The sequence below is a fragment of the Pseudolysinimonas yzui genome (genome assembly GCF_014653215.1).
Taxonomy (GTDB): domain Bacteria; phylum Actinomycetota; class Actinomycetes; order Actinomycetales; family Microbacteriaceae; genus Pseudolysinimonas_A; species Pseudolysinimonas_A yzui.
Window position 1 is genome coordinate 53,336 of record NZ_BNAI01000003.1, and the last position, 54,287, is coordinate 107,622.

The following is a 54,287-nucleotide window of genomic DNA, read 5'->3' on the forward strand; positions in this document are numbered from 1 at the left end:
CGAAGCGTCCGGCGAAGCGAGTGAGGTCGTCGACCCGGTAGTCGACCGCATCGACGGCACCGAGCGACCGCACGAGGTCGAGCTTGCCGGCACTCGCCACCCCGGTCACGCGGGCGCCGGCGAGCCGCGCGAGCTGCACGAGGAACACCCCGACTCCCCCGCCCGCCCCGATGACGAGCACCTCGTCGCCCGGCCGGATGCGCGCCGCCCGGATGCCCTGGATCGCGGTGCCCCCGCCGAAAGGCGAGGTCGCCGCCTCTTCGTGCGAGATGCTCGCGGGCTTCTTCGCGAGACGGTCCTCGGGCGAGATCGCGTAGTCGGCGAACGCGCCCGTCGACCACCCGAACACCTCATCGCCGACCGAGAACCGCGTCACGCCGTCGCCGACGGTCGCGACGACACCGCTCACTTCCATTCCGCGCACCGCCGCGTTCGGGCCGCGCCGGCCGAGGGCGAGCCGCATGATCTCGGGTTCGCCCCGCATGAGGTGCCAGTCGCCCATCGTGACCCCCGCGGCCTTCACCTCGACGAGCACCTCACCGGGGCCGGGGTCGGGCTTCGGGATGTCGACGAGCTTCAGCACATCGCTCGTGCCGTACTCGGTCTGGCGGATGGCGCGCATCACTTCTCCTCGGGGTCGTAGCTGAATACGTCGTCGAGGCCCACCCCGAAGACGCGGGCGATCTGGAACGCCATCTCGAGCGACGGCGAGTACCGGCCCTGCTCGATCGCGATCACGGTCTGCCGGGTCACGCCGATCCGTTCGGCGAGGTCGGCCTGGGTCATCTCGCCCGCGGCGAACCGCAGGGCCCGGATGCCGTTGGTCACCTTCGTCGGCTTCACCACGAGTGCAGCCCCCGACGGTAGGCGACGAGCTTCGCGATCGACGAGAGGATCGCCTGCAGCACGAACGCGAGGTACAGCACATTCGCGATCCAGAAGTGCGGCGCCTCGAACCAGGCGAGCACGAGGGCGCCGAGCGCCCCCATCACCAGGAACGCGCTGCCGATGTACTCGCCGAACCGGTTGATCTGCTTGTCGCGCTGATCGGACTTGCCGTCATCCTTGCCGCCCGACGCGATGCCCGTGACGATGCCCACGACGATTCCGCCGAGGATGCCGGCGACGATCGCCCCGAGGATGGTGCCGAGCATCGGCCAGACGTAGTCCGCTTCGGCGAGAGGCTTGCCGTCGAGCTGGGTGAACAACAGCACGAGGTAGACGATGAACCCCACGGGGGCGATGAACGCGAACACCCAGGTGTTCTTCTCTTCGTAGGACACGGTGGCTCTTTCTCTCGGGTGTCAACAATCTTTGACACCACTGACTGTAAAGACATCCCGACACGATGTCAAGTATTCTTTACACACACTCGAACGGGCACAGCCTCTGTCCGCGTTTTGCGTCGCGCCCCCTCAAGAAGAATCGCGAGGCGGGACGCAAAACGCGGACCAGCCCGGGCTCGGGCGCGCGGGCGGCACCCAGCACGCAAGCGGGAGAATGGGGGGATGGCGGAGTTCTGGGCTGCGGTGGTGGCGTTCTACACGGGGACGTTCGGCGTGCCGGTGCGCGTCCTCACGATCATCGTCGTCGCCTCCCTCGTGCGGCTGGTGCTGCAACTCGTCATCCGCCGGGTCGTGAACCGCGTCATCAGCGGCGTGAAGAAGCGGCAGAACGTCGAAGACACCGCCGCGCTGCAGGCATCCCCGGTCGCCGCGATGCGCATCGTGCAGCGCACCCGCGCGTTCGGCGGGGTGCTGTCGAGCACCGTCACGACCGTCGTCGTGCTCGTGTCGCTCGTGCTCATCGTGTCGGCGATCGACCCGAACGCCACCGGCGCGTTCTCGCTCATCACCGCCGCCCTCGGCGCCGGCCTCGGCTTCGGCGCGCAGAACGTGGTGCGGGATGTGCTCAACGGGCTGTTCATCGTCACCGAAGACCAGCTCGGGGTCGGGGATGTCGTCGACCTCGGTCAGGCGACCGGCGTGGTCGAGGCGGTCGGCATCCGGGTCACCACCGTGCGCGACGTCAACGGCACGCTCTGGTACGTGCGCAACGGCGAGATCCTGCGGGTCGGCAACATGTCGCAGGGCTGGGCTCGCGTCATCCTCGACCTGGCGATCCCGTACGACGCCGACATCGACGCGGTGAAGGAGCGGATGCTGCAGACCGGCATCGAGATGCGCTCCGACGGCAAGTGGAAGCGCCTCATGATGGAGCAACCCGAGATCTGGGGCATCGAGTCGATCTCGGCCGACGCGATCGTGCTGCGACTCGTCGTCAAGACCCGCACGGGCGCGAAAGACGACGTGGCGCGCGAACTGCGGGCGCGGGTCAAGCGCACCCTCGACGCCATGGGCATCCGCGTGCCGGCGCTCGGCGTCGCGGCCGGTGGCGCGGCGAAGGTCGGGGGCTCAGACGACACCCCCGTCATCCCGGGAGTCGTCAAACCGCAGGCGACACCGCGCCCACCCACGACCGGAGGCAAGAAGTGAACGACCGTCTGACACTGCGCGCGGGGCCCGGCGGCGAACCCGTCGGCAGCAACTTCTGGCGCGAGGTCGGCGGCCGTCCGACCTTCGAGAAACTCGTCCGCGCGTTCTACGACGGCGTGCAGACCGACGAGGTGTTGTGGCCGATGTACCCGCAGGATGACCTCGAGGGCGCCATCCAGCGACTCACCGGGTTCCTCGAGCAGTACTGGGGCGGACCCGGAACCTACAGCGAGCAGCGCGGTCACCCGCGGCTGCGCATCCGCCACAACCCGTTCCGCGTGAACCCGGATGCCCGCGACCGCTGGCTGCGCCACATGCGCGTCGCGGTCGACGGGCTGGGGCTCTCGCCGCTGCACGAGACGATGCTCTGGGATTACCTCGAGCGCGCGGCCCACGCAATGGTCAACACGTTCGACGAGTAGTACGGCTAGCCTCGGAAGTCAGGGAAAGGGGCCTGCATGACTGCGCACGCCGACGTGATCGTCATCGGAGCCGGATTGGCGGGACTCGTCGCCACCGCCGAGCTCATCGAGGCCGGCAAGCGGGTGATCGTGCTCGACCAGGAACCCGAATCCGGTCTCGGCGGTCAGGCCTGGTGGTCGTTCGGCGGGCTGTTCCTCGTGGACTCGCCCGAGCAGCGCCGGATGGGCATCAAGGACTCCCACGACCTCGCCCGGCAGGACTGGTTCGCGAGCGCCGAGTTCGACCGCGACGACGAAGACGCCTGGGGGCGCCAGTGGGCGGAGGCCTACCTCGCCTTCGCCGCCGGCGAGAAGCGCCACTGGCTCGCCGAGAAGGGCGTGAAGTTCTTCCCCGTCGTCGGCTGGGCCGAACGCGGCGGCTACACCGCGACGGGTCACGGCAACTCGGTGCCGCGCTTCCACATCACCTGGGGCACCGGCCCGGGCATCCTCGAGCCGTTCATCGCGGCGGTGCAGGCCGGCGTCGAGAAGGGGCTCGTCGAGTTGCGCTTCCGGCACCGGGTGGATGCCCTCACCGTCACCAAGGGCGCCGTCACCGGGGCGAGCGGCAGCATCCTCGAGCCGTCGGATGCCGCCCGAGGCGAAGCCTCCTCGCGTGAGACCGTCGGCGAGTTCACCCTCGAAGCCTCCGCGGTGGTCGTCGCGAGCGGCGGCATCGGCGGTAACCACGACCTGGTACGCAAAGCCTGGCCCGAGTGGCTGGGCACGGCACCCGAGACGATGCTGAGCGGCGTTCCCGCCCACGTCGACGGTCGCATGCTCGGCATCAGCGAAGACGCGGGCGCACGGCTCGTCAACGGCGACCGGATGTGGCACTACGTCGAAGGCATCCAGAACCACACGCCGGTCTGGGCCGACCACGGCATCCGCATCCTGCCCGGCCCGTCGAGTCTGTGGTTCGACGCCACCGGCCGCCGCCTGCCCGTGCCGCTGTTCCCCGGGTTCGACACCCTCGGCACCCTCGAGCACCTGCGCTCCACCGGGCACGACCACTCCTGGTTCGTACTCACCCAGAGCGTCATCGAGAAGGAGTTCGCGCTCTCCGGCTCGGAACAGAACCCCGACCTCACCGGCAAGAGCGTGCGCGAACTGCTGAAGCAGCGACTCGGCAAGGGCGCGACGGATGCCGTGGAGGCATTCAAAGAGAAGGGCGCCGACTTCGTGGTCGCCGAGAGTCTCGACGAACTCTTCGCCGGCATGAAGAAGCTCTCCCCCGACGTCGAGATCGACTTCCTTGAGGTGAAGTACGAGATCGAGGCGCGCGACCGCGAGATCGACAACACCTTCACCAAGGACGCGCAGATCACCGCACTGCGCGGAGCCCGCCGCTACCGGGGCGACAAGCTCATCCGCGTCGCGAAGCCGCACAAGTTCCTCGACCCCGCCCACCACCCGCTCATCGCCGTGAAACTGCACGTGCTCACCCGCAAGAGCCTCGGCGGCATCCAGACCGATCTCTCGTCGCGCGCCCTCGACGCCGACGGCACCCCCATCCCCGGCCTCTACGCGGTCGGCGAGGTCGCCGGCTTCGGCGGCGGCGGGGTGCACGGCTACCGCTCCCTCGAGGGCACCTTCCTCGGATCGTGCCTGTTCACCGGCCGTCAGGCAGGCCGCGCCATCGCCGACCAGCTCTGACGAAGCGAGCGCGCCCGGCCAGCGTCGACATCCGAACCGATTCGCAAGTCAATCGGGGTAGGGGTCCCCGCTCTTGACTTGCGAATCGGTTCGGGTGGCGGCGCCCCCGAGCAACCTCAGCGCAGGAGGTTCCACGCACGACGCTTCACCAACACATGGCCGCGGAGGGTGCTGAGCCGGGTCCAGGGCCCCGATTCATAGAGGCGCACGGCGTCGTCGCCCAGGAAGCCGAGGGCGAAGGCGGCGAAGGCGGCGCCGGAGGGGATGTGTTCCGCGCCGGGAATGGGGCGACCCCAGACCTCGCCGCGAACGCGACGCACGATCTGCTCACCGACGCCGTCCGGCACGGCCGCCGCGACATCCCGGATGCCGTCGCGAGCCGACTGTTCGACTGCCGCCGCCGGGATCTCGCCGAGCTGCTGCCACCCGCCGCGCGGCGGCGAGATGGCGGCCCAGGTGGCGGTGTTGACCTCCATCGGCAACCCGACCTTCGTGGCTCCTTCGGCCTGCGCGCGCTCGAGACGCTGCAGCAGGGAGCGCACCGGAACGACGGCGTCGAAGTTCGCAGCCTCGGTCAGGGCGAGGGTTCGCAGCCCGAGAACGGTGGCACTCTCATCGAGCAGGCCGGCGGGGGCGAACACCGAACAGTAGACGGCGAGCACCCCGGAGCCGGCGATGAGACGCACGGATCCCTCCTCGACCCGCGCGGCGCGCGAGAGGTAGACCTGGAGATCATCGAGGGAGGGAGCATCGGCCAGAGTGAAGGTGCTCATGCGACTCCTAAACTACAACCCGTGAGCGATCCCCTGGCAGGCTTTCTGGCCGCCCTCGATCTGACCGACACCGGAGCCCGCACCAGGGAAGACATTTTCACCGGTCCGAGCCAGTGGATGCCGGGGGGCCGCGTGTTCGGCGGGCAGGTGCTCGCGCAGGCGCTCGTCGCCGCGACCCGTACGGTTCCCGAGGACCGGCGGGTGCATTCGATGCACGGCTACTTCCTGCGGCCCGGGGATGTGGAACAGCCGATCACCTTCTCGGTCGACCGCATCCACGACGGCCGGTCGTTCTCGACCCGGCGCACGCAGTGCTATCAGAGCGGCGAGCCGATCCTGTCGATGATCGCGTCGTTCCAGGATGCCGACCCAGGGCTCGAGCACTCGGTCACGATGCCCGAGGGTCTTCCCGACCCGGAGTCGCTGCCGAGCACCGCCGACGTGCTGGGCGGCTCCGAGCATCCGGTTGCGAAGTTCTGGTCGACGCAGCGCGCGTTCGACATCCGGCACGTTCAGCATCCCGTGTATTTCCCCGGTGACGGCGAACGCTCCCCGCGGCAAGCGGTGTGGATGAAGGCGTTCGGCCGTCTGCCCGACGATCTCAACCTGCACCGGGCGGCACTGGCGTACGCGAGCGACTACTCGATTCTCGAACCCATCATGCGGGCGCACGGCGTCGCCTGGGGCACGCCCGGGCTGAAAGCCGCGAGCCTCGACCACGCGATGTGGTGGCACCGCGACGGGCGGGTCGACGAGTGGGTGCTCTACGAGCAGGAGTCGCCCGTCGCCCTCGGCGGCCGCGGGCTGTCGTTCGGGCGCATCTTCTCGCGCGACGGAACCCTCCTGGCCACGGTGGCACAGGAGGGCATGGTCCGCGTTCCGACGGTCTAGACGGCTTCCGCCACCCGGCTCGCGCGCACGGTCTTGATGACGCTGTCGATGATCGTCCACGCGGCGATCCCCACCAGAATGACGGCCGTCAGGGTCGCGCTCGGGCTGCCTGCGGCGACGAAGTCGGTCCAGCCGAGTCGGTCGAGGTAGGCCTCGTTGAGCGCCGCACCGGTCCAGACCAGCCACGCGATCGGTCCGATCGTCGCGACGGTGAGCACCGCGTTGACGACGACGAGCGGCCAGGTCCACCGACCGACCCGGTAGAGCACCACCGCGAAGACCGCGGTCAGCACGGCGAGCACGATCAGGTAGGGCAGCCAGAACGACCACAGCTCGGGGTTGATCACCGGGATGGGTGCGCCGTCGGCATCCCGGAAGTTCGACGAGTTCTGCTGCCAGACGAGCGCGACGGGCACGAGCAGGGCGAACACGAGCGACGCGATGAGCTCACTGCGGCCACCGGTGGTGCCGGTCGCGATCGCGTGGAGCTCATCGGGGTCGAACGGCGTCGAACCCGGGTAGCCCTTCCCGCCGCTGCGCGTCGTGGCGCCGGTGCGTTCGATGATCACGAACACGAGCGTCACCCAGAAGCACAGGTGCACGCCGACACCGAGCAGGATGCCGACGGTGCCGCCGATCAGTTCGCCCGGCTCCGCGCCGCTGAGCGCGTTGATCACGAACAGCGTGACGGTCACGATCGGCAGCACGATCCAGAGCAGCAGCTTCAGCAGCCGCACGTAGTCGACGTAGAGGTCGGGCCCGATCAGAGCGAGGGGCCGGCCGGCGTATCCGGCGGCGAGCCGCATCGGCTCCCCCAGGTCGAGCAGCACGGCCCGTTCGGCGGCCGCCGGCTCGTCACCCCCGGCGACTCGGGCGTCGACGTCATCCGCGATGCTGGCGCGCAGTTCGCGGTCGATGTCGGAGCGCTTCGCCTCGGGAAGCGACTTGAGCACCGCCCACACGTAGCGGTCGGTGAGGGTGTCGGCCGTCGGGCGACCGACGGGGTTGCGGGCGGCGTTCATGATGTCTCCTTCCGGGAGATTCGATCGATGGAGAGCTGGAGGTTCTTCCAGTCCTCGAGAAGCACGGTGGCGAGCGAGTCGCCGGCGGGGCTCGTGCGATAGAACTTGCGCGGCCGCGACTCGTCGGTGTTCCACTCGCTCACGAGCAGCCCCTGGGATTCGAGGCGGCGCAGCAGCGGGTAGAGCGTGTTGCCCTCGACCGGGATGCCGGCGTCGGCGAGCTGCTCGAGGAGGGCGTAGCCGTACTGGGGTGTGCGCAGCATCAGCAGGCAGGCCAGCACGGCTGTTCCGCGCCGGAGTTCCTGCAGTTGTGCACTGTCGTTCTCGCTCACGCACCACACGTTACTGTGTGTCACACATTATCGTCAACACTTGCCCAATCCGTACCCGACCCCGTCACGTCGAGGCTTGGATCCAAGCCATAGGATGATGGATCCAAGAAAGGCCGACCGATGTCACGGATGCTCGCGATCGTCGCCCGTCGCCCTCTGAGCGCGGCCGAGACGATCGGCACCGGTGCCCTCAGCGAGTTCGCCGGGCTCGCCCGGTTGCACGCCGACGGCTGGGGCACGGCCTGGTGCGACGAGACCGGCACCGCGCACGCCTCGACCAGTATCGAGCCGCTTTCGGGCCTGGCCGAACTCGATCTGGCCACCCGACAGCCGTCCCGGGCCCGGCTGGTCTACCTTCGCTTCGCGAGCCGCGGAGCACCAGCCGTCCCCGGCAACTCCCAGCCGTTCCTGCGCGATGGAATGGCTTTCCAGCACAACGGCGCCCTCACGCCGCGTGAGCCGGCGCTGTCACTGCTCGATCCCGCAACGACCAGGGGCCTCGTCGGGACGACCGACAGCGAGGTCTACTTCGCTCTCGTGCGCCGCCGGCTCGAGAATGCGCCGCCCGGGACGGGCGCCCTCGAGGCGACGATCGAGACGGCGCGCATCCTCCGCGAGCACTACCCGTCGGCGTGTCTCAACGCCCTGGTGCTGGTGGACGACGCAGTGATCGTCGTGCAATCGAGCGGCGGATCGGGTGCCCCGCTCAGCGCCTTCGCGGACCGCGGCCAGCGGCTCGATGACCTGCCGCCCGGGCATGGTGCCGAGTACAACCGGCTACGGCTCGTCACGCCGACCTCAGGGGTCCTCGTCGTCAGCACGACGGGCACCGCTGCGCTCGGCGGTGCGGGCCTTCCGGAGGACACCGTCTCCCGCATCGCCCCGGACGGGATCACCACCTTCGCGCTGAACTGACCCGCGGCGCGGTCCCTAGGAACGCTTCGTGAATGCCACAGGGGCGTCGATGTGGGATGCCCACGCCTCGCGTTCGCGCTCGGTGATGCGCCGCGGACGACCGGATGCGGCATCCACGAGCACGATCGTCGTCGCCGCTTTCGCGAACACGATCGCGGGCTCGGCACCCTCGGGCGAGCACACCTCGTAGCAGACGTCGAGGCTCGCGCCGCCGAGCCGGCCGATCCAGAGCTGTACGTCGAGCGGCTCCCGCAGGTACGGGATCGGCGCGAGGTACTCGACCTCCTGCCGGGCGACGAGGGTGATCGTGTCGGCGTCCCGCGTGTCGGCGATCGGTGCCTCGGCGTCGTTGACCCCGTCGACCCGCAGGTCGCCGGCGCCCCAGAACACCGAGATGCGCGACTCCTCGAGCAGGGTCAGCATCGCGGCGTTGTTGACGTGCCCGTAGGCGTCGAGGTCGTTCCAACGCAACCGGATCGGAACGTGGATGCGCGACACGGTCAGTCCCGGGTCAGGCGGCGGTGGGTAGCGCGGTGCGGGGCCGCGGCCTCGGGGCCGAGTCGCTCGATCTTGTTCGCCTCATACGACTCGAAGTTGCCCTCGAACCAGTACCAGTTCGCCGGGTCTTCGTCGGTGCCCTCATAGGAGAGGATGTGCGTCGCGATGCGGTCGAGGAACCACCGGTCGTGGGTGATGACCACCGCGCAGCCGGGGAACTCGAGCAGTGCGTTCTCTAGGCTCGAGAGCGTCTCGATGTCGAGGTCGTTGGTGGGCTCGTCGAGCAGCAGCAGGTTGCCGCCCTCTTTGAGGGTGAGCGCGAGGTTGAGACGGTTGCGCTCACCACCGGAGAGCACGCCGGCCTTCTTCTGCTGGTCGGGACCCTTGAAGCCGAACTTCGACACGTAAGCGCGCGACGGGATCTCGGTCTTGCCGACCATGATGATGTCGAGCCCGTCGGAGACGACCTCCCACAGCGTCTTGTTCGGGTCGATGTTGGATCGGGTCTGGTCGACGTAGCTGATCTTGACGGTCTCGCCGATCTTCAACTCGCCGCCGTCGAGCGGCTCCAGCCCGACGATCGTCTTGAACAGCGTCGTCTTGCCGACACCGTTCGGGCCGATGATGCCGACGATGCCGTTCGGCGGCAGCGTGAACGACAGCCCGTCGATCAGCACGCGGTCGCCGAAGCCCTTCTTCAGGTTCTTCGCCTCGAGCACCAGGTTGCCCAGGCGCGGCCCCGGCGGAATCTGGATCTCGTCGAAGTCGAGTTTCCGAGTGCGATCCGCCTCGGCGGCCATCTCCTCGTAGCGGGCGAGACGGGCCTTCGACTTCGTCTGGCGGCCCTTCGCGCTGCTGCGCACCCACTCCAGCTCGTCCTTCAGTCGCTTCGCGAGCTTCTGATCCTTCTTGCCCTGGATGTCGAGGCGCTCGGCCTTCTTCTCCAGGTAGGTCGAGTAGTTGCCTTCGTAGCCGATGAGCCGTCCTCGGTCGACTTCGGCGATCCACTCGGCGACGTTGTCGAGGAAGTACCGGTCGTGGGTGATGGCGATGACGGCGCCGGGGTACGACTTGAGGTGCTGCTCGAGCCAGAGCACGCTCTCGGCGTCGAGGTGGTTGGTGGGCTCGTCGAGCAGCAGCAGGTCGGGCTTCTGCAGCAGCAGCTTGGTGAGGGCGACGCGGCGCTTCTCACCACCGGAGAGCTGCGGGATGCTGGCGTCCCCCGGCGGCGTGCGCAGCGCATCCATCGCCTGCTCGAGCTGGGAGTCGAGATCCCACGCGTCGGCGGCGTCGATCTCTTCCTGCAGGGTGCCCATCTCGGCGAGCAGCGTGTCGAAGTCGGCGTCCGGCTCGGCCATCGCGAGCGAGATCTCGTTGAACCGGGCGACCTTGGCCATGATCGGCCCGACCCCCTCTTGCACGTTCTCGAGCACGGTCTTCGACTCGTCGAGCACCGGCTCCTGCATGAGGATGCCGACGCTGAATCCGGGAGTCAGCTTCGCTTCGCCGTTCGAGGGGGTGTCGAGCCCCGCCATGATCTTGAGGATCGTCGACTTACCGGCGCCGTTGGGGCCGACCATGCCGATCTTCGCGCCCGGGAGGAACGCCATCGTGACGTCGTCCAGGATGAGCTTCTCGCCGACCGCTTTGCGGGCGCGCACCATCGAGTAGATGTATTCGGCCATACCCTCCAGCTTAGGAGCGCCGGGGATGCTCGCCCGACGAGCGACTCAGGGCAAGCGCGCCCAGTCGGTTCCCGGCGGGTCCTCCGTCGCCCAGCGCAGCACGACGTGATCTCCCGCGCGGATTACGTCGAAATTCCCGTCCGCGAAAGAAAGTGTCGTGTCGCCTGCGGGCGGAATCGTGGCGATCCAGCGCAGCAGTATCCCGTCGCGCTCGTAAACGTAGGGGGGTCCGGCGCGGAGGAATCCGTACTCGCGCACGACGAGCTCACGGCCGGCCGCGGAGGCCGGGATCTCGGTGTACACCCCGGCCGTGAAGAAGACCAGGAACCCGAGGAGGCCAACCACCGGAAGCGCGAGTATGACCGCGAGTGTTGCGACTGTGCCAAGCAGGATGCGTGCGCCCCGGCTCACTGCTCGCCACCAGGCCGCGATGAGCAGTCCGCAAAATGCGACGACGAAGAACGTAAACGCGAGCGCGAATGTCCAGTTCGGGTCGAAGGGGCCGACCAGGAACGTCAGCTGCTGGTTTCTCACCGGTTGCAGGGCACGGAAGCCGAGAGCCATCGTGAGAGCGACGATCGCTGCCGCCAACGTGATCGATGCCCAGATCAGGATGGCGCGCACGAGCGGACGCAAGACGCGCCGACTGCGAGAACGCCGAGTCCCGCTACCAGTCGATGGGGCGGGTGGTGCCGACGAGGCAGCGACCGGTGCTCAGCAGATCGGCGGTGGTCGAGGCGTAGCCGATGTTGCCGTACTGCCCGATGAGGCAGGTGCCGTTGAGGCGGATCGAGAACTGGATGTTGTCGGCGGCTCCGTTGATCGCGGTGCGATCCGGGGTGACCTCCATGTCGGCCTTCGGGTAGCCGGCGGCGACGAGGTTGTCGATGAACGCACGCCCGTCGAGCGCTCCCCCGGCGGCGATCAAGTCGGCGTTGACCTGGTCGAAGTAGGCGCGGTTGTCGTCCGCCGACCCTTCGAGGTCGATCTCGGGGTCGACCGGGGCTGCCGTCTCGCCGCTCGTCGAGGTGGGTGTCGGGGTCGGTGTCGGCGTTTCGACGCATCCCGCGAGGGTCAACGTCAGCACAGCCAGCGCCGCCACGGCGCCCGCGCGCAGGAGGCTGCTCGGCATTCCGACTCCCCGTTCCGACCCGTCGGGTGCCGCGGGTCATGGCGATTCTACGGCGCGGCACGCGAGGTAGCCTCGTGGCGACGGACCGGAGGCTGCACATGGCGATCGACGTGAAGGGCTACAGCTACTTCATCGAGCGTGGCGACGACAAGCGCTGGGTGGCGACGGTCGCCGAGTATCCGGAGCTGCGTGGGGTCTCCCGGATTCACAACCGGGCGCTCAACGAGCTCTACGCCGCCGTTGAGGCCGAGGTCTTGCGCCGGTACCACGCGGGCGAACCGATCCCGGCGCCCCCCAAGAAGCAGCCGAACCTGCTCAAGACTCTCGGCCTCACCTGAGCCGCCTCCCTCAGAACGGGACGGGAAGCTCGCTGGGGTGCTTGGCCCGCTGCTCGGCGAGTTCGTCGAACGCCGGCTCGGGCGCATCCGGAACGTCGGGAATCTGTTCGGCGGCCTCCGCGCTCTCCGGGGTGTCCGGCGTCGCCGTGGCGGTGGGCGTGCGGGTGAACACCGACGTGCCGAACGTGAGGTCGTGGCCGAGGGAGTCGGCATCCACCTCGACGTTGATGCCCGACTTCTCTTCCGTGGCCCACTCGCGCACGCGCAGGCGCCCGGTGACGATCACGCGCTGACCCTTGAGGATCGAGCCGATCGCATTCGCGGCGAGCGACCGGAACGCGGTGACCGTGTACCAGTTCGTGTCGGCATCCACCCATTTCTGTTCGGTGCGATCGAACTTGCGCTGCGTCGAGGCCAGGCGGAACGACGTGATCTGCAGTTGTTCGCTCGTGACGATGTGCTTGGGCGGGGTGGCGACGATTCCGGTGAGGGTGATGGTGTCTGACATCCGAGTTTCTCCGTTCCTAGAAGGTGGGCTCGGATGCCGGCGCCCGCTCGTGCCGTGGAAGGGGCGACCGGCATCCGATCGCCCCACTCTCGTCACCGCGCGCGGACGCGACGACGCCCGGCACGCGATCTGCGGAGCGCGGCCGGGCGTCGTCGGTTGGGGAGGACAGCGTCACTGCTGCCCGTCGGATGTCGGTGAGCGGGTCAGTGCTCGCGGTACTCCGGCCAGTCGGAACCGGCAGGAAGCGTCGCGTGCAGGGCGCTCTTGGCGACCTCCAGCGTCGGATACTCGCGCTCCTCGGAGCCGTCGAGCATCTTCAGCAGGAAGCCTCCTTCGGTGCGGTGGATGGAGCCGAGGGCCCCGGCCGCACCGAAAGCCACCCAGCGTTGACCCGTCATCGTGGTGTTCTCTGACATACCCCGACGGTAGCTCTGCTCCTCACCCCTGGGAAGGGCTCATCCAGCCGGTTTTCAGGATGCTCACGAGGCGAGCACGTACTCCGCGTACGACTTGCGGATCTTGTTCACCTTCGGCAGGGCGACCGCGAGGCAGTAGCCCTGGTTGGGGTTCTTCGCGAAGAAGTCCTGGTGGTACTCCTCGGCGTCGTACCACCTGCCGAGCGGCTCGATCGTGGTGACGATCCCGCCGTCGCCGACCGGGGCATCCCAGTACTCCGCGGCGCGGTCACGGGCGGCCTCGAACTCGGCCTTCTCGGCCTCGTCGGCGTAGAACATCGCCGAGCGGTACTGCGTGCCGACATCGTTGCCCTGCCGGTTGAGCTGGCGCGGGTCGTGGAGGGTGAAGAACACGTCGAGGATGACGGACGCCGGGATGACGGTCTCGTCGAAGACGACCCTGACCGCCTCGGCATGGCCGGTGGTGCCGGTGCAGACGGCCTCGTACGAGGGGAACGCGGTTGTTCCGCCGGTGTAGCCCGAGACGACGTCGCTCACGCCCTTGAGAGTGCGGTAGACCGCATCGAGACACCAGAAGCAGCCGCCGGCGACAACGAAAGTGCGCATGTGAGGACCCTACTTTCCATGAGGTGGGGGGTTCATCTCTTACAACCGACGAGCATCGCGGAAAGTTCCTAGGCTGGGCGGGTGTCTGCCACCATTCAGCCCTACTCTGCCGCCCCCGACCGCTACGAGCGGATGCCCTACGTGCGGAGCGGCCGCAGCGGCCTGAAGCTGCCGCAGATCTCGCTCGGCCTGTGGAACAACTTCGGCGACGACAAGCCCCTCGCCACCCAGCGCGCCATCCTGCGCCGCGCGTTCGACCTCGGGGTCACCCACTTCGACATCGCGAACAACTACGGGCCTCCTGCGGGCAGCGCCGAAAGCAACTTCGGGCGGATCTTCGCGGAGGACTTCCGCGCGCATCGCGACGAGCTGCTCATCTCGTCGAAGGCGGGCTACCACCAGTTCGACGGCCCCTACGGGGAGTGGGGTTCGCGCAAGTACCTGCTCGGCTCACTGGATGCGTCGCTGACTCGCACCGGGCTCGACTACTTCGACATCTTCTACTCGCACCGGCCCGATCCGGACACGCCGGTCGAGGAGACGATGGGTGCCCTCGCCCACGCGGTGCGCAGCGGCAAGGCGCTTTACGCGGGCATCTCGAACTACAGCCCTGAGCAGACGACCGCCGCGGCCGCTGCTCTCAAGGCCGAGGGTGTGCCGCTGCTCATCCACCAGCCCCGCTACAACATGTTCGACCGCCACATCGAGAACGGACTGTTCCCCGTGCTCGACGAGGTGGGCGCGGGCAGCATCGTCTTCTCGCCGCTCGCCCAGGGGATGCTGACCGACCGGTATCTGGACGGCATCCCGGCCGACTCCCGCGCCGCCGAGGGCCGCTGGATCAGCGCGTCGAACATCTCGAAGGACTACCTCGAACACGCCCGGGCGCTCAACGAGATCGCGAAGGGCCGCGGGCAGACCCTCGCCCAGCTCGCCCTCACCTGGGTGCTGCGGCACCCGCAGGTGACGAGTGCGCTCATCGGGGCGTCGAGCGTCGCGCAGCTCGAGTCGAGCCTCGGGGCTCTCGCGGCGTCGCCGCTCACGGCCGACGAGCTCGCCCTCATCGAGCCGCACGCCGTCGACGGCCTCACCCGATGAGCTAAGTGGGCTACCTTTACGCGCTGCTCGGTGCACTGTTCTTCGGGGCGAACGGCAGCCTCACCAAGCTGCTCGTCGAAGGCGGGCTGACGGCGACGCAGCTCACGCTGTTCCGCACCCTCGGCACCGCCGCACTCGCCGGGCTCGTCTTGCTCGTCACCGACCGTGCCGCCTTCCGGCTGTCGCCTCGGCTCATGCTCGTGATGGCGATCCTCGGCCTCGCCGGCGTCGCCGTGCTGCAGGCGAGCTATGCCGCCGCGCTCGGGTTGCTGCCCGTCGGAATCACCCTGCTGCTGGAGTACACCGCCGTTCTCATGGTCGCCCTCGTCGCGTTCCTGGTGTTCAAGGAGCGGGTGAAGGCGCGGCTCTGGGTCGCGATCGGGCTCGTGCTGCTCGGGCTCGTCGCCGTCGCGCGACCGTGGGATGCCCAACTCGATCCGCTCGGCGTCGTGTTCGCGTTCATCGCCGCGATCTCGCTCACGATCTACTTCGTCGTCGGTGAGCGCCAGGTCGCCCGCACCTCCCCGCTCGCCGTCGCTTTCTGGACGACGCTCTTCGCCGGCACGTTCTGGGCCTTCTTCAGCGGCTGGTGGGAGCTGGATGCCGCCACGTTCGCCGCTCCGCTCGACCTCGGCGGGCAGTGGGGTTCCTGGGTGCTGCCGCTCGGCATCCCGCTGATCGTGACGGTCGTCGCCGGATCGTTCCTGCCGTTCCTGCTCTCGTTCTCGGCGCTCAAGCACCTGAGCGCGACCGCCGCCGGAATCGTCGCATCGTCGGAGGTGATCTTCGCCTTCGCGGTCGCCTGGGTCTGGCTCGGGGAGAGCCTCGACCCGCTCGGCGTGGCCGGCGCCGCGGTCGTGCTCGCCGGCATCCTGCTCGCCCAGACCGCGCGGCAGAAGAAGGTCATCGTGGATGCCGAACTCGTGCTGCCGGCCGAGCCGGGTGTCGGTGGTCGCCCGTAGTTTCGGGGTGTGAACCTTCCGGCACCCGTGGCGCTCGACGTGGCGACTCCCGGCGTGCGCGTCACTCCCCTGGCGAGCGGAAAGTGGCGGGTCACCAACCGGTCGGGTGCACTGCTCGGGTTGCTCGAGCCCGCCGAGTCGGGCGAGTACCGGGCGATGCGGTTCAGCGTGCGCGACCGCGGGTATCGCACCCTCGGTGAGTTCCGCACCGCGACGGATGCCACCGACGCCCTGCGTTTCGGCTGACGCTGCGTTTCAGCTGACATCCGAGGCGCCCCGGGTTAGGGTCCCCCCATGGACTGGTGGAACGACATCGTCGACTGGCTCGCCTCCGATCAGGGCTGGCGCATCCTGTCGGGCGCGATCATCCCGTTCGTCGCGATCGTGCTCGCCGGCATCATCGGCGCCGCCGTCGGCCGGGCGGGAGTGCACCGACTGGTCGACCAGCGCGATTTCGAGACCCGGGTCGCGGCGGTCGCATCTCTCGTCACCGCCGGGCAGAACGCGGTGCGCTGGCACAGCCAGGGCCCCGACGCGCGCGAGCACGCTCAGCAGGTCGCGACCGAGGCGCACGTCGCCGTGCGCCTGCTGCCGGTACCCGGCGCCGACCTCGCCGCCGACTGGGCCGCCCACCAGCTCGAGGCGATGCGCGTCAACTCGGTGAACTTCAGCCTCGCCGCCGACGACACCCTCGCCGAATACCAGAACCGCCTCGTCGACTGGCTGCGGCATCCGCGCAAGGCGAAGCGGCTGTTCTCGTCGGATCTCGACCGCTGGGACTACGACAACATCCCGATCGACGAGCTGCAGAAGCCCGCCCCGACGACCTGACCGCGTCACCCCGCGTTTTGCGTCCCGGTCCGCACAATCCACCGCGGGGTAAGACGCAAAACGCGGACCAACACGCGGGTGACGGGGCGATCAGTCGATCGAGACGATCTCGGCGCTCCACGGGCAGTACTGGTCGCTCGTGACGACGCCCTCTTCGACGTGGGAGGGCAGTCCGTCGCACACCTCGATCGTCATGTCGGCGAATTCGAGGGTCGCCGGATCGATGTGCCACGACCACGGCGCGTTCACCCCCGGGTCGTCGCGCACGACGATGCCGTTCGGGATGCTCGCCACCGCCTCCCCGGCGAGCAGCGCTTCGGCGTGCTCGACGAGCTCGGGGGTGGCGAGTTCGATCTTGAACGTCTCGTCGACCACCTGGAAGGTCGCGACGGGGTTGCGGTGGGGTGCCGACGAGACAGCAAGGGCGAGCACGACGACTCCGCCGAAGGCGACCGCGAGGGTGGCGGCGGCGATGACGACTTTGGGTAGGGGCCTCACCCCCTTAGCCTCCCGGATGACGACGATCGACGCCACCGGAACACGGGCGACCCAGCATGTCGCGTCGGACAGCCCAGTCGGATCGCCAGCCTGTGGGGAAGCGACGTCCCTAAAATGAACTGCCCCCCCCGTAGCTCAGGGGATAGAGCAGACGGTTTCTACCCGTCGTGTCGGGAGTTCGAATCTCTCCGGGGGGACGCGCTGACGAACTCGTCGAACCACGTGAACCCGCGACGGGTGGCGGTCGCGATGGCATGGCAATTGCGACATCTCACCTCGCACTTCGCCACCTCATCCTGGATGGTCGCGAGAGACCTTCCCGCACGATAGAGCGAGCTGATCGCGCCGAGCTTCGTTCCCCGGACATGGTCGAACTCGAGCACTCTGATGTCGCAGGTGCCGCAGTCGATGCAGCCGCCTAAGAGCACACCTGCCAAGTAGCCTCGGATCTTGATCCGTCGAGCCAGGCTGGTGCGCCTGACATTCCGGATATGACGGCTTCGATTGCCGCGATAATGCGCGCTTTGACATGCTCGGCAGTAGGAATGCAGCCCGTCGAGGTTGCGAGCCGAACGATTGAAATCGCTGCGAGGTTTCTCGCAGCCACAGCGGATGCATGTCTTCACGGCGCCACACAAGCCTGCACTCCCGACACCGCACGGTTCGAATCCACCCGGGGGCACAAGGTCCCGAGAGCATCACCCCCAGCTTCTGACAGGATCGCCGAGTGGCAGATGCACCAGCGATCAGCGTGAGCGGCCTCACGAAGCGTTTCGGGGATGTGCTCGCCGTCGACGACATCTCGTTCGAGGTCGCGACCGGCAGCGTGTTCGCGTTCCTCGGCACCAACGGAGCAGGCAAGTCGACGACGATCGGCTGCGTGACGACGGTCTCGCCGTTCGACGCGGGCGAGATCGCGGTCGCCGGGCACGACGTGCGGCGCGACGGCGGGCCGGTGCGCAGGCAGATCGGCGTCGTCTTCCAGGACTCGATGCTGGATGCCCAGCTCACCGCCCGCGAGAACCTCACGACCCGTGCGCGCTTCTATCTGACCGACCGCACGCAGATCCGCGATCGGGTCGCCGAGCTGTCGGCGCTCATCGGACTCGACGACTTCCTCGACCGGCGCTACGGCAAGCTCTCCGGCGGACAGCGCCGACGGGTCGACATCGCCCGGGCGCTGCTGCACTCCCCCGCGATCCTCTTCCTCGACGAACCGACCGCCGGTCTCGACCCGGCGAGCCGCGCCATCGTCTGGTCGACCGTGCACGACCTGCGCGACCGCCACGGGCTGACCGTCTTCCTCACGACGCACTACATGGAGGAGACCGAGGAGGCCGACCTGGTGAGCATCATCGACAAGGGTCGGATCATCGCTCAGGGAACGCCGACCCAGCTGCGCGCCCAGCACAGCCACAGCATCCTCACCGTCACCTCCCGCGATCTTCGCGGACTCACGACCCTCGCGGCCGCCTCCGGGCTGGTCACCACCGAGCGCTCGGGCGTGCTCGAGATCCGGGTGCGGGATGCCGGGGTCGCGCGACGGCTGCTGACCGAACACGGCGAGGATGTCGTCGACTTCGAGTTCCGGCACGGGCGGATGGATGACGTCTTCCTCGCTCTCACCGGCCGCGAACACATCGAGGAGGCCGGCTGATGGGCATCGTGTTCGACATCATGGGGCGCAACCTCCGCCTGTTCTTCCGCGACCGGCTCAACGTGTTCTTCTCGCTGCTCGGTGCGCTCATCGTCTTCTTGCTCTACACGCTGTTCCTCTCCAACCTGCAGACGACGTCGATCGCGAACGCCTTCCCGCAGGCCGATGAGGCCGACGTGCGCGGATTCGTCGACAGCTGGATGTTCGCCGGCATCGTCGCGATGACCTCGATCACGACGTCGCTCGGCGCCCTCGGGGTGTTCGTCGAGGACGCCGCGTCGGGGCGCTTTCGCGACTTCCTGGTGTCGCCGATCCGGCGCAGCCAGCTGGTGCTCGGCTACCTGCTGTCGACGTTCGTGGTGGCGCTCATCATGACCGTGCTCGTGCTGATCGTGAGCCTGGTGTACCTGTTCGTGGTCGACGGGGTGGTCATCGGGGTGCTTCCGATCGCGACGACGCTGGGATGGGTCGCGCTGGCCTGCCTCGCGTTCGCCGCGCTGTGGTCGTTCATCGCCTCGTTCATCCGCACGACGGGGGCCTTCTCGGCGCTCGCGACGATCGTCGGCACCGTCATCGGATTCCTCGCCGGAGCGTTCATCGCCGTCGGCCTGTTCCCCGAGGCGGTGCGCAACGTCGTCAACTCGCTCCCGTTCGCCCAGACCGCGATGCTCATGCGCCGCGAGCTGACCGGCGACACCCTCTCGACCCTCGTCGGCGGGCAACCCGAGGCGATCGACGCGCTGCGCGAGTACTACGGCATCACCGCGTTCGTCGGCGACTGGGAGGTGACGGTGCCGGTCGTGGCCGCCATTCTGGCGGGCTGCGCGGTCGTCTTCACCGCCCTCGCCGCGTGGCGCATCCGGGCACGCCTCGCCTGAGCGGCAGCGTCTTCCCGCGCCGATGAACTCTCGGTGACGGCTCGGCGAACCCCTCCGCGTGGCGCCGCGCCGGGCGCGCCGACTCGCCACACTGGTGCCGTGACCGACACCCCGGCCAGGCAGTGGACACGCTTCGCGGCTCTCGGTGACTCCATCACCGAAGGCTGGTGCGACCCGGTCATCGGGTCGGGCGAGCCGTGGTTCGGCTGGGCCGACCGGCTCGCCCTCGAGATCGACCGCCACCAGCGGGCTCGCGGGGCCGCGCGCCTCGAGTTCGCGAACCTCGCCGTGCGGGGGCGCCGGGTGCGCCACGTCGTCGACGATCAGATCCCGGCGGCCATCGCGATGCGCGCCGACCTCGTCTCGGTGCTCATCGGCGGCAACGATCTGAGCGCCCTGCGACCCGACCCCGACCGCCTCGCGGCGCAGCTCGAGACCGGGATCGCTCAGCTCGTGCGCAGCGGTGCGACGGTGCTGCTCGCCACCGCGTACGACCCCGGATTCTCGCCCTACCTGCGGATGCTGCGCGGTCGCGCGGCGGTGTTCACCGCCCACATCCACGCGATCGCCGCGAAACACGGCTGCCGCGTGCTCGACCTGTGGACCATCCCGGGGCTCGCCGACCGGTCGATGTGGTCGGAGGATCGGCTGCACCCCTCGACGCGCGGCCACCTCGCCCTGCTCGCTGCCGCGGCATCCGCTCTGGGTCTTCCCGCTCCGGCCGACGCCGACCCCGGTGCGGCCACCCGGCTGCCGACGAGCGTGTGGTTGCGGCGTCACCTGCTGCCCTGGATCTCGCGTCGGGTGCGGCAGGTGTCGAGCGGCGACGGGCGCGGACCGAAGCTGCCGGTGCCGACGCCGGTCGGCCAGCGCCAGTAGCCGCGGCCCGCGATTAGACTCGCTGGATGCCCTCCAACCCCGACCGTCTCGTCTGGATCGACTGCGAGATGACCGGGCTCGACCTCAGCGTCGATGAGCTGCTCGAAGTCGCCGTCGTCGTCACCGACTACGAACTCGTGCCCGTCGACCCCGGTTTCCGCGTCGTCATCAAGGCCGACCAGCCCGTGCTCGACCAGATGAACGACATCGTGCGCACCATGCACACCACGAGCGGGCTGCTCGACGAGATCCCCCACGGGGTGAGCCTCGCCGACGCCGAATACCAGGTGAACGAGTACATCCTGAGGTTCGTGCCGGATGCGCAGACCGCGCCGCTCGCCGGCAACACGATCGGCACCGACCGCGCGTTCCTCGCCAAGTACATGCCGCGGGTCGACGCGCACCTGCACTACCGCAGCGTCGACGTGTCGAGCATCAAGGAGCTGGCCCGGCGCTGGTTCCCCCGCGTCTACTTCCAGGCACCCGCGAAGGCCGGCGGCCACCGCGCCCTCGCCGACATCCTCGAGTCGATCCGCGAACTCGACTACTACCGTCGGGCCCTGTTCGTCGCCCCACCCGGCCCCACCTCGGAACAGGCGCAGAACGCCGCGACCGAAACGGTGGAGGCATGGCGTTCCTGGGTGTCGTAAGATCGATGGGTTGCGCATGCAACGCATGGCGGTCGTAGCTCAGTTGGTAGAGCGCTGGCTTGTGGTGCCGGATGTCGCGGGTTCAAGTCCCGTCGGTCGCCCCAATTTCCACAATTCCTTACCCTCGGCCGACGCCGACCTCGAATCCGAGGTCGTCGTCGCGCCGGACGTTCCTTGGGTCACCATCGTCTGGAACGATCCGGTGAACCTCATGTCGTACGTCACCTACGTGTTCCGCACCTATTTCGGATTTCCGAAGCCGGAGGCCGAACGGCTCATGCTGCTGGTGCACCACGAAGGCCGGGCCGTGGTCGCGACCGGTCCGCGGGAAGAGATGGAACGGCACACCGAGGCGATGCACGAGTACGGCCTCTGGGCGACCGTGGCGAAGGCGAGCGACGGATGAGGGTCACGCGCGCCGGCGGCGAGATCGTGCTCGAGTTCGCCGACGGTGAGTCCGACGTGTTGCGCTCCCTCGTCGACCAGTACCTCGAGGTCGTCGGCTCCGAGGTCGGCAGCGACCCGGCGCACGAGCGACTCTTCCCCGTCGCCTACCGCGACGACGCGCCCGCCGCCGAGGAGTTCACCCGCTACACCCGGGCCGGCCTCGTCGACCGGAAGGCGGCCAACGCGGCGCAGGTGTCGCTCGCCCTCGACGAGGAGACGGTGCGGCTCAGCCCGGATGCGGCGGAGCGCTGGCTTCCGCTACTCACCGACCTGCGACTGGTGATCGCCGATCGGCTCGGCATCCGCGCGGACGACGACGAGATCCCCGACACCCCGGCCGGCGAGGTCTACACCTGGCTCGGTCACCTTCAGGAGTCGATCATCACGCTGCTGGAGGAGTCGTGAGCCTCGAGCTGACCTCCGACGAGTTCGAGAAGATCGTCATCGACGAACTCGACGAGTTGCCCGACGAGATGGTGGAGGGGCTCGAGAACCTGGTCTTCGTCACCGAAGACCGCCCCGCCGACGGAACGCTCGACCTGCTCGGGCTGTACGAAGGCGTCGCCCTTACCGAGCGCGACCACTACGGATTCGGTGAACTGCCCGACCGCATCGTGCTCTACCGCGAGCCCCTGCTTGCGGTGGCCGAGACGCTCGACGAGCTGCGCGACGAGATCCACGTCACCCTCGTGCACGAGATCGCCCATTACTACGGCATCGACGACGAGGAACTGCACCGCCTCGGCTGGGCCTGAGTGCCTGCACTGAGGAGCGCCGCCAAAGGCGACGCGTCTCGAAGTGTCAACCTATCGCCCGGTCTCGCGCGTCGATACGGTGAACCCACACCCTGAGGAGATCCCATGCGCACCCGCCTCGCTCTGACCACCGGACTCGCCGCTCTTTCCTTGTTCGCCCTCGCGGCGTGCACCTCTCCGGGGTCGGGCGACGGTGGCGACGGCACCGGAACCGATCCCGACGGCGCGGGGTCGGGCGGCATCGCGGGCTGCCTCATCGGCACCTGGGACCTCGACGGTCAGAACAACGCCGACCAGATGCAGGAGTTCTTCGTCGCCAACGGCACCCCGGTCACCTCGACCGAGACCTCCGGAACGGTGCTGCTGACCGTCGACGAGTCGACGATGACCTACGTCTCCGACATCAGCTACGTCATGACGGCGCAACTGGATGCCGGGCTCGAGATGATCATCAGCCAGCTGCAGGCGGGTGAGTCGTCGGGCTCGTGGTCGGTCGAGGGTGACGAGGTCGTGTTCGCCGACTGGGTGAACGGCATCACGGTCGACAACTCCGTGACGATCGGCGGGCAGTCCTCGTCGATGGCGATCGAGATCCCCGCCGATTCGGGTTCGGGGGTCGCGATGGAGGTCGTCTGCGACGGTGACACGCTGTCGACACACCCGCTGGAGAGCCCGTTCACGAACCTCTGGACGCGCGTCGGCTGACGCGGGAGGTCACTCCTCGGCGGCATCCTCACGGAAGACCACGTGGCCGGTGCGGCCGTCCACGATCGCGTCCGCCAGCACGTCGGGTCGCTCACGCGCGAAGAACGCCTGCTCCTGGGCGGCCCAGCGATCCCAATGCTCGAGGAACCGGGGGCCGTCACGTCCTACGGCACGACGCTTGCGCTCCGTCTGATCGAGCCGGATCCACACCCCGAAGGTCGCCAGGTCGCGATTGGCGCGGCTCATGCATCCCGAGCCTTCGATCACGATGTCGCGCTTGGGGTTCACCTTGTGGAACTCGGCCGGTTGGTTGCGCTTCCAGTCCCAGCGGCGGTATCCGGGATTCTCGGCACCGAGCACGCCTTGCACCATCGCGCTGCCGACCTCGAGCCCACCCCAGCCGGGATAGAAGGCGTCGAGCGCGACGTGTTGCGCCTTGAGCGCATACGCGAGTTCAGTGGCCAGGGTCGTCTTGCCGGCCCCGGAGTGGCCGTCGATCAGCACGACGATGCGGGACGCGCCCTGAGCTGTCGCCGACGCGCGGATGCGCTCCGCCAACACCTCGCTAGCGCGAGGCGAACCCCCTCGTGCCATGCGTCGAGATTATCGGTCGCGGCGCCCGCCACTCGACACCCCGATCGGGTGTCGTGTCATCACGAGAGAAACCGCGCGACGCGGTCGTCGACGGGATGCGCGCGCAGCTCGGCGAGCGTGCCGGTCTGCACGAGCCGCCCGGCGTCGAGGATGCCGATGCGGTCGGCGATGACGCCCGCCTCGTCGTGATCGTGGGTCACCAGGATCGCGGTGACCCCGGTCGCGCGCAGGATGTCACGCAACTCGCCGGCGAGGCGTTCCCGCAGCTCCCGGTCGAGTGACGACAGCGGCTCGTCGAGCAGCAACAGGCGGGGGGATGCCGCGAGCGAACGAGCCAGCGCGACGCGCTGCTGCTCGCCGCCGGAGAGGTCGGTCACCCGGCGACGCTCGAAACCGGCGAGTCCCACCAGATCGAGGAGCTCGGCGACACGCTGCGCTATCGCCGGTCGAGTAGCGCCGGAGGCGCGTGTCGAGACCCGCAAGGCGTACCCCACGTTGCCGGCGACATCGAGGTGCGGAAAGAGCTGCCCATCCTGGAACATGAGGGCGAACCGCCGCCGGTGCGGCGGCATCCGCATCACCGACTCGTCGTCCCACCGGATGTCGCCCGTGCACGGCTCCAGCCCCGCGATCGCGCGCAGCAGGCTCGACTTGCCGCTGCCCGACGGCCCGAGCAGGGCGAAGACCTCACCGCGCGGGATGCCGAGGCTCACGGCATCCACAGCGGTCACCTCACCGAAGCGCACCGTGACGTTCTCGACGCTCAACCCCTGCATCAGAACGCTCCCGCCGTGTCGACCCGCAGCCGTTCGACGAGCGCGACGACCGCGACGCACACCGCCGCGAGCACCACGGATGCCGCTGCCGCCATCCCCGCATTGTCTCCCCCCGGCAGGCCGATCAACCGGTAGATGACCACCGGGAGCGTCGCCGCGTCGGGGCGGGAGAGGAACGTCGTCGCACCGAATTCACCGAGCGCGACCGTGAAGGCGAGTCCCGTCGCAGCGAGTGCCGCCCGGCCGGCGACGCCGAGGTCGATCGTCAGGATCACCCGCCACGGCGGGGCCCCGAGCGTTGCGGCGGCGTCCCGCATGCGGCTGCCGACGCTGCGCAGCACCGGCAGCAGCGTGCGCACGACGAGCGGCACCGCGACGAGCGCCTGCGCGATCGGCACCAGCACGGGCGACGTGCGCAGGTCGAGCGGCGGGGAGTTGAGCGTGATGAGGAATCCGAACCCGACGGTCACCGCCGATACGCCGAGCGGCAGCATCAGGGCACCGTCGACGAGATCGAGCCCGCGGCGGGCGACGGGCGACCGCGGGGTGCGGGAGAGCAGCACGCACGCCACCAGGCCGACGAGCATCGCGAGGCCCGTCGCGGCGGCGGCGAACCCGAGGGAGTTGCCGAGCGCCTGCCACGGGGTGACGGTGAGGGCGTTGCGACCGCCGGTCGAGGCGAGGGCGAGGTAGTTACCGCCGCTCCACTCCCCCGCAACCCGCAGCGAACGCTCGAGGAGGGCGGCGAGGGGCACGGCGAGGGCGAGCGCGATCAGCACCGTCGCGGCGATCACCGGCGTGTCGGAGCGTCTCGGGCGGCGCGTCGCGAACGACCGGTGCTGAGCGGTCGTGCGGCCGCGCACGCGTGCGGTGATCACGAGCAGCAGAAGCACGACGACGATCTGCGCGACGCTCAGCACGCTCGCCGCCCGCAGGTCGAGGAACTGCGTCGTCAGCAGCCAGATCTCGGTCTCGATCGTCGCGTACTTCGCGCCGCCGAGCACCAGCACGGTGCCGAACGCGGTGGAGCAGAACAGGAAGACGATGGATGCCGCCGCCGCGATCGACGGGGCGAGGCGCCTCAGGGTGATGGTGACGAACACGCGCACCGGCCCGGCCCCGAGCACCCGGGCGGCCTCCTCCTGCCGAGGGTCGAGCGACTCCCACGACACGGCGACCGTGCGCGCGACGACGGCGACGTTGAAGAACACCAGCGCGGCGAGGATCGCCACCACCGACCCGTCGAGCGGGGTGTCCCGCAGCAGCGCCCGGAAGGCGATGCCGACGACGACGGTCGGCAGCACGAACGGCACGAGCACGGCCGCGCGCAGCACCCCCCGCCCGCGGAACCGCAGCCGAGACAACACGTAGGCGACCGGCATCCCGAGCACCAGGGTGATCGCGGTCGCCGCCGCCGCCATCCCGATCGTGAAGCCGATGATGCGCACCGTGCGCGGCCGGCTCAGCACCTCGACGATGCCTGCGACGTCGAGCATCCCGTCCGGGAACAGCCCCCGCCCGACGATCGACGCCACCGGCCACGCGAAGAACACCCCCACGAACACCAGCGGCACCGCCGCCGCGAGAATCCACGCGGCCGCGGTCGCGCCTCGACTAGAAATCCGTCGCAAATGTGACGGATTTCCGGCCTCACGCCCGCGGGATTGGCGGATTAGTGTCACGGGGTCGCGATCGCCGCCCATTCGCTGATCCAGCGCTCGCGGTTCGCGTCGATCTCGGCGGGGTCGATCACGTAGGGGTCGGTCGCGATCTCGGCGTATTCGGCCCAGGTCTCGGGCAGGGTCGCCTCGGAGTTCACCGGGAAGACATACATGTTCTCGGGGATGTCGTTCTGCACGACGGTCGAGAACAGGAAGTCGACGAGCTGCCGCGCCTCGGCGGGGTGCTCGGTGCCGGCGATGACTCCCGCGTACTCGGTCTGCCGGAAGCAGGTGTCGAGCAGAACCCCGGTAACGCCGCTCTCGAACGGCGGCGACGACGCATAGGACACGACGAGCGGCCGGTCGCCCTCGCTCGACGGTCCCGAGAAGTCGACGTAGTAAGCATCGCTCCAGGATGCGGCGACCTTCACCTGGTTGTCGACGAGCGCCGACCAGTAGTCGGGCCACCCGTCGCCGTACGCGGCGATCGTCGCGAGCAGGAACGCGAGGCCGGGTGACGACGAGTTCGCCGCCTCGACGACGAGCAGCCCCTCGTACGCCGGGTCGATGAGGTCGTCGAGGGTCGCGGGTTCGGCCAGCCCCGCCTCGGTGAACCACTCGTGGTCGACGTTGACGCACACGTCGCCCGAGTCGATCGGGGTGAGGTACTCGCCACCCGACCCCGCCGGAAGGAGGAAAGCATCCTCGGCCTCGGTCAGGTCACCCGACACGTACTCCTCGAGCACGCCGTTGTCAGCTGCGCGTGACGCGAAGGTGTTGTCGATGCCGAACACGACGTCGCCGAGCGGCGAATCCTTCGTGAGCACGAGCTTGTTCACCAGCTCGCCGGCGTCACCGCCGGACTGCACGTCGACGACGATGCCGGTCTGCTCGGTGAAGGCCTCGAGCGTGCCCTCGCTGAGCGCGAACGAGTCGTGCGTCACGAGCACCAGGGTGGTCGGTTCGTCGGGCGGGGTGGTGCAGCCCGCGAGGACGAGAGCGGATGCGGCAAGCGCCGCCAGGGGGATGAAACGTTGCACTGTACGTGCCCTTTCGATCGGTGAAGGGGCACGGGCGGACGACATGTCCTGAGAAGGCCTCCCTGCGCCGGCATGATCCGGATCAGGTTCGACGGTCGAAGCTTGGTTGCTTCCTCTCAGCCCGGCACACCGGACTCCCGTGTTCGGGGCGAGCTTATCAAGCTCGCGTCCGGCACCAACTCGACCAACAGGCATCCACGGATCGAGACTCCGCGGTGACCGTCTACTGGTGAGGGAATCAGCGCGGGTCTACAGTGTGGTCGATCGCGAGCAAGCGAGGCATCCCCATCCTTCGCCCGAAGAAGGTGACCCGTGAACCGCAGAGCCTTTCTGCGTGCGCTCGGCTTGAGCGCGCTCGGCGTCGGGGTCAGCACGGCGGCCATCGAGGGCGGGCTCGCGCTCACCTCCATTCCCGAGCAGGGCCGACGCCTCAGCGCACCTTCGCATCGGCGCCCGGTCCCGGCCACGGTCGAGCCCCCCGCCCTCCTGCCGCCCTACTTTCCTACGCCGCAGCTCGCCCGCATCCCCATCCCTGGTGGAGCGATGTACGGGCTTCCCGGGGAAGGGAACCTCATCGCGTTCACGATCGACGACGGCGCGTCGAGCGAGGTGGTCGGGGCCTATGCAGAGTTCGCACGGCGGTCCGGGATGCGGCTGACCTTCTTCGTCACCGCGCAGTATCCCTCGTGGACCGAGCACGCGGCGGCGTTGCGACCCATGGTGGAGTCGGGGCAGGTCCAGATGGCGAACCACACGTTTTCGCATCCCGACTTCCTGAAGTCCAGCGATGGACGCATCCGTGAGGAACTCGAACGGTGCGGCGACTTCATCCGCTCGACCTTCGGCGTCGAGGCGGCGCCCTACTTCCGTCCGCCCTACGGCAACTACGACGGCCGGGTGCTGTCCGCGGCACGGTCGGTGGGCTATCGGCAGGCTGTGCATTGGTACGGGTCGGTCGGCGACTCGGGGCCGATATCGGATGCCAACATGTCGATGCTCATCGACCGCTGGTTCTTGCCACAGCACATCGTCATCGGTCACGCCAACGTCGGGACCGTGCTCAACCATTTCGACGAGATCGCCGCCACGATTCGGAATCGCGGGTTGCAGCCGATCACGCTCGACGATCTGTTCGTACGAGCGTAGTTACACTGGCGCCGTGACTGCGACCCCCGTCGAGAACCTTCCGCTGCGCAAACGCCCCATCGACATCTTCTTCGCAGTGATGTTCTCGCTCTTCATCGTGACGTCGTGCATCGCCGACATGCTCCCCACCCTCGGCGTCGACTTCACCCGGCCCGACGGCACCTTCCTGGTCGACTCGAACTACTGGTACGCCCACGACGCCGACCCGCTGTTCATGAACCCGCCCGTGTGGATGCGCATCGTCACCGGGCTGTCGGCCTTCGTCTATCTCGCGTTCTACCTCGTACTCGTGCCGTCTCTCATCAGGGGATGGAATCGCATCCAGCTCCCCGCCGTGATCTACGCGACGATGATCGCGAGCATCACCGGCATCATCGTGTTCGGCGTGGAGTTCTTCGGCGAGCCGGAGTTCCAGACGCAGAACCCGGCGAAGTTCCTCGCCTTCAACCTGCCCTACGTGCTCATCCCGCTGCTGCTGCTCATCCGGATGCGCAAGCCGCTCCCCTTCACGCGCACGTTCTGACCCGTCACAGCTCGGCTCAGTGCTGCGCCTGATCGGCCCCGGCAAGACGCTGCGCGAGCCAGATCGGCACCACCGAGACGGCGACCAGCATGACGGCGATGACGCTCACGATCGGTGCCTGATTCGGGCGGAACAGGTTCTCGAAGATCCAGATGGGCAGTGTGGTGACCCCGCTGCCCGCGGTGAACGTCGTGACGATGATCTCGTCGAACGACAGCGCGAAGGCCAGCAGGCCGCCCGCAAGGAGGGCGGACCTCAGCTGCGGGAAGGTGACGAGGCGGAACGTGGTCCAGATGCCGGCCCCGAGGTCGGCCGAGGCCTCCTCGAGCGACGTCCCGGTGCGACGCAACCGCGCGATGACGTTGTTGAACACCGTGACGATGCAGAAGGTCGCATGGGCCACGATGATCGTGAAGATGCCGAGTCGCACGTCGATGATCGTGCGGAAGAAGTTGTTGAGCGCGATGCCCGTCACGATTCCCGGCAGCGCGATCGGCAGGATGACCAGGAGACTGACGACGTCTCGCCCGAAGAACCGGTAGCGCTGCAGAGCGATGGCCACGAGGGTTCCGAGCACGAGCGAGATGGCGGTCGCCCCGAGCGCGATCTGCACGCTCGTGCCGATGGCCTCGAGCGCGCCGACGTTGCGGAAGGCGCGACCCCACCACTCGAGGGTGAAGCCCGGTGGCGGCCAGGTGAGGGTCGTGGAGGTCGAGAACGAGTTGACGAGCACGACCCCGAGCGGCAGATAGATGACCGCGAGCACGAGCGTCGTCACCGTGGCGAGGACCGCCCGGGCCGTGCTGCTCAGTCTCATCCCGGCACCTAGAGATTCTCGAGAGCGCCGGAGCGGCGCGCGGCGGCGAGGTAGACGATCATGATCGAGATCGGGATGAGCGCGATCGCGGCGGCGAGGGGCAGGTTGTTGGCCGCCCCGACGTTCGTGTAGACGAGGTTGCCGAGCATCTGACTCGCGCCCCCGACGATGTTGACGGTGATGTAGTCGCCCAGCGAAAGCGAGAAGCTGAAGATCGATGCCGCGATGATCGCGGGCTTCAGCATGGGCAACACCACCGACACGATGGTGCGCCACGTCTTCGCGCCGAGGTCTCCCGACGCCTCCAGGAGTGAGTTCGGAACGCGCTCCAGCCCCGCGTAGATCGGCAAGATCACATACGGCAACCACAGGTAGGCGAGCGTGAGGACGACCGCGGGCAGTCCATAGCCCGGCGTCTGCCCGCCGAACGGTTCGACCACACTCGCCCACACGCCGCCTTCGGAGAGCACCGAGCGCCAGGCATACGCCTTCACGAGGTAGCTCGCCCAGAGCGGCATGAGGACCGCCACGACGAGGATGCGTTGCAGGCGTGGTCCGGCGACCTTCGCCATGAAGAACGCGATCGGCAAGGCGATGAGGATGTCGACGACGGTCACGAGCAACGCGACCCCGATGGTTCGCAGCGTGACCGTCTGGTAGAGCGCACCGGTCACGACATCGACGATGTTGTCGAACGTCCACTCGATGCGCACCTCCCCCGTAAACGAGTCCACGGTCCAGAGCGCGGTGACGAGCAGTGCGGCGAGCGCGACGATGTAGACCGCGCCGAGCCAGAACAGCGGAGCCGTGAGCAGGAGGATGAGTCTCGCCCAGGAGAACCTGCTCAGGAACACCGAGATCCGGCGCGCCGGAGTCATCCGCGGTTGCGGGACCCCGGCGCGCGTGGGTGTCGGCGTTGCCGCACTGCTCGTCACGATGAGATCAGCCCTTGATCTCCGACCAGGCTTCGGTCCACGCCGCGTAGTCGACGCACTCGACGTCGGTACGACCGTCGACGCAGTCGGCGATCGGCGTGGTCCAGTACCAGATCTGCGACGCGTACTCCTCGTCGCCCGCGTGGTACGCCTCGCAGTCGTCGCGGAAGTCGCACGCGGCTTCGCTCGACGGTGCTTCACCGAAGTACGCGGTCGCCTGGGCGTTGACCTCAGGGCTCGCGATCCAGTCGAGCCACGCGTAGGCGCAGTTCGGGTTCTCGGCGTCGGAGGTGATCATCCAGGTGTCCGACCATCCGGTCGCACCCTCTTCCGGCAGCACGACGGCGGTCGTGGCTCCCTCTCCTTCGAGGACGTTCTGGATGACCTGCCATGTGGTACCGGCGACGGAGTCTCCCGTCTGGAAGGCCTGGATCTCCTTGAGGTAGTCCGACCAGTACTCACCGACATGCTCGCGCTGGGCTTTCAGCAGATCGACGGCGGCTTGGAACTGCTCCTCATCGAGGGCATACGGGTTCTCGATGCCGAGCTCGGGTTGATGTGCCATCAGGTAGACCGCCGCGTCGGCGATGTAGATCGGCGAGTCGTACGCGGTGATCTTGCCCGAGTAGGCGCTCGCCCCGTCGAACACGACGTCCCACGAGGTGGGTGCCGGGTTGACGACCTCCGTGTTGTAGAGCAGGAGGTTGGCGCCGTAGCCGTGCGGCACGCCATAGGACTGGCCGTCGACCGAGTTCCACTCCTGTTCCTTGAGGAAGTCGAACACCCCGTCGTAGCTAGGGATGAGGTCGGTGTTGACCGCGGCGACGTCGCCGGCTGCGATGAGCCGCAGCGTCGCGTCACCCGACGCGGCGACGACGTCGTACCCGCCCGAACGCACCAGGTTGACCGCTTCGTCGGAGGTGCCATAGGCCTGGGCGTCGACCATACATCCGGTCTCATCCTCGAAGCCCGACACCCAGTCGACGGCCGGATCGTTGCTGCCGTCTTCGACATAGCCGGGCCACGCGAGGATCGAGACGGAGCCCTCGAAGTCGCCCAGCTCGGTCGGAAGGCCCCCGTCATCACCCCCCGGTCCCGAGGCGGTGCCGCAGGCGGTGAGAAGCGCGGTCGTCGAGACGATCGCGAGGGCGGCGAAGATCGCCGACCTCCGTGATGCCGTGTTGCGCATTGCGTTCTCCTTCTCTTGATGGGTGGAACTGGAGGTGAGCATGCTCAGCCGACCGATCCGAGGCTGACGAGATCGGCGGTCGCGAATCGGGCGAGGACGGCATCTCCGCGCCGGTCGTGGTCGGCGCGGGTCGTGACGTTCTGCTCGAGCACGGTGAGTCGACGTCCGTCCGCCAGTTCGACGAGCAGTCGGGTCGCGGTACCGAGGTAGATGACCTCGGCGATCGTGCCCGGCAGCGACACGATGCCGGCCGTCGCTGCGGTTCCCGGCGCGGCGAGGACGATCTTCTCCGGCCGAATGGAGGCGGTGCCCGAAACTCCGAGCAGCGCATGCGCCGCGGACTCCTCGAAGATGTTCGACGTGCCGACGAACGACGCCACGAACGGGGAGGCCGGGCTCTCGTAGATCTCGGCCGGCGTGCCGAGCTGCTCGATCCTGCCGGCGTTGAACACGGCGATCCGGTCGCTCAGAGTCAGCGCCTCCTCCTGATCATGGGTGACGAAGATGAAGGTGATCCCGAGGGAGCGCTGCAGCTCCTTCAGCTCGACTTGCATCTGCTCGCGCAGCTTGAGGTCGAGGGCGCCGAGCGGCTCGTCGAGGAGCAGCGCCTTCGGCTGCACGACGGTCGCCCGCGCCAGGGCGACGCGCTGGCGCTGACCGCCGGAGAGCTGGCTGGGTTTGCGATCGCCGAAGCCGGCAAGGGCGACCGACTCGAGGGCCGCGAGCGCGATCTCCCGCCGACGAGCTCGCGGCACGCCGCGCACCCGAAGGCCGTAGGCCACGTTCTCAGCCACCGTCATGTGCGGGAACAGGGCGTAGTCCTGGAAGACCGTGTTGATGTCGCGGTCGAATGGCGCGCGGTCGGTCACATCCACCCCGCGGAGCTCGATCGTTCCGGAGGTCGCCGTCTCGAAGCCGGCGATGAGTCGCAGCACGGTCGTCTTGCCCGACCCCGAGGGGCCCAACATGGAGAAGAATTCGCCCTCGGCGATGTCGAGGTTCAGATTGTCGACAGCGACAACGGAACCGAATGACTTCGTCAATCCGGTGAGGCGGATCGCTGGTGTCGTCGTGATCGCTCCTCGGGGGAAGGTGTTCCGATAAGGGAATCATATGGAAGCAGATGTCAACAACGCATCGGGCATGTTACGGTCAGGTCACGAACGCTGAACCGGGAAATCCATGCCGCAGTCCATCCGCGTCACGACCGCCGCGCGAGCGGCTGTCTTCGCCCCGATCGCGGGCGGCGGTCGAGCCGAGCTGGTGGCTCAACGACTGAGCGACGCGATCGATCTGGGGCTGCTCAGCGGCGGCGAGAAGCTGCCGAGCGAAGCCGCCATGGCCCGGCAGTTCGGGGTCGCGACCGTGACCGCTCGCGAAGCGCTCGAATCCCTGCGCGATCGCGGCTTGGTCGAAACCCGTCGGGGTCGTGACGGGGGCAGCTTCGTGATCGCGAGCGGTTCCCGGGCGGCGCGCATCGCGCGCAGGGTCGCGAGTCTGTCTCGGGTCGAGCTGCGCGACATGGGCGTGCACTATGCCGCGATCGCCGGGGCGGCCGCCGAACTCGCGGCCGACCGCGCGACCGATGACGACATCAGCCACCTCCGGGAGGCCGCAGAGGCCGCGGACCCCGACGACGAGACCTCGGCACGCCGTGCAGAGGGAACGTTCCGGCTCGAAGTCGCCGCCCTCTCCCAGTCGGCGCGGCTGGTGCGCGAGGAGCTGCGACTCCAGGCGGAGTTCGCGCCGCTGCTGTGGTGGTGTCTGCGCGACCGCACCGAACGATGGAACAGCCGCAACGAGCACCTCGCCGTGGTCGCCGCGATCGAGTCCCTGGACGGGATCGAGGCACGGCGACGCACTGTCGCCCACATCGGCGGCGCCATAGAGTGGCTGCTCGACCAGAAGACCGCTCTCGAGGCTGGGGACTGACGATGCCCACGACGCTGGATGCCGCGGTGCGGGAGTGCGTCGACGCGATCGACCGCACCTTCGGTGGGGTGTTCGCGCGGATCGACGCATGGCGCACGCTGATCGAGGCCTACGTCGATCAGCACGACGGGGCACCGACCGTCGACAGCATCGACCGGCTCGTCGAGTCGATCACGGTGCCGGAGCTCTCCGTCGACGGAGCGCTCGTGATCGGGGCGGGCTTCGTTGCGACCCCAGGATTCCTGCCCGACGCGGAGTGGCACCTCGCCTGGTGGCTGGGGCACTCCAACACGTTCGGCGTCGGTTCGGCCGACCCCGCGATTCGGCGCCTGCTCGCCGAAGAGAATCCGGAGTCGGAGAGTTTTCGCGATTACACGACACTCGAGTGGTGGCGCGTTCCGACGACGACCGGCGCCCGACACGTCACCGGCCCGTACGTCGACTACCTCTGCACCGACGACTACACGCTCACGCTGACGATGCCCGCCTACCACGGCGACCGGCTGATCGGTGTCGTCGGCGCCGACCTCTACGTGAACGACGTCGAGCGTGCCCTCCTGGCCCACCTTCGCGGCCTTGAGGCCGCAACGGTCGTCAACGCGTCCGGTCGCGTCGTGGTGTCGACCGATCCGCATCGCCCGACCGGGTCGCTGCTACGCACGTCCGGTGAACGCATCCCGTGTGCCACCGTCGGGGTCGCCCTCGTGCTCGGGTGACGGACCCCTCAGCCTGCCCAGGCGGAGGGGCCGACGCCGCCGCCTTTGAGCGACTTCAGGTGCTGCTGGCGCATCAGCTTGCCGAGCGGGTAGATCGCCGAGAAGACCACCATCGGCGCGCGCAGGGCGGGGTTGAAGATGTTGTGGCGGTCATAGGTCTTCTCCCACCGCATCACGTAGCGGAGGTAGTCCATCGGGTTCGCGTCGAGGCGGCGCGCCGACATCCCTGACACCATCTTCGAGCCGTAGACGATCTTGTGGCCACGGTCGAACAGGTGGATGCCGAGGTCGAGGTCTTCGTGCATTTCGATGTCGGCGTCGTTGCAGACGTGGTCGCGGATGTCGCGCCACGCGCTGGCCCGGATCGCCATGTTGCTGCCGAACACGAAGTGGTACTCCTTCGTGAGTTTCAGCAACGCGCGGCGCATGTTGTCGTCCGCTCGCGCCCCGAATCGCCGCAACGGCATGTCGTAGTAGATCATCGGGCCGGTCGCCGCTCCGACCGTCGGGTCGCTGAAGATGCGTTTCACCTCGGCGACCCACTCGGGTTCGAGAATCGAGTCCGCGTCGATGCGACCGAGGACCTCGCTCGTCGCCGCGTTGAAACCGGCGTTGCGGGTGGGGGTGATGCCCTGCTCGTCGTTCTGGTCGACGATGACCAACGGAGCGTCGGGGAACTCGGTCTTCAGCGCCTTCAGCATCTTCGCCGTCGAGTCGGTCGACTTGTTGTTGACGACGATGATCTCGTCGGCGGGCACGGTCTGCTCGAGTGCGGCGACCACGCAGGCGCGGATCGTGCGTTCCTCGTTGTACGCGGGGATGACGATCGAAACGGTCGGTCCACCGGTCATGGCGCCACCCTATCCCGCCCCGATGTCGCCGTCGTTCGCGGCGACGGGCCGGGCGAGCAGCGCGACTTCGTTCGCCCCGCCCTTGGTCTGCTGTCGCCCCACCTCGACGAATCCGAGGCGGGCGTGGAAGGCGAGCGACCCGGGGTTCGGCGGGCGCACGTTCACCTCGCAGGTGATCTCGCTGGCGCCGTCGGCGCGGGCGGCATCCTCGACGGCCCCGTAGAGCTGCGGTCCGATCCCCTGCCCCTGCAGGCGGGAGGCGAGCACGATGCGATCGACGTAGAGGAAGTCACGGGATCGAGCGCTGAACCATGCGTAGTTCTCGCTCGCGTACGACAGGCCCGGGGCGAGCGCCACGATGAAGCCGGCGGGTCGCCCGTCGTCGACGACCAGGGTGAGCCGGCTCTGCCCGATCAGGGCGGCGAGTTCCTCGGCCGGAGTGACCGGCACCGCGGGGTAGGCGGCGTCGTTGACAGCGACGAGCTCAGCCAGGTCGGCGGGCGTATACGGGCGGATGTCGACGGCCACCGGTTCAGGCTAACGGCGGGTCGCCGCTCGCGTCATTCGACGATGTTGACGTGTTCGCGCATCCAGGGCAGCGGGTTGATGAACGTGCCGTCGCCGGTCTGGATGACGAAGTGCAGGTGCGCTCCGAAGCTCTGGCCGGTGTTGCCGACCCGTCCGATCACCTGGCCACGTTCGACCCGGTCGCCGATCTCGAGCGTCATCGAGCCGGACTGCATGTGGGCGTAGGCGCTGCGGTAGGTGACCCCGTCGACGTCGTGCTCGATGGTGACGTGCACGCCCCACGATCCGTCGGCGACGGAGGAAGCTACGACGACGCCGTCGGCGATCGCCTCGATCGGAACTCCGGCGCCGGGGGTGAAGTCGATTCCGCTGTGCATCGTCGAGCAGCCCTCGCAGGAGCGGTAGCCGAAGAACGACGAGATGGTGGTGTTGGCCGGGAGCGGCCATTGCACCACGGTGTACTCGGTGATGGCGAATTCGTCACGCTCGGGCTCGAGAACGGCGACGGCGTTCGCCCAGGATGCGGAGACTTCGAAGGACTGGGCGGTGGCGTCGATCTGCGCCTGCTGAATGGCGGCAACGGCCGCGGGAACGGTGAGGGCGCCGATTCCGGCAAGGCATAAGCCTGCCACCGACGCCGTGAGAACACGGCGGAAGAAGGGGTTCATTGTGGAACAGAGCTTTCGGGTCCAGGCCATCCCGGAACGGATGACGGATGGCGCGACGGCCGTCGACCATGCTCACCCGTCTCCCTGGACGAGTCCTGGCAAACCCCTGGCGATCCCCGCAGAGGCTGAATCCTCGGTGAATTCTGTGCAGACCCCCTGGTAGGGGCCGGACGACGGTGCTGGGATGGGATCAACCCGGGTGACACGGGCGGAGGTGGGCGATGGAGCTGAATGTGGTGCCGGCGATCGAGGGCGTCTTCCGCGTCGTGGTCGACGGGGAGCCGGTGGGCTATGTGGTCGAGGTCGGGCGCGTCTTCGTGACGTTGCGCGGACCCGTCTACAACACCTCGATCGAGGTGGGACAATCCCTCGAGTTCGAGGCGGCCGTGCGGCTGCTGGCGCGAGAGAAACTCGCCTCTAGAGTGGGCGGGTGACGAAGCGGTCTGACCCGACGATCCCCCGCGACGCTTCGGCGATCTCGTCGCTCGACCTGTCGAAGCGCGACCTGACGCTCGACCTCGCCCGCGTCTTCTGCGTGCTGTTGGTCGTCGTCATCCATCTGCTGTTCATCGGGGTGGGCCGGGATGCCGACGGCGACCTGGTGATCTCGCGGCCCCTCGAGGAGCAGCCGTGGTTCGCGGGCGCCACGTGGGCGGGTCAGATCATGCCGCTGTTCTTCGTCGTCGGCGGGTTCGCCAGCATCACCGCGTGGCGCAGCACCGTGCGCCGCGGAGGCACCGCGGCCGACTACGTGAAGACGCGGGTGTTGCGGCTCGCCCAGCCGTCGCTGCCGCTGTTCCTCTTCTATGTCGTCGTCATCGGCGGGGCGACGCTGCTCGCGATCGCGCCCGAGCTCGTCGCCACTGTCGTCGAGGGGGCCGGATCCCCGCTGTGGTTCATCGCCGCCTACTGCCTGTGCCAGGCGCTCGTTCCGGTGATGGTGCGGCTGCACGCGCGGGCCGCGGGGCCGACCCTCGCGGTGCTGCTGCTCGGTGTCGTGGCGGTGGATGCCGCCCGCTACGGCTCCGGCGTGACGCAGCTGGGCTACCTCAACATGGTGTTCGTCTGGCTGCTCGTGCAGCAGATCGGATTCTGGTACGCCGACGGCTGGTTCGCCCGCCGTGCCTGGTGGCAACTCGTCGTCATCGCCGCGGTCGGATATGCGGCCCTCGTGCCGCTGACGACCGTCGGGCCCTATGACACCGACATGCTCACCAACCTCAACCCGCCGACCCTGCCGCTCGTGCTGCTCGGCCTCGCGCAGGCGTGCGTGCTGTGCCTGATGCGTCCCACGCTCGCCCGGCTGATGGCGACCCATGCGGCTCGGGCGGTGGTGTTCCTCGTCGGTACCCGCCTGATGACGATCTACCTGTGGCACTTGCCGGTCATCATCGTCGTCGCGGGTCTCGGGCTGCTCATCCCCGGGGCGAGCCCCGAGCCGGCGTCGCCCGTCTGGTGGTGGTCGCGCATCCTCGTCTACCTGCTGGTGCTCGGCATCCTCTTCGCCCTGTCGCTCGTCGTGGGGCGCTTCGAGCAGCCGCGCGAGATCGGACCCACCCCGCCGGTCGGGGTGGTCGCCCTGGCGACGGCGCTCACCTTCGTGCCGCCGTTCCTGGTGATCGAGTACTTCCTCGACCTGTGGCTCGCGGTCGCCGGAGCGGCCTGCTTCTCGGTCGCGATCCTGCTGCTCGGTCGCTGGCCGCAGCGCGCGAAGAGCGCCGAATCGAAGGTCGCGGGCTAGAAGCCGAAATCTCCGCCGAAGTCGCCGCCCCCGAAGTCACCGCCGAAGTCACCCCCGGCATCCGCCGAGGCATCGCCGGAGTCGGCGCTCGCGTCGGAGCCGGAGTCGGCGTTCGCGTCGGAACTGGAGCCGCCGTCCCACGGCAGGAACGCACTCACGAGCGCGGAACCGATGACATAGCCCGCGACGGTGCCGAGCAGTGTGCTGCCCACCATCGAGCCGAAGCTGGGGCCGGCGAGACTGCGCTCGAGCGAGCCCGGTTCGCGCATCTCTTTGCGCGTCGCGGCGCGGGCGAGGGTGGCTGGTTCGCTCGACAGCGGACGCTCCCCCGTCGCCGAACCCTTGGACAGCTCTTCGTAGACGAGGGCGCGCTGCGCGTCGCTCAGCTTCGAGAACGCTTCGGCGTGAACCTGTTCGATCGTCTCGGGCGGCGCCGTGCGCAACAGGTAGCGGTAGCGTTCGACGGCTCGCTCATCCTCGGTCGGCGGGCGGCGACGCGGGGCGGCCGACGTGTCGTCCTCGGTGCCGAACAGCCTGTCCAGGAATCCCATAGCGGGAACGATACGGACGGCGTCTGAACGGCTCCTGAGGCAAAGCTGAGGATCAGCCCGAATGCGCGGCGCTCGTCGGCGCCGGGACCGCTGCGGTGGCGGGCTCCGCGGGGATGACGATCCAGGCGATCACGTAGAAGATCAGCTGCGGTCCCGGCAGGAAGAGCGAGACGACGGCGAGAACGCGCACGAGGGTGACGTCCCAGCCGAAGCGATCGGCGAGAGCGGCGCAGACGCCACCGATGATGCGCCCGGTGCGGGGCCTTCTGAGTTCACTCATGACCTCATCCTGCGCCGCCCGGCGCGGCCGGTCCAGGGGGCTACCCCCCAGATCGCGACCGAAGGGCGCGAGCTAGGCTGATCGGCGATGAAGCCGATGAGCGAGCCGGAGATCCGCGCGTCGATGGTGAACGCGGTGCCCGGTGAGGCCGAGCGGATGCCGCTCCCCGGCCTGCATGAGGTCGTCTGGGCGCAGCGGGAGTACCTCGGGTGGCGTGACCCCGGCTCCCCCCTTCGCGGCTACCTGGTCTATTGGCGCGGCGATGAGGCGATCGGCATCGCGCTGCGGGCGTCCGAGGTGCGGCTTCGTGCGGGGTCAGCGATCTGCTCGCTCTGCAATACCCCGCAGCCGGCCGGTCAGGTGACGATGTTCAGCGCCGCGCGCGCGGGCGACGCCGGCCGGGCGGGCAACTCGGTGGGCACCTACATCTGCGCCGACCTGGCCTGCTCGCTGCTCATCCGCATCGAGCCCCCGTCGAACGCCTGGATGCCCGAGGCTCCCACCCGTCTCTCCGAGCGCATCGCGGGACTCGAGAGCCGCTTGCGTTCGTTCGGCGGTCGCGTGCTGGAGTCGGCCGCCTGAACCGACCCCGGCAGGTCAGTCGGACGAGTGCTCGCGGCGGGCCCGCAAGACGTCGACCGCCGCCGCAAGGGTGTGACGCTGCGCGACCTCGACGGCTGCCGCCGGCCGGTGCCCGGCGAGCACGACGAAGACGGGCGCGACGTGTTCGACGAAGCCGACCAGGTCTCCCGCGACGGTGACTTCGATGAGACCGTCGGGACGCAGACGCATCGCCACCCGGGTAGCGAGATCGAGGTCGGAGGCCAGGTCGGAGAGCCAATCGGGATGCTCCCACTCGACCCGCACGGCCGCGAGCTGATCCGTCGTGCTCTGACCGATCTCGACCACTCGCGCCCCTCCCGTGGCGCCAGGCTAGCCCTCCGGCGACGTCTGCCGGGTGGGAGTTGGCCGTGAATCCGGGCCGCTCACGCGCGAGGGGTCGTCGATGCCGCGATCGCGGGAAGCACCCGACGCATGTACGGCGCCCAGGCCAGCCTGAGGATCGCGGCGACGACGAGCCCCCAGCCCGGCTTCGCGGTGAAGGTATACGTCCACGCGATCGAGCTCCCCTCCCGCTCGGGGTCGACGCGCCACTCCGAGCGGCCGCTCGCGACGAGGTGACCGAAGAAGCCGGTGAACGTCGACAGGTCGTAGGCGAACCGTGGCGGGTCGACGACCGTGAGGGTCTCCTTCACGGTGCCGCCGTCGGAGAGCACGAGTGCGCGGGTCTGGCCGACGGCATCCCAGGCGCCGGTCTGGTCACGCACCTCGACGACGCCGGGAAGCACGCCCGACCTCGGGTAGAACCGGGCCGGATCGTGTGCGAGGAGACGCGGGAAGACGGCCTGCGGCGACGCAGCGACGAACGCCGTCGCGGATGCGGAAGGCGTTCTAGTCCAGACGCTCGAGCAGGTGGAACGGAATCATCAGCGACAGCGAGACCGCGACGATTCCGCCGAAGAACCCGATCGTGTGCAGGTCTTCGCTGAAGGTGAAGGCGTAGCCGAACAGCGCGAGACCGCCGAGGAACAGCGCGAGCGAGACCAGGAACGCGAAGACCTTCATGCGCTCATGGTAGCGGTGAGCCCGCGCGAATCACGCGCACCGGTCAGGCGACGAGATCGCGCACGACCCCGGGCAGCGCGGCGCAGAGGTCGAGCACCGTGAACGGCCCGCCGCCCGACGCGCGCTGTGCGGCCTCTCCGTGGATCCAGGCGGCCGCGGCGGCCGGCGGCGCGAGATCGGTGGCGTCGGCGTGCGTCGCGAGGAGGGCACCGAGGATGCCGGCGAGCGCGTCGCCCGCGCCCGCCGTCGCCAGCCACGGGGTCGCGTTGCGCACCCGGCGCAGCTCTCCTCCCGGCGACGCGATGAGCGTCTCGGCGCCTTTCAGGAGAACCGTGCCGCCGGTCGTCTCGGCCGCACGTCGGGCGGCGGCCTCGCGGTCGGCGAGCACCTCCTCGCGGGCGACGCCCAGCAGACGGGCGAGCTCGCCGGCGTGCGGGGTCAGGACGCGGGGGCCGGTGGCTCGTTGCCAGACGTCGAGCGCTCCGGCGTCGAGAACGACGGGAACGCCCTGGCCGAGCGCGGTCTCGATCTGGAGACGGGTCAGCTCGTCTCGTTCCGCCGGGTCCTGACCGGAGCCGAGAACCCAGGCCTGCACCCGGCCGTCGGTGGTGACCGTCTCGGGGCGGCTCTGCAGCACGAGCCGGGTCGCCCGCCCCGGACCGAGGTAGCGCACCATCCCCACCCCGGTGCGCAGCGCGGCCTCGACGCCGAGCACCGCCGCCCCGGGATAGCGGGCCGAACCCGTGGCGAACCCGACGACGCCGCGGGTGTACTTGTCGTCGTCGTCGCCCGGTACCGCGATCCAGGCCGCGGCCTCATCCCGCCCGAAGATTTCGCCCATGTGCTCACGATAGGTTGGCGCGGTGTCGCGCGTGGAGACAACTCTGAGCATTCCTGGCCGCGTCGTGGTCTTCGACTACGGCGAGGTGCTGTCGATGTCGCAGTCCGAGCACGACAAACAGGGAATCCTCGGCGCGGCCGGCGCGGAGGCGGCGACCTTCTGGCCCGCCTACTGGCGACACCGCGACGACCTCGACCAGGGAACGGTGTCGATTCCCGAGTACTGGGCTCGGGTCGGAGCCGACCTCGGCCTGCAGTTCGGCCCGGCCGACGTGCAGCGGCTGTGGGCGGTCGACTTCCGCAGCTGGATCAGCGTCGAACCCGGCTCGATCGACATCCTCGCCGACCTGTCGGCGGGCGGCACCCGCATGGCGCTGCTGTCGAACGCGGGATTCGACTTCGGCGACCCGTTCCGCCGGGCGCCGTTCGCCCGCTACTTCGAGCAGGTCTTCGTCAGCGCCGAACTCGGCATGATCAAGCCCGATCCCGAGATCTATCGTCACGTCGCCCGGGAGCTCGGGATCGACCTCTCGGCGATGGTGTTCGTCGACAACAAGGCGGTCAACGTCGAGGGGGCGCAGAGCCTCGGGGTCACGGGACACGTCTTCACGGGCGTGCCCGGGCTGCGGGCCTTCCTCACCGCACTTGCGGAAGAGGCCGCGGCGTGACGACGCTCTTCGACCCGATCGACCTTCGCGGGCTGCGCGCGCGCAACCGCATCTGGGTGTCGCCGATGTGCCAGTACTCGGTCGACGCGGGCGACGGGGTGCCCACCGAGTGGCACCTGGTGCATCTCGGCTCGTTCGCGCGTGGCGGTGCGGGGCTCGTCTTCGCCGAGGCGAGCGGGGTCACGCCCGAGGGCCGCATCTCGCCGCACGACACCGGAATCTGGAGCGACGCCCAGGTCGCCGCCTGGCGTCGCATCACCGCATTCGCGCACACCCAGGGCGCGCTCATCGGCCTCCAGCTCGCGCATGCGGGGCGGAAGGCGTCGGTCTATCCCGAGTGGGGAGCCGACGGACACAAGGGCACCCTGCCGGAGGCCGAGGGCGGCTGGCAGACCGTGTCGGCATCCGCTCTCGCGTTCGGCGATTACGCCGCGCCGCGCGCGCTCACCGTCGATGAGATCCGGGATGTCGTCGACGCGTTCGTCGGCGGCGCCCGGCGAGCGCTCGACGCGGGCTTCGATCTCGTCGAGATCCACGCGGCGCACGGCTACCTCATCCACCAGTTCCTCTCGCCGTTGTCGAACCTGCGCGACGACGCATATGGCGGATCCCTCGAGAACCGGGCCCGGCTGCTGCTCGAGATCGTCGCCGGCATCCGCGCCGAGGTCGGCGACGACGTGCCGGTGTTCGTACGGTTCTCCGCCACCGACTACGTCGAGGGCGGCTGGGACGAGCGGCAGACCGCGACCGTGGCCGGGTGGGCCCGGGATGCCGGCGCCGACCTGTTCGACATCTCCAGCGGCGGGCTCGTGACGGGGGTGCACATCCCCTCCGGCCCGGGTTACCAGGTGCCGCTCGCGGAGAGCGTCGCGGCGGGGGCGCACGTTCGGGTATCGGCCGTGGGGCGCATCACCGAGCCGCGGCAGGCCGCCGAGATCGTCTCCTCGGGGCAGGCGGATGCCGTCATGCTCGGGCGCGAGATGCTCCGCGACCCGCACTTCGCTCTTCGGGCGGCGACGGAGCTGGGGTTCGAGGTCGACTACTGGCCGCCGCAGTACCTTCGCGCCCGGCCCTAGCCGAACAGGCCTGGGCGCGAGGTCGCACGACCCCTGGTGTCCGCTTCTGACACAGATCGAGTCGACCAGATCTCATTACAGTCGGACAACAGCCGTGCGAACGACCAAAGCTGGTCTTGGCGGAGTGACCGTGTCGAGAAAGGGATAGGGCGCCGCGATACATGACGATCCCCACCGAAACGCGCGCCCCTTCGGGAGCACTCACCCTCGAATCCAGAGCTGGCGACGGCCCACTCGCCGCAGCCCGCGAACAGCTGGCGGGCGCCGCCGCCTTTCTCGGATTGGATGACGGGCTGCACACGATGCTCGCTTACCCGCGCCGCGAACTGACAGTCAGCATTCCCCTGCGTCGTGACGACGGGTCGACCGCGTGCTACATCGGCCACCGCGTTCAGCACAATCTCTCGAGGGGCCCAGGAAAGGGCGGGGTCCGCTTCAGTCCGGCGGTCGACCTCGACGAGGTGCGTGCGTTGGCGATGTGGATGACGTGGAAGTGCGCACTCGTCGACCTGCCTTACGGAGGCGCCAAAGGCGGCGTGACCATCGACCCGCGACAGCACTCACCCATGGAGATGGAGCGCGTCACTCGCCGATACACGAGCGAACTCGCTGACTTCATCGGTCCCGAGCGTGACATCCCGGCCCCCGATATCGGTACCAACGAACAGACCATGGCGTGGATGATGGATACCGTCTCGGTCGGTCGCGGCTACACCGTGCCCGGCGCGGTGACCGGCAAGCCGCTGCTCATCGGCGGCTCGCTCGGGCGCTCCGACGCCACGTCGCTCGGCGTTGCTCAAGTCGCGATTGCGGCGCTGACCACTCTAGGTCGTGACGGCTTGGCTGCTTCGGCCGCGATTCAGGGTTATGGAAAGGTCGGGCGGGGCGCCGCAAGGTTCCTCCGCGACGCCGGGGTGCGAGTTATTGCCGTGAGCGACCAATACGCCGGGGTATTCGATGAGACAGGCTTGGACCTCGACGCGCTCGACGAGCACGTCACGCGGACCGGTACGGTCGTCGGCTTCGGCGGTGCGGGAGCGATCGACAACGCGGACCTGCTCACCCTGGATGTGGACCTCTTGTTGCCGTGTGCGGTCGAAAGCGTCATTACGCACGACAACGCCCACCTGGTCCAGGCGCGCGCTGTCGTCGAAGGTGCGAACGGGCCGACGACTCCGGTCGCCGACAAGATCCTCGCGGAACGCGGGATCCTCGTCGTCCCCGACATCCTCGCCAACGCCGGAGGTGTGATCGTCAGCTACTTCGAGTGGGTGCAGGCGAACCAGGCGTACTGGTGGACAGAATCCGATGTCCACGCGCGGCTCCGCGAGCGGATGACTATCGCGTGGGATCTCGTCAACGACGAGGCGTCACGAACCACCCGAACGCTCCGGGATGCCGCGACGACTCTCGCCGTCCGCCGCGTCGCCGAAGCGCACCGCGTGAGAGGCCTCTACCCCTGAGGCGATCCGGCCGCGAGGCAAGCCGGCCCTCCGTACTCAGCGCCGGCGTTCATCGGCGTGCCCGACCGAACTGATGAACGACTCGCAGCGCGACACCCGTCGTCCGATAGTCGCTCTCTACGATCGGTGACGACGAAGTGGAGGGCCGACGCGTGACGCGCCGGCCCTCCACTCTCATGTCGCTGCGAACGACCTACTCGACCGCGCGACCGATGCGCTCGTACGTCGCGGGCTTCGAGCTCCGAAGCACGATCGCCATGATGACGCCGACGACGATCACCGCGTACGGGATCAACAGCAGGACGGTGAGCAGAAGCGAGTCGCCCACCACGAGGAGTCCCATGTTGAACGTTGCCGTCATCAACGCGAACCCGATTCCGAGAAGCGCGATCGCGGGTGCGACGAGAGTACGCCACGCCGACACGCTGCTCGGGTTGCGACGGAAGTACACGATCACCGCGATCGCCGTCAGGCACAGCAGGAGCAGCATCCCGTAGAAGGCGACCCCGGCGGCGGCGGCGTAGAGCGAGTTCTCGTCGCCACCGGAGATCACGAGCACCGCGAGCACGATGAGAAGCAGGCCACTCACCGTGAGCGTGGCGCGATACGGCGAACCGTGCCGCGCGTGCACGGCTGCGATGAACTTCGGGAAGATCCCGTCGACGGCGAGCGAGTGGGTGTACCGAGACAGGATGTTCTGCAGCGAGAGCCCCGACGCGAAGAAGCTGGTGACGAGGAGGATGGCGATGATCTGGTTGGCGAACATTCCGAAGTAGGCCAGCAGAGCGTCGGGCATCATCGCCGTCGGGTTCTCCGTCGCCACCGCGACGGCGTTCGACGCACCCGCCGAGAGGATCAGCGCATATGCGGAGATCGCATAGAAGACACCGAGGAAGATGACGGCGAGGTAGGTCGCGCGGGGGATCGTCTTCGCGGGGTCGCGCACCTCGTCGCGATAGATCGCGGTGGCCTCGAAGCCGTTGAAGACGCCGATGCTGAACAGCAGCAGCACACCGAGGGTCGGGGTGATGAGGTTCGCCGGGTTCCACGGCTCGAAGGACTGACCCTGAGGTCCGCCGTTCGCGATGACGACGACATCGAAGATCAGAACCGCGACAACCTCGACGGCGAGAATGACGGAGAGCACGCGGGCGGAGAGTTCGACGTTGAAGTACCCGAGCGCTCCGAACGCGATCAGCAGGACCAGGCTCCACAACCACCACGGCGTCGCCACGAGCGAGAAGGCCTGAAGAAGGTTGTTGACGGCGATGCCCGCGACGACCATCAACGACGTCACGTTGAATCCGTAGGTCAGCAGGGCGAGGAACGATCCGCCCAGCCCCATCGGTCGACCCAGTCCCTCGCGGATATAGGTGTAGAACGCGCCGGGACGGGGTACCGCCTTCGTCATCGCGGTGAAGCCCAGGGCGAACAGCCCCACGAGAACCGCGACGCCGACAAAGGCGATCGGCACCCCGATGCCGAACGAGATGTTCACCGAGATGAAGCCGAAGACGACGCCGAGGGGTGCCGTGAAGGCCAGCACCGTGAATAGGAGGCCGATCGTGCCCATCCGGCCTCGCAGCTTGTATGGGGAGGCGTCGGCTGTGCTCTGGTCGGCGCTCTCGGGGGCGGTGCGAACTTCGTTCATATTGATTCTCCTCGTTGAGTGAAATCAGCGGTGACGGTCAGGGGTCGGACACCCGTGCTCCGTACTGGCGGCCGAAACGCATCTCGTCGCGGCTGCCCGTCCGAGATCGGGGGGCAATCCCCGAGTATTGACTGCACGAACGCCGACAACTGTGTCAACTTGACGCAACTCGGCGAGGGTCGAGCGCTACGTGCACAGGGTGTTGGAGAGAGGATTGCTCTAGCCGAGTTCGAGGTCGAAACCCCGCCCCTCGTACATCTCGATCTTGCGGTAAAGGGTGGACCTTCCCAGCCCGAGCAGACTCGCTGCCTGAACTCGGTTACCCCCGGCCTCCGCCAGTACCGTGCGGATCTGCTGTAGTTCGGCCTCCTCGAGGCGCGTCAACCGGGCGGTGCTCAGCGCGCGCAGATGAACGGCGGACAGGTCGGACATGCGGATCTCGCTCCCTGTCTCGACATGCGAGAGCGATGTGATCAGGTCGCGAAGCTGGCTGATGTTCCCGGGCCAGTCGGCCAGAACCAGCGCGTCGCGGAGTTTGGGCGAGAGTCGCGCATCCGGGCGCACATGCTCCCTCATGAGGTCGCCTGCGAGCGCGAGGATGTCATCCCGGCGTTCCCTCAGCGGTGGCAGAGTCACCTCGATGCCGCGCAGCGCGGAGATGATCGGGAGGACGTCTTCGGTGACCGCACTGGTCGTCACCACCAGCTGCGGCTGATCGAGGAGGCTCAGCAGGTCCGCGATCTCCTCCTTTTCCGCGGCGGTGGCGCGATCGACACGGTGGAGAACGGCCGCGGCGCCCCGAGCGAGCACGGAATCCACCTCGGCAGCCGACCGTGCGCTTCCGCTTGAGCGCAGGTAGTCGAACTTGACCACTTCGTCGGCGAGCTGCCCCGCGATGGCTTCCGCGAGCCGAAGCTTTCCGGTGCCCTGCTCGCCGACGACGTACGCGGGCAGGCGTCGGCTCGCGGCGGCCGCCGCCGCGTCGAGGGCCCGACGGAACCGCGTGCTCGTCCCGACGAATGAGTCGAATGTCCTCGGGGGCGAGGACGGAGACCGCCCCGCGGTGTGCGCCCCCGGGGCCGTCGGCACGAACACCCGCATCACCGCGGCGCCGTTCACTCCGAGGTCGCGATAGTCCATCGGCCTGACCTGCAGCGAGACCTCCCGACCGCCGCTCACCGTCAGCCGGCGCTGAGTCGCATTGTCGCCCGGCTGGCTGTTCCGGGCGAGCGCGGCGAGGACGGCGAAGTCGCTCTGGTCGAGCATGCTGAGCGCACTCCGGCTGGCGATCGTTGTGCGATCGTCCATCGCGATCACCGCATCGGCGCCGCGCTTGCGCACTTCTCTCATGTACTCCGACATGAGAGCCTGTTCGCGCGCGGCGAGGCGCTCAGCGAGCCGCCGGGTGATCTCGGCAGCCGCGCCGTGGACCAGCAGCAGTAGCGAGCGCGGATTCGTCGTACTCGCGACATCCTCGGGAAGCATGAGACCCAGAACTCCGCGAATCGACCGGCGAATCGGGTCGCGCACGGGAACCGACGTGCAGTAACTGCTCTGAAGGGCGTCGTTGAAATGCTCGGCGCCCCACACCTGGACAGCCTCGCCCTCCTCGATCACCGTTCCGTCGGAATTGGTTCCGATCAGGTCCTCGCCCATTCGCGCTCCGACGATCGGGAAAAGTCGCTCCGCACGCCGCACCTCCAGCGGTTCGCCCCGGAATACGGCGAGTGTGCCATCCGAGTCGGTGAGAACGACCGAGCCGCCCGTATCGATGCAGAGCCCCTCGAGTTCGGTCAGAACCGGCTCGGCGGCGAGCAAAAGCTGCTCATCAACGTGAGGGTCGGATGCCTCGAGAAACGCCCCGGACGTCGTCACGTTGCAGGCGAGACTACGCTGCCAGGATCGGGCGATCACCGGTCGGAGCGAACTGAGATCAGTCGTCGTCGGGTCGGCGAGGAACTGGTCGCGTAGCTGGTGGATGTCGGCATTGGGGATCGCCCCGACGGCCGAAGGTGGCTGGCCGTGGTGGGACGTGGCGGGAGCGAACATCCAGTCCTCCGCACGTGAGAGGTTCAAGAGACGAGCAGGTCTTCGAGCTCGCGAGGAATCTTACGCGCTTGCTGGCGCGTGAACAGCTGGAAGTACCATTTGCCGAGCGTGTGCTTGCCGGTGCTTCCGCTGCCTTTCCACCCCCCGAACGTCTGGGGTCCCGGCCACCAGCCGGTCGTGGCGTGACCGGGCACGTTGACGTTGACGCAACCCGCCTCGACTCTGTCGAGGAAAGCGCGTGCCTCGTCTCGGTCGCCCGTGTAGATCCCCGCCGTGAGTCCCATATCGGTCGCGTTGGCGACCGTGAGCGCCGAGTCGAGGTCTGCGACCTCGCTCACCGTGAGGAAGGGAACGAAGTGCTCGATGGTCGCGAGATCGTGAGACGACGGCACTCCCGAGACCACGACGGACGGCACGAAATAGCCATCACCCTTCGTAAGGCTCTCCGCGACCCGGAAGCCCTCCGCACGCGCCGACTCGACGAGGGAGGCGTGGTGCGCCGCCGCGGCCCGCGTCACCACCGGCCCGGCGAATACGCCGTCATCGACGGGATCGCCCATGACGAGCACCCGCACGCGCTCTTCGAGCAGCTCCACGAGCCGGTCGCGAACTCCGGGGGTCACCAGCACTCTCGACAGCGCGCTGCACTTCTGGCCGCCGAGGTCGAACGCCGAAAAGATGATGCCGTCGGCAGCTTGCTCCAGATCCGCGGAGTCGGTGACGATGACGGGGTTCTTGCCCCCCATCTCCGCGATGACGGGACGCGGGTACGGTCCCTCCTGGAACGAGCGCAGAATCGCACGTCCAACGGCCACCGAGCCCGTGAAACTGACGCCGTCGATGCCCGAGGCGACGAGAGCCCGCCCCGGATCGTCAGCCCCGTGGATGACGGCGACGAGGCCGGCGGGGAGATCCATCCCCCCGCAGAGCTCGGCGACGGCGTGACCCGACCAGGGTCCGTGATGTGACGTCTTCACGACGACCCCGTTTCCCGCGAGCAGGGCAGCGATCGCCGGTCCCGCCGCCTGAACGATCGGGTAGTTGAAGGGCGTGATCACGCCGAACACCCCGTAGGGCTTGAGCACCGAGTCGCTCGCGACCCCCGACGGGTCTGCCGTTCGGTCATCTTCGAACGCGCCCGGCGCTGCTGCGTACGCGACGTACGAGCGGAGGATCTCGACAACCTCGGCGGCCTCGGCATGGGCGGCCGCGTAGGGCTTCCCGATCTCGAGAGCCACGCGCACAGCCCAGTCTTCGACGTGCGCTTCGGCGAACGGGATTGCCGAAGCGACGCGCTCGATGCGTTCGCGCAACGGCACCTGCCGCCACAGACGCTGAGCCTCACGGCTCTCCGCAACGGCCCGACCGACGAGCTCGGCGGGCGCTTCGTGGCATGCGCTCACGATGACATTCGGGTGGCTCGGATCCTCGCGCTGAAGAAGGGGTCCTTCGAAATACTCCAGCCCCCCGACGATATGCGGAACGGTGACATGCGAAAGTCCCCGCCGCTCCTCAACGGCTCGCGCGAATTGTGAGTTGGTGTCGGCGGTCATTGAGATGACACTCCTGATTCTTCGATGAGGAGAGCAGCCTACGAACCCCTCGCCGGCAGGACTGTCCCAAGCTGAGACAGACCAGGAGTCAGAGCGCCGTGAACCCACCATCGACGATGACAGCGCTCCCCGTCATCTTGCGTGACTCGTCCGAGACGAGGAAGACCGCGACCGCAGCGACCTCCTCCGGACTGATCAGCCCCAGCGGCTGATACTCACGCTGGGCTTCCTCGTTGGCGAGGAACTCCTCATCAAAGAAACCGGCCACCATCGGCGTGCGCACGCCACCAGGACACAGGCAGTTCGCCCGGATGTCGTCCTTCGCAAACTCGACGGCCACCGATCTGGTGATCATGAGTACTGCGCCCTTGGTCGCGCTGTATGCGGCGATGCCGGGTTCGGCGACCATCGAGTTCACCGACCCCCAATTCACGATCGATCCGCCACCGCTGCGCCGAAGGGCGGGGATCGCGGCCTGACAGCCGAAGAAGACACCCTTGAGATTGATGTCGATGATGCGGTCGAGCATCGGTTCCGTCGTGTCGAGGATGGGTGTCGCCCCCAAGTACCCCGCGCAGTTGAGCATCGCGTGGAGAGCCCCGAATCGGGTTTCGGCCTCCGCGACGGCCTGTTCGAGATCCGCGAGCCGGGTGACGTCGCAGCGCATCGTCACGATGTCCTCGTGTTCCGCCGACAGTCGCTCGAGACCCGCCTCGTCGACATCCACCCCCATCACGCGCGCCCCGTTACGGACGAGCGCGAGCGATGTGGCCCAGCCCTGGCCCGAGGCCGCCCCGGTGACGACGGCGACCTTGCCGTCAAGTCGTTCTCTCATTCGGTGATTCTCGCGTCGCGGTCTCGCGCGAACTGTCCGTTTCTGACACAGAAGTCCTCAGATGCGGCGGATAGTCTCCCCACCACGGCGACCGAGTGTCGCCACCGCGAAGGTCTGGAGGAGCAATGGGTCGGGTTCAAGACAAGGTCGCCGTCGTGACGGGTGCCGCCCGTGGACAAGGTGAGTCGCACGCACGCCTGTTCGCGCAGGAAGGCGCGCGCGTGCTTCTGACCGACGTCCTCGACGCGGCAGGCGAGGTGGTGGCGGCCGAACTCCGTGAAGCCGGTCACGACGCTCACTACATGCGCCTCGACGTCTCGTCTGAGGAGGGCTGGATCGCGGTCATCGACGAGGCCGAGCGACGTTGGGGGCGCGTCGACATCCTCGTCAACAACGCCGGCATCGTCGGCACCATGAAGTCCGTCGCGGACGAACCGCTCGACGGATGGCTCAAAATGACGGCGATCAATCAGCAGGGAGTCTTCCTCGGGCTCAAGCACGGCGCGCCGGCCATCGAGCGCAGCGGCGGCGGGGCGATCGTGAACACTTGCTCGATCAACGGAACGGTTGGCAATCCCGGCGCGTTCTCGTACCAGGCATCGAAAGGCGCGGTGAAGATGATGACACGTGCCGCTGCGATGGAGTATGCCTCTCGAGGAGTGCGGGTGAACTCGGTCTCCCCAGGTCTTGTGATGACTCCGATGGCGGCAGAAGAGGGCGAAGAGTCGAATCGCGAATTCAGCGAAGCGACTCCGATGAAGCGTCCGGCGCAGCCCATCGAGGTGAGCTACGGCGTCCTCTATCTGGCCAGCGACGAGGCGAGCTATGTCACGGGTGCTGACCTGATGATCGACGGTGGGTACACCGCCCAGTAGGCCCGTCGAGGAGTCCACCGGTTCTGTCGTCCCCTGGGCCGCGTGAGCGGTTCCTGTCCCATAGTGGGACGGTGCCACTCGCCGATCGGAGGGAACCTAGACCCGAGATCGCACACACAGCAGTCGGCGATCCGTAGATTCCGGAGGAGCCCTCATGACTGACGTAGTCGCCCACGCGCCCGCCAGCACCCCGTCCACCCACGCCGCGTCGGCCGAGACCATCGCCTGGTGGGTCGCAGAGCTCGGGACGGCGCTGGCGTCCCGCAACGCACCCGCGATCCGCGAGCTCTTCGGCGCGGCCGCGACCGTACGCGATCTCCTGGCACTGTCCTGGGACTTTCGCAACGCGGTAGGTCGCGATGAGATCGTCGCTTTACTCTCCGGTCCCGACGCGACCCCGCCCCTCACGATCGAGGTGCGTCCCGGATCAACACCGCTGCTCGCCGACGAAGATGGCCGCCTGACCGCCGCGGCGTTCTTGCGCTTCACCACAGCTACCGGCAGCGGCGACGGATATGTGAAAGTCGCGACGGACGACGACGGCCGCTGGCGCGCGGAGGCTTTCGTGCTCGCCCTGGCGTCGCTGGACAGCCACCCCGAGCAACTCGACGACAACCGGCCGACGGGTCGCGCTCACGGGCCGAAACTGAACCGTGTGGGGTGGCGCGAGGATCTCGATCCCGAGTTCACGAAACAGGACCCGACGGCGATCATCATCGGGGCCGGCCACAACGGCCTCATGCTCGCCGCCCGACTGCGGGCGCTCGGCATCCCGGCCTTGACGATCGAGCGCAACGAACGCGTGGGCGACAACTGGCGCAAGCGTTACAGCTCCCTCGCGCTCCACACGCCTCTCGCCTCGGACGGGCTGCCCTACATCCCCTATCCCCCGACCTGGACCCGATTCACTCCGAAAGACAAGCTCGCCGATTTCCTCGAGTGCTACGCGACCCTCCTCGACCTGCCGGTCTGGACCGGCTCGCGCGTCGAGAATGTCCGCTTCGATGACGACACGCAGCGCTGGACGCTCGACGTCGTCCGCGCCGACGGCTCGCGCCGCGCGATGGCAACCCCTCACCTCGTCTTCGCGACCGGCATGAACGGCGAGCCCTTCTTGCCCGACCTGCCAGGAATGAAGGACTACCGGGGAACGCTCATCCACGCCGTCGACTACCGCGGTCACGCGGAGTGGGCCGGCAAGAAGGCAATCGTCATCGGCTCGGGCGTGAGCGGTCACGACCTGGCACAGGATCTCGCGGAGCACGGCGTCGACGTGACCATGATCCAGCGCTCAGGCACGGTCGTCATGAACACCTCGACGTTCCACACGGTCATGCATGCCAATCACGTCAGCGGCCAGTACACCGCGGAAGACGCCGACCTCGTCAACTCGGCAGTTCCCTTCGGGTTACTGCCCTCGTATGGCGCCAAGCAGCTCGAACTCGCCCATGAACTCGACGGCGACCTCCTTCCCGCTCTCGAGAAGGCCGGATTCGAACTCAGCGAAGGGCCGGACGGCCAGGGCGTCCTCGGACTCATCTTCGGCCAGAACTCGACCGGCTACTACTACAACGCGGGAGCGTCGGAGCTCATCGCCGACGGCACGATCAAGCTACGTCACGGCAACGTCGTCGCGGCAACGCCGACGGGCATCGCGCTCGACGACGGAACCACCCTCGACGCCGATCTCGTCATCTTCGCGACCGGCTACCGGTCGCCGACGGTCGCCGTCGAGCGGCTGCTCGGCGAGAAGATCGCACGACAGCTCCAGGAGTTCGCGAACGTGAGCAGCGACCGCGAGTACGGGCGGCTGTGGCGTCGCTCGGGGATCGACCGCTTGTGGTTCATGATCTCGCTGGGGATCGGCGACGGCAGGTTCTACTCCCGGCTGCTCGCCTTGCAGATCGCCGCGATCGAGGCGGGCACGATGCCGCTCACGGAGTCGAAGGCCCTGGCCTAGCGTCAGCGCGGCGTCCGGCCAGGATCGAGGAGCGTCGCGAGGTGACTGCTGCCTCGCGACGCGTCGATCTGGCCGACCTGCATCGCGCAGCTGAAACCATCGGTCAGCACGGGCGCGCCCGGTCCTGACTCCAGGGCCGGGCGGATGGAGTGCTCCGCGACCTTCATCGACACGTCGAAGTGCTCCGCCTCGAAGCCGAAGTTGCCGGCGACCCCGCAGCACGACGACGACTCGACGACGTCGGCCACGCCCCACCCTTTCAGGGCGCGGCGTTGAGACTCCGACCCGAAGACGGCGTGTTCGTGGCAGTGGGTCTGCAGAATCGCCTGCTCCGGCGGGGTCGCGCTCGGCTTCCAGCCGCGCGCGAGAGCCTCATCGATCGCGACCGCGAACGATCGAACGCGCTTCGCGACCCGTTGCGCCGCATCCCCGCCGACGAGTTTCGGACCCTCATCGCGAATCGCCGCGGCGCAGCTGGGCTCGAGCACGACGATCGCGCGGTCGGTTCCGTCGTCGAAGCGATCGATGAGTCGACGGAGGCGCCGCCGGGCTCCCTCTCGTTGGCCTGTCGAGATCCAGGTCAGTCCGCAACACGCGTCCGGGGTGCAGCCGACGGTGCTTCCCGACTCGGTGAGCACTCTCGCCGCAGCAGGAA

At 68.3% G+C, this 54,287-nt stretch carries 65 protein-coding genes, 2 tRNA genes, 1 pseudogene and 1 riboswitch (2 of these 69 running past the window's edge); of the genes and pseudogenes, 32 read left to right on the plus strand and 36 right to left on the minus strand.

Going from position 1 to position 54,287, the window contains the following annotated elements:
- The 3 genes in view from IE173_RS08865 to IE173_RS08875 are tightly spaced (each overlapping or abutting the next) and all read right to left on the minus strand, a layout consistent with a single transcriptional unit that may run on beyond the window.
- Positions 1–622, minus strand: partial view of an NAD(P)-dependent alcohol dehydrogenase gene (locus tag IE173_RS08865; protein WP_191283121.1) — the 5' portion only. It extends 344 nt beyond the left edge of the window; only the first 622 of its 966 coding nucleotides appear in the window; it begins with the start codon at positions 620–622; its stop codon lies off the left edge, out of view.
- On the minus strand, positions 622–846 hold the full coding sequence (locus IE173_RS08870) for a helix-turn-helix transcriptional regulator (RefSeq protein WP_191283122.1): 225 nt from the start codon (positions 844–846) through the stop codon (positions 622–624). The genes IE173_RS08865 and IE173_RS08870 overlap by 1 nt, the downstream gene beginning before the upstream one ends.
- The gene (locus IE173_RS08875; protein WP_191283123.1) at positions 840–1,283 is read right to left on the minus strand and encodes a hypothetical protein; all 444 of its coding nucleotides are present in this window, start codon (positions 1,281–1,283) and stop codon (positions 840–842) included. Before IE173_RS08875 ends, IE173_RS08870 begins: the two co-directional genes overlap by 7 nt.
- A gap of 225 nt (positions 1,284–1,508) precedes the next feature.
- On the opposite strand from IE173_RS08875, the gene IE173_RS15480 reads away from it, so the two are divergent.
- Genes IE173_RS15480 through IE173_RS08885 form a run of 3 tightly spaced genes read left to right on the plus strand, consistent with a single transcriptional unit; the run spans position 1,509 to position 4,612 of the window.
- A complete protein-coding gene (locus tag IE173_RS15480; RefSeq protein ID WP_229841996.1) occupies positions 1,509–2,495 on the plus strand; it encodes a mechanosensitive ion channel family protein in 987 nt (328 codons plus the stop codon).
- Complete coding sequence (locus tag IE173_RS15485) at positions 2,492–2,917, plus strand: globin (RefSeq protein ID WP_229841997.1); 426 nt, start codon at positions 2,492–2,494, stop codon at positions 2,915–2,917. The genes IE173_RS15480 and IE173_RS15485 overlap by 4 nt, the downstream gene beginning before the upstream one ends.
- A gap of 36 nt (positions 2,918–2,953) precedes the next feature.
- Positions 2,954–4,612: an FAD-binding dehydrogenase gene (locus tag IE173_RS08885; protein ID WP_191283124.1), complete on the plus strand. Its 1,659-nt coding sequence runs from the start codon at positions 2,954–2,956 to the stop codon at positions 4,610–4,612.
- Positions 4,613–4,728: 116 nt separating this feature from the next.
- On the opposite strand, the gene IE173_RS08890 is transcribed toward IE173_RS08885, so the two are convergent.
- The gene (locus tag IE173_RS08890) at positions 4,729–5,385 is read right to left on the minus strand and encodes a hypothetical protein (RefSeq protein WP_191283125.1); all 657 of its coding nucleotides are present in this window, start codon (positions 5,383–5,385) and stop codon (positions 4,729–4,731) included.
- Positions 5,386–5,406: 21 nt separating this feature from the next.
- On the opposite strand from IE173_RS08890, the gene IE173_RS08895 reads away from it, so the two are divergent.
- A complete protein-coding gene (locus tag IE173_RS08895) occupies positions 5,407–6,276 on the plus strand; it encodes an acyl-CoA thioesterase (protein WP_229841998.1) in 870 nt (289 codons plus the stop codon).
- On the opposite strand, the gene IE173_RS08900 is transcribed toward IE173_RS08895, so the two are convergent.
- Positions 6,273–7,298, minus strand: coding sequence for a permease prefix domain 1-containing protein (locus IE173_RS08900; RefSeq protein ID WP_191283126.1), 1,026 nt, complete (start codon positions 7,296–7,298; stop codon positions 6,273–6,275). The genes IE173_RS08895 and IE173_RS08900 overlap by 4 nt on opposite strands.
- On the minus strand, positions 7,295–7,630 hold the full coding sequence (locus IE173_RS08905; RefSeq protein WP_229841999.1) for a PadR family transcriptional regulator: 336 nt from the start codon (positions 7,628–7,630) through the stop codon (positions 7,295–7,297). The genes IE173_RS08900 and IE173_RS08905 overlap by 4 nt, the downstream gene beginning before the upstream one ends.
- Positions 7,631–7,750: 120 nt before the next feature.
- On the opposite strand from IE173_RS08905, the gene IE173_RS08910 reads away from it, so the two are divergent.
- Positions 7,751–8,545, plus strand: coding sequence for a class II glutamine amidotransferase (locus IE173_RS08910; protein WP_191283127.1), 795 nt, complete (start codon positions 7,751–7,753; stop codon positions 8,543–8,545).
- A gap of 15 nt (positions 8,546–8,560) precedes the next feature.
- Here the strand turns inward: IE173_RS08910 and IE173_RS08915 are convergent, their stop codons facing one another.
- Genes IE173_RS08915 through IE173_RS08930 form a run of 4 tightly spaced genes read right to left on the minus strand, consistent with a single transcriptional unit; the run spans position 8,561 to position 11,860 of the window.
- Positions 8,561–9,043 (minus strand): acyl-CoA thioesterase, encoded by a 483-nt coding sequence (locus IE173_RS08915; RefSeq protein WP_191283128.1) that lies wholly within the window; start codon positions 9,041–9,043, stop codon positions 8,561–8,563.
- Between the two features lie 2 nt (positions 9,044–9,045).
- Positions 9,046–10,728 (minus strand): energy-dependent translational throttle protein EttA, encoded by a 1,683-nt coding sequence (ettA, locus tag IE173_RS08920; protein WP_191283129.1) that lies wholly within the window; start codon positions 10,726–10,728, stop codon positions 9,046–9,048.
- 45 nt (positions 10,729–10,773) lie between these two features.
- A complete protein-coding gene (locus IE173_RS08925; protein ID WP_191283130.1) occupies positions 10,774–11,352 on the minus strand; it encodes a hypothetical protein in 579 nt (192 codons plus the stop codon).
- 43 nt (positions 11,353–11,395) lie between these two features.
- A complete protein-coding gene (locus tag IE173_RS08930; protein ID WP_191283131.1) occupies positions 11,396–11,860 on the minus strand; it encodes a DUF6993 domain-containing protein in 465 nt (154 codons plus the stop codon).
- A 98-nt stretch (positions 11,861–11,958) separates the two neighbouring features.
- Between IE173_RS08930 and IE173_RS08935 the strand changes: the two genes are divergently transcribed.
- Positions 11,959–12,198 (plus strand): hypothetical protein, encoded by a 240-nt coding sequence (locus IE173_RS08935; protein WP_191283132.1) that lies wholly within the window; start codon positions 11,959–11,961, stop codon positions 12,196–12,198.
- Between the two features lie 10 nt (positions 12,199–12,208).
- Here the strand turns inward: IE173_RS08935 and IE173_RS08940 are convergent, their stop codons facing one another.
- From IE173_RS08940 to msrA, 3 genes are all read right to left on the minus strand, one after another.
- Positions 12,209–12,706 (minus strand): single-stranded DNA-binding protein, encoded by a 498-nt coding sequence (locus tag IE173_RS08940; RefSeq protein ID WP_191283133.1) that lies wholly within the window; start codon positions 12,704–12,706, stop codon positions 12,209–12,211.
- Between the two features lie 203 nt (positions 12,707–12,909).
- The gene (locus tag IE173_RS08945) at positions 12,910–13,122 is read right to left on the minus strand and encodes a methyltransferase (protein ID WP_191283134.1); all 213 of its coding nucleotides are present in this window, start codon (positions 13,120–13,122) and stop codon (positions 12,910–12,912) included.
- A gap of 63 nt (positions 13,123–13,185) precedes the next feature.
- A complete protein-coding gene (gene msrA / locus IE173_RS08950; protein WP_191283135.1) occupies positions 13,186–13,728 on the minus strand; it encodes a peptide-methionine (S)-S-oxide reductase MsrA in 543 nt (180 codons plus the stop codon).
- Positions 13,729–13,860: 132 nt separating this feature from the next.
- On the opposite strand from msrA, the gene IE173_RS08955 reads away from it, so the two are divergent.
- Genes IE173_RS08955 through IE173_RS08970 form a run of 4 tightly spaced genes read left to right on the plus strand, consistent with a single transcriptional unit; the run spans position 13,861 to position 16,619 of the window.
- Positions 13,861–14,826: an aldo/keto reductase gene (locus IE173_RS08955; RefSeq protein WP_191283386.1), complete on the plus strand. Its 966-nt coding sequence runs from the start codon at positions 13,861–13,863 to the stop codon at positions 14,824–14,826.
- Positions 14,827–14,831: 5 nt separating this feature from the next.
- Positions 14,832–15,788: a DMT family transporter gene (locus tag IE173_RS08960; RefSeq protein ID WP_191283136.1), complete on the plus strand. Its 957-nt coding sequence runs from the start codon at positions 14,832–14,834 to the stop codon at positions 15,786–15,788.
- Positions 15,789–15,797: 9 nt separating this feature from the next.
- Positions 15,798–16,034 carry a hypothetical protein gene (locus tag IE173_RS08965; RefSeq protein WP_191283137.1) on the plus strand — a complete coding sequence of 79 codons (237 nt, stop codon included), beginning with the start codon at positions 15,798–15,800 and terminating at the stop codon, positions 16,032–16,034.
- A 48-nt stretch (positions 16,035–16,082) separates the two neighbouring features.
- Positions 16,083–16,619, plus strand: coding sequence for a hypothetical protein (locus tag IE173_RS08970; RefSeq protein WP_191283138.1), 537 nt, complete (start codon positions 16,083–16,085; stop codon positions 16,617–16,619).
- A gap of 90 nt (positions 16,620–16,709) precedes the next feature.
- Here IE173_RS08970 and IE173_RS08975 read toward each other — a convergent pair whose 3' ends face one another.
- Positions 16,710–17,117 (minus strand): BP74-related protein, encoded by a 408-nt coding sequence (locus IE173_RS08975; RefSeq protein WP_191283139.1) that lies wholly within the window; start codon positions 17,115–17,117, stop codon positions 16,710–16,712.
- Positions 17,118–17,241: 124 nt separating this feature from the next.
- Between IE173_RS08975 and IE173_RS08980 the strand changes: the two genes are divergently transcribed.
- The 10 genes from IE173_RS08980 (at position 17,242) to IE173_RS09025 (ending at position 23,088) form a co-directional block, all read left to right on the plus strand.
- A tRNA-Arg gene (locus IE173_RS08980) sits at positions 17,242–17,314 on the plus strand.
- Between the two features lie 530 nt (positions 17,315–17,844).
- Positions 17,845–18,774 (plus strand): ABC transporter ATP-binding protein, encoded by a 930-nt coding sequence (locus IE173_RS08985; protein WP_191283140.1) that lies wholly within the window; start codon positions 17,845–17,847, stop codon positions 18,772–18,774.
- Positions 18,774–19,652, plus strand: coding sequence for an ABC transporter permease (locus IE173_RS08990; protein ID WP_191283141.1), 879 nt, complete (start codon positions 18,774–18,776; stop codon positions 19,650–19,652). The genes IE173_RS08985 and IE173_RS08990 overlap by 1 nt, the downstream gene beginning before the upstream one ends.
- Positions 19,653–19,751: 99 nt before the next feature.
- Positions 19,752–20,531 carry an SGNH/GDSL hydrolase family protein gene (locus IE173_RS08995; RefSeq protein WP_191283142.1) on the plus strand — a complete coding sequence of 260 codons (780 nt, stop codon included), beginning with the start codon at positions 19,752–19,754 and terminating at the stop codon, positions 20,529–20,531.
- A 26-nt stretch (positions 20,532–20,557) separates the two neighbouring features.
- A complete protein-coding gene (gene orn / locus IE173_RS09000) occupies positions 20,558–21,181 on the plus strand; it encodes an oligoribonuclease (RefSeq protein ID WP_191283143.1) in 624 nt (207 codons plus the stop codon).
- Positions 21,182–21,209: 28 nt separating this feature from the next.
- A tRNA-His gene (locus tag IE173_RS09005) sits at positions 21,210–21,285 on the plus strand.
- On the plus strand, positions 21,246–21,587 hold the full coding sequence (gene clpS, locus IE173_RS15610) for an ATP-dependent Clp protease adapter ClpS (protein WP_268248912.1): 342 nt from the start codon (positions 21,246–21,248) through the stop codon (positions 21,585–21,587). Before IE173_RS09005 ends, clpS begins: the two co-directional genes overlap by 40 nt.
- Positions 21,584–22,033: a DUF2017 family protein gene (locus tag IE173_RS09015; RefSeq protein WP_191283145.1), complete on the plus strand. Its 450-nt coding sequence runs from the start codon at positions 21,584–21,586 to the stop codon at positions 22,031–22,033. Before clpS ends, IE173_RS09015 begins: the two co-directional genes overlap by 4 nt.
- A gap of 68 nt (positions 22,034–22,101) precedes the next feature.
- The gene (locus IE173_RS09020) at positions 22,102–22,383 is read left to right on the plus strand and encodes a metallopeptidase family protein (RefSeq protein ID WP_191283387.1); all 282 of its coding nucleotides are present in this window, start codon (positions 22,102–22,104) and stop codon (positions 22,381–22,383) included.
- Between the two features lie 105 nt (positions 22,384–22,488).
- Positions 22,489–23,088 (plus strand): hypothetical protein, encoded by a 600-nt coding sequence (locus IE173_RS09025; protein ID WP_191283146.1) that lies wholly within the window; start codon positions 22,489–22,491, stop codon positions 23,086–23,088.
- 9 nt (positions 23,089–23,097) lie between these two features.
- On the opposite strand, the gene IE173_RS09030 is transcribed toward IE173_RS09025, so the two are convergent.
- Genes IE173_RS09030 through IE173_RS09045 form a run of 4 tightly spaced genes read right to left on the minus strand, consistent with a single transcriptional unit; the run spans position 23,098 to position 27,159 of the window.
- Positions 23,098–23,682: a nucleoside/nucleotide kinase family protein gene (locus IE173_RS09030; RefSeq protein WP_191283147.1), complete on the minus strand. Its 585-nt coding sequence runs from the start codon at positions 23,680–23,682 to the stop codon at positions 23,098–23,100.
- Positions 23,683–23,741: 59 nt separating this feature from the next.
- Positions 23,742–24,458 carry an ABC transporter ATP-binding protein gene (locus IE173_RS09035; RefSeq protein WP_191283148.1) on the minus strand — a complete coding sequence of 239 codons (717 nt, stop codon included), beginning with the start codon at positions 24,456–24,458 and terminating at the stop codon, positions 23,742–23,744.
- Positions 24,458–26,089: an ABC transporter permease gene (locus tag IE173_RS09040; protein ID WP_229842001.1), complete on the minus strand. Its 1,632-nt coding sequence runs from the start codon at positions 26,087–26,089 to the stop codon at positions 24,458–24,460. The genes IE173_RS09035 and IE173_RS09040 overlap by 1 nt, the downstream gene beginning before the upstream one ends.
- Before the next feature lie 47 nt (positions 26,090–26,136).
- Complete coding sequence (locus IE173_RS09045) at positions 26,137–27,159, minus strand: thiamine ABC transporter substrate-binding protein (protein ID WP_229842002.1); 1,023 nt, start codon at positions 27,157–27,159, stop codon at positions 26,137–26,139.
- A gap of 41 nt (positions 27,160–27,200) precedes the next feature.
- Positions 27,201–27,301: riboswitch (TPP riboswitch) on the minus strand.
- A gap of 170 nt (positions 27,302–27,471) precedes the next feature.
- Between IE173_RS09045 and IE173_RS15490 the strand changes: the two genes are divergently transcribed.
- Positions 27,472–28,305 carry a polysaccharide deacetylase family protein gene (locus IE173_RS15490; RefSeq protein ID WP_229842003.1) on the plus strand — a complete coding sequence of 278 codons (834 nt, stop codon included), beginning with the start codon at positions 27,472–27,474 and terminating at the stop codon, positions 28,303–28,305.
- A gap of 13 nt (positions 28,306–28,318) precedes the next feature.
- Complete coding sequence (locus tag IE173_RS09050) at positions 28,319–28,828, plus strand: EXPERA domain-containing protein (protein ID WP_229842004.1); 510 nt, start codon at positions 28,319–28,321, stop codon at positions 28,826–28,828.
- Between the two features lie 16 nt (positions 28,829–28,844).
- Here the strand turns inward: IE173_RS09050 and IE173_RS09055 are convergent, their stop codons facing one another.
- The 4 genes from IE173_RS09055 to IE173_RS09070 form a co-directional block, all read right to left on the minus strand.
- Positions 28,845–29,645 carry an ABC transporter permease gene (locus IE173_RS09055; protein WP_191283152.1) on the minus strand — a complete coding sequence of 267 codons (801 nt, stop codon included), beginning with the start codon at positions 29,643–29,645 and terminating at the stop codon, positions 28,845–28,847.
- Positions 29,646–29,653: 8 nt separating this feature from the next.
- Entirely contained in the window at positions 29,654–30,523 is an 870-nt protein-coding gene (locus tag IE173_RS09060) for an ABC transporter permease (protein WP_191283153.1), read from the minus strand.
- A gap of 64 nt (positions 30,524–30,587) precedes the next feature.
- Entirely contained in the window at positions 30,588–31,769 is a 1,182-nt protein-coding gene (locus tag IE173_RS09065; RefSeq protein ID WP_191283154.1) for an ABC transporter substrate-binding protein, read from the minus strand.
- 44 nt (positions 31,770–31,813) lie between these two features.
- Positions 31,814–32,737, minus strand: coding sequence for an ABC transporter ATP-binding protein (locus tag IE173_RS09070; protein ID WP_373298463.1), 924 nt, complete (start codon positions 32,735–32,737; stop codon positions 31,814–31,816).
- Between the two features lie 214 nt (positions 32,738–32,951).
- Here IE173_RS09070 and IE173_RS09075 point away from each other — a divergent pair, with 214 nt between their 5' ends.
- Both IE173_RS09075 and IE173_RS09080 read left to right on the plus strand, forming a co-directional pair.
- Complete coding sequence (locus IE173_RS09075; protein ID WP_191283156.1) at positions 32,952–33,701, plus strand: FadR/GntR family transcriptional regulator; 750 nt, start codon at positions 32,952–32,954, stop codon at positions 33,699–33,701.
- Positions 33,702–33,703: 2 nt separating this feature from the next.
- On the plus strand, positions 33,704–34,417 hold the full coding sequence (locus IE173_RS09080) for a cache domain-containing protein (protein WP_191283157.1): 714 nt from the start codon (positions 33,704–33,706) through the stop codon (positions 34,415–34,417).
- Positions 34,418–34,425: 8 nt separating this feature from the next.
- Here IE173_RS09080 and IE173_RS09085 read toward each other — a convergent pair whose 3' ends face one another.
- Genes IE173_RS09085 through IE173_RS09095 form a run of 3 tightly spaced genes read right to left on the minus strand, consistent with a single transcriptional unit; the run spans position 34,426 to position 36,464 of the window.
- Positions 34,426–35,268: a glycosyltransferase family 2 protein gene (locus IE173_RS09085; RefSeq protein WP_191283158.1), complete on the minus strand. Its 843-nt coding sequence runs from the start codon at positions 35,266–35,268 to the stop codon at positions 34,426–34,428.
- 9 nt (positions 35,269–35,277) lie between these two features.
- On the minus strand, positions 35,278–35,796 hold the full coding sequence (locus IE173_RS09090; protein WP_229842005.1) for a GNAT family N-acetyltransferase: 519 nt from the start codon (positions 35,794–35,796) through the stop codon (positions 35,278–35,280).
- A 32-nt stretch (positions 35,797–35,828) separates the two neighbouring features.
- Positions 35,829–36,464 (minus strand): M23 family metallopeptidase, encoded by a 636-nt coding sequence (locus IE173_RS09095; protein WP_191283159.1) that lies wholly within the window; start codon positions 36,462–36,464, stop codon positions 35,829–35,831.
- Positions 36,465–36,685: 221 nt separating this feature from the next.
- On the opposite strand from IE173_RS09095, the gene IE173_RS09100 reads away from it, so the two are divergent.
- Both IE173_RS09100 and IE173_RS09105 read left to right on the plus strand, forming a co-directional pair.
- Positions 36,686–36,898: a hypothetical protein gene (locus tag IE173_RS09100; RefSeq protein WP_191283160.1), complete on the plus strand. Its 213-nt coding sequence runs from the start codon at positions 36,686–36,688 to the stop codon at positions 36,896–36,898.
- Entirely contained in the window at positions 36,895–38,205 is a 1,311-nt protein-coding gene (locus IE173_RS09105) for an acyltransferase family protein (RefSeq protein ID WP_229842006.1), read from the plus strand. Before IE173_RS09100 ends, IE173_RS09105 begins: the two co-directional genes overlap by 4 nt.
- On the opposite strand, the gene IE173_RS09110 is transcribed toward IE173_RS09105, so the two are convergent.
- Positions 38,202–38,756, minus strand: a complete 555-nt coding sequence (locus IE173_RS09110) for a hypothetical protein (RefSeq protein ID WP_191283161.1) — start codon at positions 38,754–38,756, stop codon at positions 38,202–38,204. The genes IE173_RS09105 and IE173_RS09110 overlap by 4 nt on opposite strands.
- A 52-nt stretch (positions 38,757–38,808) precedes the next feature.
- Positions 38,809–39,036, minus strand: coding sequence for a PspC domain-containing protein (locus IE173_RS09115; protein ID WP_191283162.1), 228 nt, complete (start codon positions 39,034–39,036; stop codon positions 38,809–38,811).
- Between the two features lie 87 nt (positions 39,037–39,123).
- On the opposite strand from IE173_RS09115, the gene IE173_RS09120 reads away from it, so the two are divergent.
- A complete protein-coding gene (locus IE173_RS09120; RefSeq protein WP_191283163.1) occupies positions 39,124–39,618 on the plus strand; it encodes an FBP domain-containing protein in 495 nt (164 codons plus the stop codon).
- Between the two features lie 15 nt (positions 39,619–39,633).
- Here the strand turns inward: IE173_RS09120 and IE173_RS09125 are convergent, their stop codons facing one another.
- The 4 genes and pseudogenes from IE173_RS09125 to IE173_RS09140 form a co-directional block, all read right to left on the minus strand.
- Positions 39,634–39,945: a hypothetical protein gene (locus tag IE173_RS09125; protein ID WP_191283164.1), complete on the minus strand. Its 312-nt coding sequence runs from the start codon at positions 39,943–39,945 to the stop codon at positions 39,634–39,636.
- 77 nt (positions 39,946–40,022) lie between these two features.
- Positions 40,023–40,469: pseudogene (locus tag IE173_RS09130) on the minus strand (SRPBCC family protein); the annotation flags it as partial.
- A gap of 19 nt (positions 40,470–40,488) precedes the next feature.
- Complete coding sequence (locus IE173_RS09135; protein WP_191283165.1) at positions 40,489–40,662, minus strand: hypothetical protein; 174 nt, start codon at positions 40,660–40,662, stop codon at positions 40,489–40,491.
- Between the two features lie 43 nt (positions 40,663–40,705).
- A complete protein-coding gene (locus IE173_RS09140) occupies positions 40,706–41,503 on the minus strand; it encodes an NAD(P)H-hydrate dehydratase (RefSeq protein WP_191283166.1) in 798 nt (265 codons plus the stop codon).
- Between the two features lie 31 nt (positions 41,504–41,534).
- Between IE173_RS09140 and IE173_RS09145 the strand changes: the two genes are divergently transcribed.
- From IE173_RS09145 to IE173_RS09155, 3 genes are all read left to right on the plus strand, one after another.
- Positions 41,535–42,170: an HAD family hydrolase gene (locus IE173_RS09145; RefSeq protein ID WP_229842007.1), complete on the plus strand. Its 636-nt coding sequence runs from the start codon at positions 41,535–41,537 to the stop codon at positions 42,168–42,170.
- Positions 42,167–43,246: an NADH:flavin oxidoreductase/NADH oxidase gene (locus IE173_RS09150; RefSeq protein ID WP_191283167.1), complete on the plus strand. Its 1,080-nt coding sequence runs from the start codon at positions 42,167–42,169 to the stop codon at positions 43,244–43,246. Before IE173_RS09145 ends, IE173_RS09150 begins: the two co-directional genes overlap by 4 nt.
- A gap of 161 nt (positions 43,247–43,407) precedes the next feature.
- Positions 43,408–44,709: a Glu/Leu/Phe/Val family dehydrogenase gene (locus IE173_RS09155; RefSeq protein WP_191283168.1), complete on the plus strand. Its 1,302-nt coding sequence runs from the start codon at positions 43,408–43,410 to the stop codon at positions 44,707–44,709.
- 193 nt (positions 44,710–44,902) lie between these two features.
- Here the strand turns inward: IE173_RS09155 and IE173_RS09160 are convergent, their stop codons facing one another.
- From IE173_RS09160 to IE173_RS09175, 4 genes are all read right to left on the minus strand, one after another.
- Positions 44,903–46,360 carry an APC family permease gene (locus IE173_RS09160; RefSeq protein ID WP_191283169.1) on the minus strand — a complete coding sequence of 486 codons (1,458 nt, stop codon included), beginning with the start codon at positions 46,358–46,360 and terminating at the stop codon, positions 44,903–44,905.
- A gap of 219 nt (positions 46,361–46,579) precedes the next feature.
- Complete coding sequence (locus tag IE173_RS09165; protein WP_191283170.1) at positions 46,580–48,409, minus strand: sigma-54-dependent Fis family transcriptional regulator; 1,830 nt, start codon at positions 48,407–48,409, stop codon at positions 46,580–46,582.
- 23 nt (positions 48,410–48,432) lie between these two features.
- Complete coding sequence (locus tag IE173_RS09170; RefSeq protein WP_308433094.1) at positions 48,433–50,073, minus strand: aldehyde dehydrogenase family protein; 1,641 nt, start codon at positions 50,071–50,073, stop codon at positions 48,433–48,435.
- Positions 50,051–50,797, minus strand: coding sequence for an SDR family NAD(P)-dependent oxidoreductase (locus tag IE173_RS09175; protein ID WP_191283172.1), 747 nt, complete (start codon positions 50,795–50,797; stop codon positions 50,051–50,053). The genes IE173_RS09170 and IE173_RS09175 overlap by 23 nt, the downstream gene beginning before the upstream one ends.
- Before the next feature lie 125 nt (positions 50,798–50,922).
- Here IE173_RS09175 and IE173_RS09180 point away from each other — a divergent pair, with 125 nt between their 5' ends.
- Positions 50,923–51,672 carry an SDR family NAD(P)-dependent oxidoreductase gene (locus IE173_RS09180; protein WP_191283391.1) on the plus strand — a complete coding sequence of 250 codons (750 nt, stop codon included), beginning with the start codon at positions 50,923–50,925 and terminating at the stop codon, positions 51,670–51,672.
- Positions 51,673–51,826: 154 nt separating this feature from the next.
- On the plus strand, positions 51,827–53,632 hold the full coding sequence (locus tag IE173_RS09185; protein WP_191283173.1) for a flavin-containing monooxygenase: 1,806 nt from the start codon (positions 51,827–51,829) through the stop codon (positions 53,630–53,632).
- A 2-nt stretch (positions 53,633–53,634) separates the two neighbouring features.
- On the opposite strand, the gene IE173_RS09190 is transcribed toward IE173_RS09185, so the two are convergent.
- Positions 53,635–54,287, minus strand: partial view of an FAD-binding and (Fe-S)-binding domain-containing protein gene (locus tag IE173_RS09190; RefSeq protein ID WP_191283174.1) — the final stretch only. 2,224 nt of this gene lie beyond the right edge of the window; 653 of the gene's 2,877 nt are visible here — the last part of the coding sequence; its start codon lies off the right edge, out of view — the gene reads right to left on this strand; the stop codon is at positions 53,635–53,637.

Coding starts and splice junctions, on each gene's coding strand:
- IE173_RS08885 (WP_191283124.1), top strand. CDS start 2,954: ATGACTGCGCACGCCGACGTGATCGTCATCGGAGCCGGATTGGCGGGA.
- IE173_RS09080 (WP_191283157.1), top strand. CDS start 33,704: ATGCCCACGACGCTGGATGCCGCGGTGCGGGAGTGCGTCGACGCGATC.
- IE173_RS09055 (WP_191283152.1), bottom strand. CDS start 29,645: ATGAGACTGAGCAGCACGGCCCGGGCGGTCCTCGCCACGGTGACGACG.
- IE173_RS08890 (WP_191283125.1), bottom strand. CDS start 5,385: ATGAGCACCTTCACTCTGGCCGATGCTCCCTCCCTCGATGATCTCCAG.
- IE173_RS08900 (WP_191283126.1), bottom strand. CDS start 7,298: ATGAACGCCGCCCGCAACCCCGTCGGTCGCCCGACGGCCGACACCCTC.
- IE173_RS09185 (WP_191283173.1), top strand. CDS start 51,827: ATGACTGACGTAGTCGCCCACGCGCCCGCCAGCACCCCGTCCACCCAC.
- IE173_RS09085 (WP_191283158.1), bottom strand. CDS start 35,268: ATGACCGGTGGACCGACCGTTTCGATCGTCATCCCCGCGTACAACGAG.
- IE173_RS09175 (WP_191283172.1), bottom strand. CDS start 50,797: ATGAGAGAACGACTTGACGGCAAGGTCGCCGTCGTCACCGGGGCGGCC.
- IE173_RS09165 (WP_191283170.1), bottom strand. CDS start 48,409: ATGTTCGCTCCCGCCACGTCCCACCACGGCCAGCCACCTTCGGCCGTC.
- IE173_RS09120 (WP_191283163.1), top strand. CDS start 39,124: ATGAAGCCGATGAGCGAGCCGGAGATCCGCGCGTCGATGGTGAACGCG.
- IE173_RS08955 (WP_191283386.1), top strand. CDS start 13,861: ATGCCCTACGTGCGGAGCGGCCGCAGCGGCCTGAAGCTGCCGCAGATC.
- IE173_RS09060 (WP_191283153.1), bottom strand. CDS start 30,523: ATGACTCCGGCGCGCCGGATCTCGGTGTTCCTGAGCAGGTTCTCCTGG.
- IE173_RS08945 (WP_191283134.1), bottom strand. CDS start 13,122: ATGTCAGAGAACACCACGATGACGGGTCAACGCTGGGTGGCTTTCGGT.
- ettA (WP_191283129.1), bottom strand. CDS start 10,728: ATGGCCGAATACATCTACTCGATGGTGCGCGCCCGCAAAGCGGTCGGC.
- IE173_RS09095 (WP_191283159.1), bottom strand. CDS start 36,464: ATGAACCCCTTCTTCCGCCGTGTTCTCACGGCGTCGGTGGCAGGCTTA.
- IE173_RS09065 (WP_191283154.1), bottom strand. CDS start 31,769: ATGCGCAACACGGCATCACGGAGGTCGGCGATCTTCGCCGCCCTCGCG.
- IE173_RS09110 (WP_191283161.1), bottom strand. CDS start 38,756: ATGGGATTCCTGGACAGGCTGTTCGGCACCGAGGACGACACGTCGGCC.
- IE173_RS08990 (WP_191283141.1), top strand. CDS start 18,774: ATGGGCATCGTGTTCGACATCATGGGGCGCAACCTCCGCCTGTTCTTC.
- IE173_RS09070 (WP_373298463.1), bottom strand. CDS start 32,737: ATGTTGGGCCCCTCGGGGTCGGGCAAGACGACCGTGCTGCGACTCATC.
- orn (WP_191283143.1), top strand. CDS start 20,558: ATGCCCTCCAACCCCGACCGTCTCGTCTGGATCGACTGCGAGATGACC.
- IE173_RS09015 (WP_191283145.1), top strand. CDS start 21,584: ATGAGGGTCACGCGCGCCGGCGGCGAGATCGTGCTCGAGTTCGCCGAC.
- IE173_RS09180 (WP_191283391.1), top strand. CDS start 50,923: ATGGGTCGGGTTCAAGACAAGGTCGCCGTCGTGACGGGTGCCGCCCGT.
- IE173_RS15480 (WP_229841996.1), top strand. CDS start 1,509: ATGGCGGAGTTCTGGGCTGCGGTGGTGGCGTTCTACACGGGGACGTTC.
- IE173_RS09135 (WP_191283165.1), bottom strand. CDS start 40,662: ATGAAGGTCTTCGCGTTCCTGGTCTCGCTCGCGCTGTTCCTCGGCGGT.
- IE173_RS08930 (WP_191283131.1), bottom strand. CDS start 11,860: ATGCCGAGCAGCCTCCTGCGCGCGGGCGCCGTGGCGGCGCTGGCTGTG.
- IE173_RS09170 (WP_308433094.1), bottom strand. CDS start 50,073: ATGGTGGGTTCACGGCGCTCTGACTCCTGGTCTGTCTCAGCTTGGGAC.
- IE173_RS09075 (WP_191283156.1), top strand. CDS start 32,952: ATGCCGCAGTCCATCCGCGTCACGACCGCCGCGCGAGCGGCTGTCTTC.
- IE173_RS09160 (WP_191283169.1), bottom strand. CDS start 46,360: ATGAACGAAGTTCGCACCGCCCCCGAGAGCGCCGACCAGAGCACAGCC.
- IE173_RS08910 (WP_191283127.1), top strand. CDS start 7,751: ATGTCACGGATGCTCGCGATCGTCGCCCGTCGCCCTCTGAGCGCGGCC.
- IE173_RS09035 (WP_191283148.1), bottom strand. CDS start 24,458: ATGCAGGGGTTGAGCGTCGAGAACGTCACGGTGCGCTTCGGTGAGGTG.
- msrA (WP_191283135.1), bottom strand. CDS start 13,728: ATGCGCACTTTCGTTGTCGCCGGCGGCTGCTTCTGGTGTCTCGATGCG.
- IE173_RS09155 (WP_191283168.1), top strand. CDS start 43,408: ATGACGATCCCCACCGAAACGCGCGCCCCTTCGGGAGCACTCACCCTC.
- IE173_RS08970 (WP_191283138.1), top strand. CDS start 16,083: ATGGACTGGTGGAACGACATCGTCGACTGGCTCGCCTCCGATCAGGGC.
- IE173_RS08940 (WP_191283133.1), bottom strand. CDS start 12,706: ATGTCAGACACCATCACCCTCACCGGAATCGTCGCCACCCCGCCCAAG.
- IE173_RS09025 (WP_191283146.1), top strand. CDS start 22,489: ATGCGCACCCGCCTCGCTCTGACCACCGGACTCGCCGCTCTTTCCTTG.
- IE173_RS09020 (WP_191283387.1), top strand. CDS start 22,102: ATGGTGGAGGGGCTCGAGAACCTGGTCTTCGTCACCGAAGACCGCCCC.
- IE173_RS09115 (WP_191283162.1), bottom strand. CDS start 39,036: ATGAGTGAACTCAGAAGGCCCCGCACCGGGCGCATCATCGGTGGCGTC.
- IE173_RS09140 (WP_191283166.1), bottom strand. CDS start 41,503: ATGGGCGAAATCTTCGGGCGGGATGAGGCCGCGGCCTGGATCGCGGTA.
- IE173_RS09030 (WP_191283147.1), bottom strand. CDS start 23,682: ATGGCACGAGGGGGTTCGCCTCGCGCTAGCGAGGTGTTGGCGGAGCGC.
- IE173_RS09100 (WP_191283160.1), top strand. CDS start 36,686: ATGGAGCTGAATGTGGTGCCGGCGATCGAGGGCGTCTTCCGCGTCGTG.
- IE173_RS08935 (WP_191283132.1), top strand. CDS start 11,959: ATGGCGATCGACGTGAAGGGCTACAGCTACTTCATCGAGCGTGGCGAC.